Origin of the sequence: Mycobacterium sp. IS-1496, from assembly GCF_001499995.1 — a bacterium.
GTDB lineage: Bacteria > Actinomycetota > Actinomycetes > Mycobacteriales > Mycobacteriaceae > Mycobacterium.
This window is the reverse complement of record NZ_LQIU01000075.1, coordinates 1-57,671: the sequence shown is the minus strand read 5'-3', so window position 1 is coordinate 57,671 and position 57,671 is coordinate 1. Positions and strand designations below refer to the sequence as shown.

Here is a 57,671-nt window from a genome sequence, read left to right as displayed (position 1 = left end):
TGCGGGCGGCGCAGCGGCAAGCCGGAGAGTACGAGGCCGCGATCCCGGCCTCCATCGCCGAACTCGCGGTGTCGCTTCCTGCGGCGGTCCTGGCCGACGCTGAAGAAGCGAGCAATGAGATCACGCGTTTCGACGCTGAGCTCGGCGACGAGATCGCGCCCTTCGCCGCCGTCTTGCTGCGATCGGAGTCCGCGGCGAGTTCGAACATCGAAAACCTGACCGCCTCCGCCCGCGCGATCGCTGAAGCCGAAGCCCTCGGCGACACCAGCCGGCGCAATGCCGCCCTGATCGTGAGCAACACCGAAGCCATGAAGGCTGCCGTCGCGCTGGCCGACCGACTCGACGACAACGCGATCCTGGCTATGCACGCCGCCCTGATGCACCACAGCGACCCTGCCTCCGCCGGAAACTGGCGCACTGAACAGGTTTGGATCGGCGGTGGGAATTTCGGCCCCCGCGGCGCCGACTACATCGCGCCTCAACACACCCGCGTGCCCGGCGCGATCGAGGATCTCCTCGCCTTCACCCGTCGCGCCGATGTGCCCAGCCTCCCCCAGATCGCCATCGCCCACGCACAGTTCGAGACCATCCATCCCTTCGCCGACGGCAACGGCCGGACCGGCCGCGCACTTATCCAAGCGATGCTGCGCCACAAGCGACTCACTCGCCAGATCACCGTCCCGGTCTCGGCCGGGCTCCTCACCGACACCGATGCCTACTTCGGCGCCCTCGGCTCCTATCGCGACGGTGATCCCGCACCCATGGTCGAGCGGCTCTCGGAAGCGTCGCTGCTCGCGGTCGCGAACGGGCGCCGACTGGTCACCGACCTCAGATCAATTCGCGAAGAGTGGGATACAAGGATCGCTGCCCGACGGGACTCAGCTGTTCATCGCGTCGCCGACCTGCTCATCCAGCACCCGGTCTTCAACGCGCAACTTCTTCAGCGTGAACTCGGCATAACGACCGGGAACGCTCGCCGATATGTCGACCCGTTGACCGCCGCCGGAATAATCGTCGAGTTCACCGACCGCGCCCGCAACAGAGCCTGGCGCGCACCAGAAGTCCTCAGCGCGCTCGACGCGTTCGCCGCGCGAGCCGGGCGACGCAGCCAGTCCTGTTAAGCCGGTCAACCTGCAAACGCTGGATATGCAACCGGCCTATCACGATGCCGCCGTCTGTACCCGACAACTCCTGCAGCGCAATGCGTTTCAGAGCTCAACGGAGACGGACGATCGGCGCCCGATCCGGTCGATTCCGACTCATTCTTGGTGAATAAACGGCAACAGCTGGGCCGCTCAGCGCAAACTTTCGCGCGGAGACGCCTCGGTGGCGCACCCGGGCGTTACACCTAGCAGGAGGGTTTGGCTCCCGCCCGTGACCGCCTACGCCGACATTGCGAACGGCAGGGGCTCCGGCCGATACAGATCTGGGTCCCGAACGTCAGCTCCCCAGAGTTCGGCCGGGAAGTCCCCTGGCAGTCTGCGTTGGTCCCTGCCGGCGAACACGAGGTCGATGAATACGCCTCGTCGACGGCCACCCTGCTCTTCACGATGGGCGTGCAGCCCGCCACCGTTCAGCGGATCTTTCGCCACAGTTCGATCACCGTGACCACGGGAACCTACGTCGAAGTGATCGAGGCGGTACAGCGGTACGCACTCGACTCGATGGGGACGTTGTTCCCCACCGCCGTCGACGCGACCGGCTCCTTCTGACGGACCGATCACCACCCCCACCGAGAGGCTTCGTCTGCAGCGCCGGCGCGGCCGGACATCGGGCGACCCGGAGCCCGACCCGGACCTCGACCTCCCATGCCGCGGCCCCGTGGGGGCGGTGGCCGGCGGCGCTAGGTTCACCGTGGTTACACCCGCTGACGAGGAAACCCGCCCCGACCAATGGCCGAAGCGGGTTTCTGAGAGTGGAGCTAAGGGGATTCGAACCCCTGACCCCCACACTGCCAGTGTGGTGCGCTACCAACTGCGCCATAGCCCCGTGAAGTTGTGCTCACCGAAGTTACACCACGACAGGTGGCCACTCAAAATCGCTGGTCACGGCACTTCGCCGCCGGCCTCCGGTCCGAGCGGTCGGGCTTGGGTGTGCTCGGTGGACGACCGTGGCCGGGTCTCCGGTGCGAAGATCCAGCCCACCGCGGCCACGCCGAGGATGACGCCGCTGATCAGGAAGGCCCACGCGAACGAGGTGTACTGGGCGATCAGGCCGACCAGCAGCGAGCCGCCGATCGAGCCCAGATCGGCCATCATCTGGAACGTCGCGACCGCGGTTCCGCCGCGCGACTTGTTGCCCACCACGTCGGCCACCGCGGCCTGCTGCGGTGACACGAACACGCCGGTGGCCGCACCGGCGACGTAGGCGGCCGCCAGGAACACCGGCATCGATTCGGTGAATCCCACCAGTGCGGTGGACAGCGCCGCCAACGCCAGCCCGAAGATCAGCAGCTTGCGGCGCCCGAGCCGGTCCGAGAGGTACCCGCTGGGGATGACGACGGAAATGTTGCCGACCGCGAACGCGGTCAGCGCCAGACCGGCCGCGCCCGGGCCGCGGCCCAGCACTTCCACGACGAACAGCGGCACCAGCGCGATGCGCAGACCGAACGAGGCCCAACCCGTCGCGAAGTTGGAGAACAACGCCGCCTGGTACGCGCGGTGCCGGATCACTGCCCGGAACGGCACCGGCGTTCCGGGCCCGTCGTCCGCCTGGCCGACCACCACGGACTTGCGCAGGCTGATGAACACGACGGCGGCGGCGACCAGCAGGGCCGCCCCGTAGATGACGAACGGCGCCGACAACCCCAAACCCGCGGTCAGACTTCCGAGGATCGGGCCGCCCACCGAGCCGACCATGAACCCTGACGAGAACAGGCCGGCGACACGCCCCCGTGCATCGGGAGGCGATATCCGGATCATCAGCCCCAGCGACGACACCGTGAACATCGCCGATCCGATTCCACCCAGCGAGCGGAACAACAGGAGCTGCCAATAGGTTTCGGCGAATGCGCACGCCGCGGTCGACAGCGCCACGATGATCAGGCCACTGACGTAGACCCGCCTCTCCCCCAACCGCTGCACGAACAGCCCGGCCGCCGGCGCCCCGACCAGACGCATCACCGCGAAGGCGGTGATGACGAACGTCGCGGCGCTGATGCTGACGCCGAAGTGCCGGGCGTACTGCGGCAGCACCGGGGCCACCACCCCGTAGCCGAGCGCTACGACGACATTGGCGACGACCAGGACCCAGACTTCACGGGGCAGCCGCTGTTTGGTGGCCTGCGGACACTCGCCCTCCGTCCGCGAGCTCACGAAATGACCGCCGCCACCACTTCACGCGCCGCCTCCTGCACCTCGGCGAGGTGCTCGGGCCCCTTGAAGGATTCCGCGTAGATCTTGTAGACGTCCTCGGTGCCCGAGGGGCGGGCAGCGAACCAGGCGTTCTCGGTGGTCACCTTCAGCCCGCCCAGCGGCGCGTTGTTGCCGGGTGCCGCCGTCAGCTTCGCCGTGATCGGCTCGCCGGCCAGTTCGGTGGCCGTGACCTGCTCGGGTGACAGCTTCGCCAGCCGCGCCTTCTGCTCACGGTCGGCCGGCGCATCGATGCGCGCATAGGTCGGGGCACCGTACTTCTCGGCGAGTTCGCCGTACCGCTGCGACGGTGTCGAACCGGTCACCGCGAGGATCTCCGAGGCCAGTAGCGCCAGGATGATCCCGTCCTTGTCGGTCGTCCACACCGTGCCGTCGGTGCGCAGGAACGACGCCCCGGCACTCTCCTCACCGCCGAATCCGATTGTGCCGCCGATCAATCCGTCGACGAACCATTTGAAGCCGACCGGCACCTCCTGCAACGTGCGGCCCAGGCCGGCGACCACGCGGTCGATGATCGACGAGCTCACCGCGGTCTTGCCCACCGCAGTCGACGACGACCAGTCGGGCCGGTGGGTGAACAGGTAGTCGATCGCCACCGCGAGGTAGTGGTTCGGATTCATCAACCCGCCGTCGGGGGTGACGATGCCGTGCCGGTCGGAGTCGGCGTCGTTGCCGGTGGCGATCTGGTAGTCGCCGATCCGGCCGATCAACCCGGCCATGGCGTTGGGCGAACTGCAGTCCATGCGGATCTTGCCGTCCCCGTCGAGGGTCATGAACCGCCACGTCGCGTCCACCAGTGGATTGACCACGGTGAGGTTCAGATCGTGCCGTTCGGCGATCGCGCCCCAGTAGTCGACGCTGGCGCCGCCGAGCGGGTCGGCGCCGATGCGCACCCCTTCGGCGCGGATCGCGTGGAGGTCGACGACGCGGGGCAGGTCCGCGACGTAGGCATCGAGGTAGTCGTGGCGCTGCGCGGTCTGCAACGCCCGGGCCAGCGGCACCCGTTTCACCTCACGCAGACCGTCACGCAGGATCTCGTTCGCCCGTTTCGCGATCGCCCCGGTGGCGTCGGTGTCCGCGGGCCCGCCGTTGGGCGGGTTGTACTTGAACCCGCCGTCGCGTGGCGGATTGTGCGACGGGGTGACGACGATCCCGTCGGCGAGGCCGGAATCACGGCCCTGGTTGAAGCTCAGGATGGCGTGGCTGACGGCGGGGGTGGGCGTGTAGCGGCCCGCCGAATCGACCATCGCCACAACATCATTGGCGGCGAGCACCTCGAGCGCCGACGTCCACGCCGGCTCCGAGAGCGCGTGGGTGTCGCGGCCGATGAACAGGGGACCCGTGGTGCCCTGGGCGGCGCGGTACTCGACGATCGCCTGGGTGGTCGCCAGGATGTGGGCCTCGTTGAACGCCGCGTCCAGGCTCGAACCGCGGTGCCCGGAGGTGCCGAACGCCACCTGCTGGGCGACGTCCTCGGGGTCGGGGTGCACGGCGTAGTACGCCGTCACGACCTGCGCGACGTCGATGAGGTCTTCGGGTTGCGCCGGCTGCCCGGCGCGGGGATTGGCCGCCATGATCTCGATTCTGCTCCCTTGCGACGTGGCGCTGTCCGACGGCTGGAGGTATTCCCGCCATACTCTCGGTCATGCCCCGTTTCGATGGCCGGGAACTGGCCGCGGTTTTCGTCGGCGGAGCGCTGGGCACGCTGGCGCGGGCGGGGTTCGAGGAACTCGCCGCACCCGACCCGGGCCGGTGGCCGTGGCCGACGTTCACGGTCAACATCGTGGGCGCCTTCCTGCTCGGCTACTTCACCACCCGGTTGCTCGAACGACTGCCGGTGTCCAGCTACCGCCGCCCACTGTTGGGCACCGGTCTGTGCGGCGGTCTGACGACGTTCTCGACGATGCAGGTCGAGACGGTGCGCATGCTCGAACACGGCCACCACGGACTGGCCGCCGGCTACACCGCCGCCAGCCTGGCGGCCGGTCTGGTCGCGGTCGTCATCGCCACCGCCCTGGTGAGACGGGCCCGCATCCGCCGATGATGGTGTGGGCGGGAGTGATGCTCCTCGGCGGAGCGGGTGCGGTGTGCCGTTTCCTGCTCGACCGTGCGGTCACGTCGGCGGTCGGGCGCCCATTTCCGTTCGGCACCGCGGCGGTCAACGTCAGCGGGGCGTTCCTCCTCGGATTCCTCGGCGGGCTAGCGCTGAGCCCGCATCTGGCCCTGCTGATGGGCACGGCGTTCATCGGCTCCTACACGACCTTCTCGACGTGGATGCTGGAGACCCACCGCCTGGCCGAGGAGCGCCGCGGCTGGCCGGCCGCCGCCAACGTGGTGGGTAGCGTCGTCCTGGGCGTGGCGGCCGCCGCGGCGGGCCTGTGGTTCGGGAGCCTGCTGTGAGCGGTGACCTGGCGAAGGTGACGGCGTACTTCGGCGAACGGCAGCGCAGCGCGGACCGGTTCACCGCCGACGCGCTGCTCGACCTGTACGGCGCCGCGTCGGTGGCCACCAGCATCGTGATCCGCGGTATCGCGGGGTTCGGACCGCGGCACGACCTGCGCAGCGATGTCACGCTGACGGGGTCCGAAGATCCGCCCATCGCGATCGTCGCGGTCGACCGCTCCGCGAAGATGCGCGAGCTCGCCGCACAGGCGACCGGTCTGGTCTCCCGCGGGCTGATCACCCGGGAATCCGTGCACTCGGCGGACGGGCCGGTGCCGAGCGGACCGTTGACCCGGTTGACGGTCTACGTGCGCCGGGGGCAGCGGATCTCGGGCGTGCTCGCCTACGCCGCCGTGTGTGACACGCTGCGCGGCCACGGTTTTCACTCCGCGACGGCGTATCTGGGGGTGGACGGCACCGCGCACGGGCAGCGACACCGTGCCGCGTTCTTCAGCCGCAACGTCGACGTGCCCGCGATGGTCGTCGGGATGGGGCAGACCGCGCGGGCGGTGGAGGCTATCGAGGTCCTGCGCGCGACGCCGGGCCTGCAGATGCTGACCGTCGAGGCGGTGAACACCTCCACGCTCGACGGCACGCTGATGGCGCCGCCGTCGGACGGCGCGCATCCCCACGCGCACCGGAAGCTGACCCTGCAGACCCGTGCGTCGGCGAAGCACGACGGCGTGCCCGTGCACCGCGACCTGATCACCCGGCTGCGCAAGCTGCACTCGAGCGCGGGGGCCACCGTGTTCCGGGGCGTCTGGGGCTTCCAGGGTGGCGAGGCGCCGCTCACGGACAGCCTGCTGCGCGTCGAGCGACACGTTCCGGTCACCACGATCGTCGTCGACACCGCGGAGCGGATCGCGGCCTGCGCCGCGGTGGTCGACGAGGTCACCGCCCGCCGTGGCGTGGTCACTGTCGAGTCGGTGCCCGGCGCGGTGTGGGTCGACGACGGCGTTCGCCGGGGCGCGCTGTGACGCCGACAGTGACTAGGAGGCGGCCGTCGCGGGCGCGTCCTGCGGCGTGCGCGGGAGCGCATACAGCGCCATCCGGCGGTTGGCCATATCGTGTTCGCCTAGGAACGTGCACCCGCCTGCCTCACACACCCGCCGGGCCGCGGTGTTGCGGTGGTCGGGATCGAACATGATGCGCCGACACCGCGGTTCGGCCTCGAACAGGCTCGCCACCACCCGCGGCAGCAGCGAGGGCGCCAGACCCCGGTTGACGAAGTCCAGGTCGGCGATCGCCACGTGTATGCCGATGTCGTACGGGTCGGCGGCATACCGGGGCGCGATCGAATCCTTGGCCGCGCGGTACAGCTCGAGGTAGGCGATGTCGACGCCGTCGACGCTGCCGATGACCGGACGCGAGTACTCGCCGCCGAGCTGCGCCTGCAGGTGGCGGCGCCACTGCTCCGGCGGCCACGGGTACTCCCACGCCGCGACGAGGTGGGGCCGGTTCATCCACTGCGAGATCATCGCCGCGTCGCGGGCGGGGTCGGCGTGGCGCAGCGCGTAGGGCTCAGACAGGGCGGGCAACGGCGGGGCGGGCACGGCGCGCACGTCGTCGGAGACGGCGGTCAATTGCCGGGCCAGGACCGGTGTGAGCGCCTCGTCGATCTCGGTCATTTGAGCAGCGAGCCTACCCGAGGGACTGAGGGTAGGTTTACCTACGTCAGACCGCGAGCAGCAGCACACCGGCCGTGAGCAGCGCCACCACCTTGACGACCTCGAACCCGACGTAGACGACGTGCGCGTGCGATCGTGGCCCCTCCGCTCCGGCGAGCACCGCGTCGGACCGCCGGCTCAGGCGCGGACGGACCAGGAGCACCTGCACGACCAGGCACACCAGGGCCACCGCTGCGGCGACGGCGACGCCCACCGGGGGCCGGTGCGCGACGAACGCCGCGATCACGGCGGCGGCGAGTGCGGCCTCGCTGAGGTTGAGCGCACGGAACACCAATCGGCCGATGCCCAGCCCGAGCTGGAGGGTCACACCCGGCGCCCGGAACTTCAGCGGCGCCTCGAGAAACGAGATGGCGAGCACCATCCCCAACCACACGAAGATCGCGGCGACCGCCACAGCCCAGGCTGCGTCCACGGTGCGAGCCTATGTCAGGGCCGAAACGCCCCGTGGGATGGTGGAGACATGACCGAGCGGGACCGGGTCGAGGAGCTTCAGCGCTGGGAGGACAGCGGTGCGGTGTGGACCGTCGTGTCGCGGTCAGCAGATCGGGTCACCGTCGCGCTGCTGCGGTGCGACGGTGGCGAGGAGGTCGACAGGTTCGTCTCCTCAGACCCGGATCTGCTGCGTTTCGTCGGCGACCGGAGCGACAGCCTCGAGTCAGGGCCGCTGTGATGCGTTTGGGTGACCTGGAATTCACCCCGATCGACGACGCGCTCGACCTGGTCGCCGAGCCGGTGCGGCACGAGGTGCGGCACCGCGGCGCACAGGGGTTGTGGGTGAGCGCGATCGATCCCGGGTTGGCGGATACGGCCGAGTTCTGCGCGCACTACGGGATAGCGCTGGAGCAGTCGGCCAACTGCGTCGTGGTGGAAGCCAAACGCGCCGAACGGGTCTGGTACGCCGCGTGTCTGGTGTTGGCGACCACGCGAGCCGACGTCAACGGCATCGTGCGCAAGCGGCTCGACGCCCGCAAGATCTCCTTTGCCCCCACGGAGGTTGCGGTGTCTCTCAGCGGGATGGAGTACGGCGGCATCACTCCGGTGGGCCTGCCGGACGGGTGGCCGATCCTCATCGACGAACAGGTACTCACCCAGCCCCAGGTGGTGATCGGCAGCGGAGTGCGGGCGTCGAAGATCCTGGCCGAACCCGGCAGGCTCGCAGCGCTGCCGCGCGCCGAGGTGCTGCCGCTCGTCAAGACCGGTTAGTCGAACAGCCCGTCGAGGACGCGGCGTTCGAGATCCTCCCACCGCCGGACACGGTCGCGGACCTCCGCCACCTCGTCGTCCGACAGATGCTCAGCCCCCTCAGCGGTGATGCGGCAGATGTCCATCGGCCCCCCGACCGTGGGCGAACTCTCGTCGAGAGCGTCGAGGACGCGCAGCGCCGCGACCACGCCGTAATGGACGGGCCGCTCGGACATCCGGAAATTGGCCAGCAGCGCCCGCGCCTGCTGAGCCATCGGCGCACCGCTGCCCACCGCGTGGAAACCGGTCTCCTCGTAATGCCCGATCAGACCGTGCGGATCGATGTCGACGATGAACGGTTCACCGTTGGAGTACCCGGCGGCCAGCACATACGTCGCGGGTGTTGCGCCGCTGTCCGATTCGCCGGGCACCTTCTCGATGAAGTTCTCGTAATGGTGCTGGAGCACGGGCACCACCCGCGCCTGCAGCGCCCGCCCGACGTCCTGGGCTTCGACGATCGTCTCGGGCTGCGCGTCGAACAGCCGCTCCAGATCGAAGAGCACCGCACGCGACCCACTGCCGCCCCACGCCGCGCGCTTCCCGAGGCCGTGCAGCTTCTGGGCCGGGTACGTCAAGCCACGGGCGGGTTCGGTGATCTGGGAGTCGGCGCCGAGCACGATTCCGTCGGCACAGCGCAGTGCGATGACGACCGTCATGGGGTGATGCTCTCAGGTCCGGCGGTGCACGCGGGCCCATATGGGACCGGCGGCCACGGTGGTGTAGGGGGTCTCGAGTGGGAAATCGTCGTCCACCGAGTGGATTTCGTGGCCGCGGATCAGCGTGGCCAGCGCGAGCGTCGCCTCCAGCATCGCGAAGTGCTGACCGATGCAGGCGCGTGGTCCGCCTGCGAACGGGATGAACTGCCAGCGGTCCCGGTCTTTCACGTTCTGCGGGCTGAACCGCTCCGGGTCGAAATCCAGAGGGCGGTCCCACAGCGCGGGGTCCCGGTGGACGGCATAGATCCCGATGCCGACCAGGCTGCCCGCCTCGACGCGGTATCCGTCGACCTCGACGTCACGCAGCGCCAGCCGGCCGACGCCCGCGGCCGGCGGGCACAGCCGAAGCGACTCGTTGAGCACCTGCACGGTGTATCCGAGCCGGCCGACGTCGTCCGGGGTGAGCAGGCGGTCACCGACCGCGCGGGCCTCGGCGGCGACCCGGTCCTGCACGTCCGGGTGGTGGCCGAGCGCCCACAGCGCGTAGGTCAGCAGCGTCGCGGTGGTGTCGTGCCCGGCCAGCATGAAGACCAGCAGTTCGTTGCAGATGTCGTCGTCGGACAGCGCGCGACCGGTCTCCGGATCCGAGGCGTTGATCAGCGCATGGACCAGTGGCGCATCCCGGGTCGGGTCCGCGCGGCAGGCCTGCAGGATGTCCTGTGTGACCCCCTTCATGGTCGCGACCGCGGCATTGGCGCGGCGGCGCTGCGGTGTGGGCAGCCAACGGGGCGCCCGCACGGGTTTCAGCGCGCGGTCGGCGGCGTAGCCCGCTGCGACGGGCAACGGACCCGCGATCACGTCGGCCTTCGCGTCGAGGTCCAATCCGAGGATGGACCGGCCCAGTGAGCGCATCGTCAGCCGACGACACTCGTCGTCGAGGTTCACCCGCGCGGTCTCGCCCCAGCCCTCCCCGACCATCTGCGCCGCCCGGGACATGTGCCCGCCGAAACCGCGCACGCTGGGCTTGGTGAACACGGGCTGCAGCGCCCGGCGACGCGGCACCCACGGATCGTTGGGCAGGACGAACAGGCTCTCACCACCGAGGTCGCGGACCTCGTCGTGCACACGGCACCGTTCGGCCGAGTCGTGATTGCGGCCGAGGACGTCGCGGATCCCGGCCGGTGAGGTCACCACGACGATCTGCGGGATCATCCACTTCGGGCCGAGTTTGAGCCGGATCACCGGCCCCGCAGCCCGGCGAAGCACTTCCTGGCCGGTGTGGAAGTTGCGCACCAAGGGCAGCAACTGCCGGTACGGCAGCGGGTTCTTCGGCGCCAGGGGCAGCGCTTGGAGGTCGAGGTCGATGTCAGTCACAACCCGTCCATCATCGCGTGCGGACCCGTCCGCGCGCGACCCAGGTGAGCGCGAACGGCGCATTCCGACCCCCGACTTCGCGGCATCAACGCAGCTCAGACGGTATAATCGGGATGTACGTGGGGTTCCCCGTACACGATCGTCGCGGGCCCGCCGGCCCGCGACGCCGGCGGCGAAATCAATCATCCAGGCGTCTGTGGGCGCCCGCGATGTGCTGCGCGCCGACCAAGCCGGAAAACCGCACAACGTTCAGGAGAACCCGTGCCGAATCCGAACACGACACTGATCGCCGCACTGCTCGACCGGTCCGGCTCGATGGCGACCTCCAAGGAGGCCACCGAGGACGGCTGGCGTGAGCTCATCGCCGAGCAGCGCCTCCAGCCCGGCCGGTGTGACGTCACACTGGCCCAGTTCGACACCCACTACGAACGGCTCTACTCCGCGACCCCCATCGACGAGGTACCGGAGTTCGTGGTGGAACCGCGCGGGAGGACCGCGCTGCTCGACGCCGTGGGCACCTTCGTCACCGAGGTCGGGCAGGAGCTCTCGGCGATCCCAGAACCGCGGCGACCGGGCCAGGTGATCTGCCTGATCATGACCGACGGGATGGAGAACGCGAGCCGCGAATGGAATTGGGACGCCGTCCGGCGGTTGGTCACGCAGCAACAGGAGCAGTGGAACTGGACGTTCATCTTCCTCGGCGCCAACATGGACGCGGTCACGGTCGGTGGCCGGATGGGCGTCGCGGATACGACGTCGATCACCTATGACGATTCCGACTACGACTCGACGATGGCGGTGACCAGAGTCGCCCGGGAAATGGTGTCGAACATCCGCAACGGCAGGCACGTCGGATTCTCCGACGACGACCGCAGGGCCGCGATGGGCGAGACGACGTAGCGGGGCCGGCGGGCCTCGGTGGGCGAAGCGTCAGTTCACCGAGGCCGTCGCTCCACTGGCGTTCGCGCGCAACCTCTTCCGCTCCCACGGCCACGTCATCAACGCCCACACGGCGATGACGACGGCGATCTCGGCGACCAGGTACACCGGCCACGGGCCGAGGACGTCGAGCACCGATGCGGTCGGCGGCTTGGCGTTCAGATAGCCGTAGTTGGTTCCCGCGATCGCGTTGAACGTCAACGTGAACGCCACCCACCCCAGGGTCACGACGACCGCGAACCGGTAGTCGGCCCAGCGCGGTCGCATCCCGCGCCCCCAGGTGAGATAGACCGCGGCCCACACGACGAGCACGTGAAGGGCGAAGAACGTCACGAACAGGTGGTGGGGGAAGTCCGGTGCGCCTTCGGTCGGGGTGCCGATGTCCGGAGTGAGCAGGGCCTGCGAGCTGAGCACCAGCCCCCAGAAGTAGGTGAGCACGAACGCCCGATGCCGCTGCGACCACAGGGCGTAGGCCGCCGTCAGCTCCGCGATGTCGCACAACTGCAGCGGCACGGAGGTGGCCAGGTCGGGCCGGATGAGCTTGTAGACGAGCGCCGTGAGGAACGCGGCCAGGATCAGGACGGCGAGCACTCGCCCGACCAGAAGCGCCTGCGCTTCGTTCATTCGCCGCCCGTACCGCACCAGCAGCGCGGCCCCGACGACGAACACGATGAGCACGGTCAGATGGGAAGGGCCGTAGGCCGAGAACTCACGTTGCGCTGCGATCAACTCCACCACGGTGTCGATCATTGCAGGCGGTCCGACGATTCCCGTCGAACGGGCGATTCCGCTCATCGGTCCACCGACAAGGGCCACCCGTCAGGAGCGTCGTTGCGCGACGATCGAACCGCGTGCCGTGGTGGGTCGGCAGTCGACGCGCTGATCAAACCGGCCGACGAGGTCGGCCCTAATTGCACCCGCCCGCGTTGACCCATCTGCCGTTGTAGCTGACGCACCCCGAGACGTTCGGCGGGGGCGGTGGGTCGTAGGGCATGGGCGCGTAGTACGCCGGCGGCGGAACATAGGGCGCGACCGCGTCGGCGATGTTGGCGCACCCGCTCACCGAGACTCGGCGGCCGACGCTGGCACACACGTCGGCGTCGGCGACGCCGGGCGTGTGCACCACGACTACGCCGGGGATCGCCGCGAACGCCACGACAGCGGCCGCCGCCACGGTAATTCTCCGTGTCCACGTCATCGTTTCACTCCTCAGTGCGCGGTGTGGGACGTCACGGCGGACCGAGAGGCCCCGCCGCGGGAGCATCGCAGCGATTCCGCAGGTCGGTCAGGGGCTGACGGATTCCGTTGATCTCCATCTCGACCTGGCGGTTGGCGGTCATGTAGTCCTGCACCCTGCCGCGGATCTCCTCGTTGGGCAGCCCCCGAAGGCTGGTGAAGAAGTTGTTGACCTCCGGATGCGTGAACAGATAATTGCCCATCGCCGTCCCCACCACACCCGACACCTGGGCCAGATCGGCTGCAGTGCAACCAGGTGCCGGTGGTGGAGGCGGCGGCGCAGGCTGAGCGGACGCCAGCCCGGTGGCTCCGATGATCATCGCACCCACGCCCAGAACGCCCAGCGCATTTCGTATCCCACCGCTCGACCGCAACATCGTCGACTCCCTCATTGCGCGTCCGAAACTGATGACACCGTAACCACTGTGTGTAGGCAGACGGCCCGAATACGCGAATCAACCGCGTGGGTTCGAAGGAAACGTTTTTGATGGCAACGGTTTTAGAGCGCATGAAGAAGCTCTCAACAGCGTCACGAGCGCTGAAGGTAGCGATGCACCATCGCGATGGACACTCCGCCCTCACCCACTGACGCGGCCACCCGCTTCACGGATCCAGACCGAATGTCGCCCACCGCGAAGATGCCGGGAACGCTGGTCTCCAACGCGAACGGTTCTCGCTCGGGTCGCGTTGACTCCGACGCGATCGCATCGCGGCCCGTCAACACGAACCCGTGTTCGTCGCGCGCGACCTCCGCGGGAAGCCAACCGCTCGACGCTTCCGCCCCGATGAGAACGAACAGCGCCCCAGCCTCCCGACCGGTCGTGGTGCCGGCCCGCCGGTCGACGACGTCGATGGCCTCGAGCCGCTGGTCGCCGTGGACCGCCACGACCTCCGACCGCGTCTCGACGCGGATGTTCGCCTTGGTCGCGATCTGCTCGATCAGGTACTGCGACATGCTCTCCGTGAGCGATTCGCCTCGCGCCAGAATCGTCACCGAGCGAGCGTGATTCGCGAAGAAGATCGCGGCCTGGCCCGCCGAGTTGCCCGCACCGACGAGATACACGTCGGTGCCCTGCGCGAGTGCGGCGTCGCTGCGGGCCGCACCGTAGTAGACGCCGGAGCCGACGAGTCGGTTGATCGAGTCGATGCCGAGGCGCCGCCAGTCGACACCCATCGCCAGGATGATCGCCCTGGCACGCACCCTGTCGTCGCCGTCGAGTTCGACGGTGAGCTCCGTCGGGTCGATCGCCTCCACCCGGCGCGTCACCACGATCTCCGCGCCCAGCCTCTTGGCCTGCTGAAGCGCGCGCCGGGCGAGGTCGTCGCCGGAGACGCCGAACGGGAAGCCTGTGTAGTTCTCGATCCGGGTCGACGTACCCGCTTGCCCGCCCGGGGCGAACGACTCGATCAGCACCGTCCGCAGGCCCTCGGAGGCGGCGTTCACCGCCGCCGTGAGGCCGGCGGGACCGCCGCCCACGACCACCACGTCATAATCGGTACGACTGGGTGTGACCGTGAGTCCGGCCAGGGTGGCGACGGCGCGCATCGTCGGGGATACCACCCGGGTACCGTCGCGCAGCACCACCACCGGGTACGGGCCGGGCACCGGTCCGCCGTCGTGGGTGTGCGCGGTGACGGCGGGGTCGTCCGGATCGAGCCGTTGGTACGGAATCTGGTTGCGATGCAAGAAGCTGTCGCAACCGTGGACTCCAGGGTCAACGCGAGGGCCGACGATGGTCAGCTGCGGCTCGGGTGCGCGGGCGGTGGCGGTCCTGAGCATCTCCATGCGTTTCACCGCGGCGGCCCCGACTGTGGCGGCGACGTCCGGCGCCATGGCGGCCAGCGTGTGGTAGACCTCCACGGTCATCTTGAGTACACGCGACGGCGCGACTGCGCGCATGCTGGCGGGCAGCGGTGTGCCGAGTGTCATGGGCACCTCGCCGCCGACTTCACCCGGAATGCGTACGCCTATCACCTGCTCGGCGCCGTTGAGGACTTTCGTCAACTCCGTCTTGCCCTCCACCACGATCGCCAGGAAACGCCCTTCGCCCTCGTGGGCCACGTACTCCCCGGCAACCAGGTGGACGTCTTCGACGGCGCCCGCGATGTACTCGAGCTCCTTGTCTCCGAGTGCGGAGAAGAGCGGGATCGAGACCAACTCATCGATGGTGAACATGACTGCCTCCTCAGTGTGTCCCGGGCACGTGCTTTGCGTGCGGTTCGGAACACCTGTGCAGAACTGTTCACCGGCGGCGTCTGCGGCACATGGGGCAACCGCCTCATGTTGGAGGATCAGCTTGTGTAACAGTACGAATCGCTGGACGCGTCGCCGCCCTGGAGGCGGGTCTGGTGCACGCGCAACCCGCGGAAGTCGTCACCGTGCGGGAAGAACCGGTTGTCGGGCAGCAGGCCGCCTGCCGCGGTGTCGGCGTCGAATTTGGCCATCCACGCACCGACCCCGTCGGGGTAGACCGCGTCGTCCCACGCCGCATACAGCGAATTGGTCACGTACACCCGTCGGCCGTCGCGACTGATCTCCACCATCTGCGGCCCACCGCCGAGCGCTGTGTCGGGCTCAGCCGGATGCGGCTCACGCCGCACGATCCCGCCGAGCCGCACCGAGGCGGTCTCCCGGGGATGGAACGGGTCGCTCACGTCGTACTGCTTCAACTCGCCTGTTCCCCAACAGGATACGTACAACCACTGATCGTCGACCGACAGATCGATGTCCGTCACCAAGGGCGGTGCGGCGCCGAAGGGCTTGAACAACGGGGGCAGGTCGGCCTCGTCGGCGGGTTCGGCCGGGATCGTGATGACCTTGTCGACCGACCATTGCGCACCGTCTCTGTGCCACAACCACACCGAAGCCGACAGGTCCTCGACGCTGATCACGGTGTCGACGAAACCCCACGCCTTCGACGGGTCGTGGGCGGGCCTGAGCTCCAGCACCATCTGATGCTGATCGCCGAGGTCGACCCGCTGCGTGAGGGTCCGCTCCGTCATGCTCCAGAAGTTCAGATGGTGGCCGAATCTGCGGCCCAGCAGGTCCTCCGGATCGATGCCGTTCTCGACCATCGAGGGGCTGGCCCATTCCGACGTGATCACGGTGTCGTGCTTCAGGTGCCACCACACGTCGTACGCCAACGACTGGGACCCCCGGTCCCGCTCCCACGGACCGAGCACGTCGAAGGTGTCGTGGTCGATCAGTGCCACGCCGCCGGGTCCCTCTTCGCCGTTCGCCCCGCCCAACGCCGACATGAAGATGCCGTCCGGTCCGCAGTGCACGGTGTGCGGGCGCGAGTATCCGGCCTTGGCGGCGAGTTCACCCGCGTCGATGGTGTGCGTGAGCACGGGGTGGCACGGGTCCGGCCCGGTGTCGAGCACATAGACCGCCGACGAACGGATCGCGGGGACGAGCAGATAGCGCCGCTCCAAATGCCCGGCGTGCCCCTCGTGACACAGCGCGCTCGAACAGGCGTTCCACCCGAAGTGGTGCAATTCGTTGCCGGTCGTCGGAAGCTCCGACCACCCGACCACCTCACCGTAGGTCGGTGAGTCGGGCCGGCAGTCCAGCACGGCCAGCGCATCGTTGCTCCGGGCCGTCGGATCGAAGGCGGCGACATAGGCGAGCTGTTCGGGTGCCGCGGCGACGGCGGCGCTCGGGCTGCGGTAGAAGGTGGCATCGAGTGTGGGCATGGCTCCTCCTCGGCTCATGCCCGTCAGCCCGGTCGATGCGACGGGCAGGTGATTCGATCATTCGCCGCGGATGCCGCGCTGTCCATCCCCCGGGAAGACTGCGGAGGCATCGGCTGGCTCCGATCTCACTGGCCGTCACACTCCCGGTGCGCGATCAGATCGCTCACGCCCGTCACGCCGGACCGTTGCCGGAACTCCTGCACCGTATGGCCGACGACTGTCGCGTCGGTTCGGGCGCGCACAGTCGCCGAGCGCGGCAGATGGAAGAGGACGCCCAGCTCACCGAAGTAATCCCCCGGTTGGGCAACCTTCACCAATTCCTCACCGCCGCCGGAGAGTTCACGCACGATCTCGAGTTCGCCCCGAGTGACGACATAGATCAGGTGACCCATGGTGCCCTGCCGGAAGAGCACTTCGCCGGTCTTCAGGTCCACGGTGTCGAGCGGACGGTTGCTCGACGGGAGTGCAGGCAGGAGTTCGACGACGCGATCGGCCATCGGCAACATCCGGCTGTCGTGCGTCGCGACCACCACGACACGTTCGCCCTGCGCGAGCGAGCGGATCAGGCGCAGCACTTCCTCCACCTGGATGAAGTCCAGGTGGGCAGTCGGTTCGTCGGCGAGGATCAGCGGCGGGTCGACCGCGAGTGCACGCGCGACTGCGACCCGCTGCTGCTGACCGCCACTGAGGTCGCCCGGTCGATGTTTCATCCGCTCCGCGAGTCCCACGCGGGTCAGGAGGTCTTCGGCGCGCTGACGCGCACGTGTGCGTGACATCCCGGCTATGCGCAACGGGACCATGACGTTCTCGATGGCGGTGAGGCTCGGGACGAGGTTGAACGCCTGGAACACGATGCCCACCGTGTTGCGTCGGTGCCTCGCCAACTCGCCGCCGTCGAGCGAGGTGATGTCGACGCCGTTGAACGTGATCCTGCCGGACTGCGGCCGCAGGATGCCGCCGAGACAGGACAGCAGAGTCGTCTTCCCACAACCGCTGGGCCCCAACAAGATCAGCAGCGACCCTGCCGGCACGTCGAGGCTCAAGCCGTTGATCGGCCGGACGGCGTACCCACCGCTGGAGTACTCGACGACCAGATTGCGGATGCTCAGAGCACTCACGCTCACGGCCCTCCGAAAGCCAGCGCCGGGTCGACCGCCACGATCCGCCTGACTCCGGCGACGCTCGCCAAGAGCCCGATGCCGACTGCGACCACCGGCAGCGCGACGAAGGCGCGCACCGGCACCACGACGTCCATCGGGAAAATCGGCGCCAGCAGTTGCGAGAGCACCATTCCCAGTGCCGCGGCGAGAAGCGCGACGACGACCGCTTGCAGGGCCAGCCCCGCCAGTATCGAGCCCGTCCGCGCGCCTATCGCCTTGAAGACCGCGAAGTCGCGCATACGTTCCAGGGCAGAGACGTACACGACCGATCCGACGATCAGCGCCGCCACGACCCAGAGCAACGCGGCCACTATCGCGATGCCGTCCACCCCCGCCTTCAGCGGCCGCAGCAGATCGTCGACACCTGTCGCTCGATCGACGACGTCAAAGCCCTCAGGAGCCTGTCGTGGTGTGCCGACGACTCCGATCGAGGTGACCAGCGGCTGACCGGTGTACGCCAACTGCTGCAGACCCTCGGTCGTCAGGAAGAGATTGGGCATCTTCGCCAGTGCGGTGGAATCGGGCACGATGCCGACGATCCGCAACGTCCGCGCGCCGGCCTGCAACTGCTCGCCCACCCGTCGACCGAGGGTGCTCGAGGCCGCGACCTCGTTCGGCGTCGACGGTGCGCGACCCTCGGTGACCGACGGCATCCCGGGGCCGCGCTCCGGCGCCCCGAACGCGTTGGCGTTCCGGGTCGCCGTACCTTCCCTGACCGTCGTCGCGGCCGTGGCGAGCGGGGCCGCGGCCTTCACGCCGGGCGTCGCGGCGACCTGAGCGAGATCGACGGGGGTGAATGGTGTCGCACCGAGGAACGGCCCGTTCGCCCCCGCTCGGATCACGAAGGCGTCGACACCCATCGAATCGACGGTGCGCTCCGCCTCCACGCGGAAACCGTTCGCGAGTCCGGTCAACACCAGTGTCATCGCGAACACCAGGCCGGTGCTGACGATCGCGATGAAGAAGCGTCGCCGTCGCCACTGCATGTCGCGGAGCGCCGCGAACAACATGGATTCGACGGTACCGAGACCGCCTTGTCCGCCGAGGACTTTGGCGGGATTGTCCGCTGACTGGCCCCGAGCGTGGTGCCGCCGTTGTTACCATCGCGCCGTGCATGAACCGCCGAGGCCGTCCGGTCGTGGCGACGTGCGCTCCATCTCCCGACGCGCAGCACTGATCTACGGGCTCTCCGCGCCGGCTCTGTTGGCCTCCGGGTCCGCGATGGCCACGTTCGCCGCCCCGAGGGCATCGGCCGCCGACCTGAGGCTGATCGACTTCACGCACCGGCAGGTCCCGCCCGACCAGATCAAAGCGGCGGGATTCGACGGGGCGCTCGTCTATGTGTCCGAGCTACGGCCGGGGGCGGACTTCGATTTCAAGCCGGTCACGCGCGGCTACGCGGATGCGCTGCGGGCTGCGGGTCTCCGCGTCGTCAGTTGCTATCAGTACGGCAAACCCGGCTGGCCAACACCGTCGGACTTCACCCGCGGGTATGACGGTGGCGTCGCGGACGCGCGGACAGCCCTGCGGCTGCACTCCGCGGCCGGTGGGCCGGCGTCCGCGCCGATCTTCTTCAGCATCGACGAGGACATCGACGCCGACACCTGGGAGACCGTCGCGGTCGAGTGGCTGCGCGGGATCAACTCGGTTCTCGGCGTGCACCGCACCGGGGTCTACGGACACTCCCGGGTGTGTGCGTGGGCGATCGCGGACGGCGTGATAGGACGCTCGACCACGCCGGGGCACTGGTGGGCATGGCAGACCAGAGCCTGGTCCGATGGTGAGCGCGAATCCAGGGCGGTGCTCTACCAATACGTGATCGTCACCGCTTCCGATCCGGGTGTCCGCCTGGGCGGCACGAACGTCGATGTGAACGAGGTCATGGCGGGCGATTTCGGACAGTGGGATCTCGACAGAGCGTGACGGGGTCAGCGCGGCGCGGCGCCGTGCAGGCCGAGAGCCCGGGCGGTCAGCGTGGCCACTTCACCGCGCAGGGTCGAGATCGGCCAGTTGCCCCGTGGGTGAATAGCGTTCGCCAGCAGGACGACGTAGGTGTCCGAACCCGGATCGATCCACACCGAGGTTCCGGTGAAGCCGGTGTGGCCGAAACTGCCGACGGGAAAGACCATTCCCCGCGGTTGTGAATGCGCGGTGTCGATATCCCACCCGAGGCCGCGCAGGTTCTGCCCCCCGACAGCGGGATAGTTCGGCGCCAGCAGCGGATGCCGTGCGTTCGGTGTTCTGATCACGGCTTCCGCGGTGGTCTGCTGCGCTGCCTCGAGCTGTCGGGCCGTGCCTCCGGGTTGCTGGGGAGCCGTCATCATCTCGAGGGTCGCCTTCGCGAGCGGGAAGGCACTCGGACGGTCGGCGAGCCGGTCCAGCAGGGCCTGCGCGAAGATGCCGACATCGTGCGCGGTGGAGAACACACCGGCGTGCCCGGCCACGCCACCCATGCGGCGCGTCGTCGTGTCGTGCACGGATCCCCGTAGCAGGTGGTCGAAGTCAGGATTCGTGCGCGGATCGCGTCGGCCTTCGTCGTCGTGGGCCGTGGGTGCGATGCGCGAGAGCAGACCCGTGCTCCACGTCCCTTCGGGACAGCGCACCGGTGCGCCGTTGCGACGCGCGGGAGCCCACACCAACGCGACTCCCCTGACCGTGTGAGGACCGCATGCCTTGGCGGGCGGCAGGTAACTCGTCTCCGACATCCCGAGCGGCGCAAAAACGTTCCGCTCGACGAAGACGTCTTCCGGCTCACCGGTGACCCGCTCGATCAGCGCGCCGAGCAGGATGAAATTGATGTCGGAGTACCGGTAGACCTCTCCGGGCGCGGAGAGCAGCGGCGTGGTGAGCGCGCGATGGATACCCTCCTTCTTGTCGGCGCGGTTCAGCCCCCACGGATCGTCGAGGTTGACGTCCGGCGCCTCACCCGAGAAGTGGGTGAGCAGCATGCGGACCGACACCTTGGCTCGCTGGGGGTCCTGCGAAGGATTGAAGCCGGGCAGGTACTTCTGCAGAGGATCGTCGAGTCCGACCCTGCCTTGTTCGTGAAGTTGCAGGACCGCGGTGGCCGTGGCGAGGACCTTGGTCAACGACGCCAGGTCGAAGATCGTGTCCTCGGTCATCGGCTCCGCCGGGGCCGCCACCCCGTCGAGCCCGGGTTCGCCGGCCAATTTTCGATCCCCGTACGCGCTGTGGAAGACGATGTCGCCACGGTGCCCGACCAGCACCACCGCACCGGGCAGCCGCCGTGCCGCGATCGCGTCGTTGATCACCGTGGAGATCGCGGAGAAGTCGGCGGTGATCGCCTCTCGAGGGGGCGGCGGACTCGGAAGCGCGGCGGACGTCGGACGCGGTGCGGCGACCGCGGCCGGCGGCGGCGTCACAGGCGCTACCCCGCCGCGCGCCGACTGTGCGACGGTGCCGCACGCGGCCACGACGGCGAGGACGATCAAGATAGTTGCTGATGCAATGGCTTTGCGGACAACGCGCTTGACGGCAAGGACGTCGGCTGACGTGTCAATAACCACAGGGAACGCCGTCGGATTCGGGGCTACGGTCGGCCATCAGCATAGGCGGCGATCCCGTCGCCGGTCCCGGATTGCGTCGTATCGTCAGCGCCGCACCCTCGCGCTGCACACCGGCCAGGCGCCCCAGCCCTGCTTCGCCCGCGTGACCTCCGCGATCGCGATCTGCTCCTCCCGGGTGGCCAGGTCGGCGCGCGGCGCATAGCGCAGTCCGCCGTAGGCCTCCCAGGTGCTCTGCTTGAACTGGACACCGCCGTAGAAGCCGTTGCCGGTGTTGATCGCCCAGTTCCCGCTCGATTCGCAGGTGGCGAGCGCATCCCACGCCGTGTTGAGCACCGGCGGCACCTGGGTTCCCGGCTTGGCGCCGACCCGTTGCACCTGGGGCCGGGCGGGCGACACGACACTGCGAGCCACCACCTGTCGCGCGACCGGCCTGCCGTTGACCGTCGAGACGGCGAAGGTGACGTCCTGGGTGCCCGGGCTGCCTGGGTCGGCGACGACGCTTCGGCTGATATTGATGGTGGGGTCGTGGATGCGCCGCAGCGGCGCGGGCAGCGGCAGACGCTCGGACACCTTGTGCACCCTGACGCGGGTGACCACGATCTGCATGCCCTCGAGGACCGGATCGGACGCTCGCGGCAACACCCTGTCGCTCTGCTGGAGCGGCGCGCCTGCGGCATCGAGCAACTGGCCGACAGTCGCCGCCGCCAGCCGTCGCTCGCTCTTGACGCCGCCGTCGTTGATCTGCACCCGCTTCGGGCTGACCACCGCCAGCGCCATACCGGCCACCGGCACATGAGTGGCACGCGATGCGCCGACGGGGGCCACCTCGTGCATCGACAGCCGCTTCAGGGCGTCATCGACGGTCACCGCCGTGGTCCAGACCTGCTCGGCCGGTTGTCCGTCGACCGACACCTGCAGCGGGCGACCGCGTTTGAGCACGATGGTGTCGGACGCGCGAACCGGCTGTTCGGCCCCCGGGGTGACCTCGTCGTGCTCGCCGACGGCATAGCCGTTGTCCCGCAACACGTCGGCCACGCGCGACTGCATCGTCGACACCGTCGTGGGGACGCCGTCGACGGACAGCGTGACGCGCTTGACCGCGACCGCGGCGTAGCCGCCCGCGCACATCAACGCGACCAGCAGTGCCCCGACCATCGCGCGGTGCCTGTTCGATGTCGCGGGCGCGGCGACGGGGGGCGTCGCATCCTCGGCCGTGTCGGTTCGTTCGGCGTCGGCCAACATGGCCAACACGTCCTCCGCCAGTGCGCCTCTCGTCGCCCCGCGCAGCGTGATCCCGCCCAGCCGCTCGACCCCGGAGGCCTGGCACCACACCAACGCCTGCACGAACAGCGGTGCCAGCGCGGCCGCGTGCCGCCTGCGGAACCGCGCGATCGCTCGATGGTCCGGAACCCGGCCCGCCGCGAGCCACCGGAAACAGGCGTCCTCGGCGCACTTCCGCGCGATCATGCGCGATGAGCTCAGCCCGCTCGCGCAGCCGTACAACAGGATTGCGGCCATCAACCGCGGATCCCACGCTGCCGCGCCACGTTCGTCGGTGTGGTCATCCCGGGAACGGCCGAGGTCGACGTGTTCGTCGACCAAGACGGCGATCACCCGGCATAGGTGTTCAGCCGACAACCCACCGGCCAGGGACGGCGGCAGCGGCGACCTCTCGTCGTCGGCCGCTCGGCGAAATGCCCTGTCGTCCAGCGTCGTCATCAGCGAACCATCATGCCTCCGACTGACGGTTGCGCCGATCACCCCGCCCGGCGTGTTGTGTGACGAGCCGACCAGTACCGGACGGCGGCGACGAGGGCGGCGCCGGCGAGGAGTGAAACCGCCGTTGCCAGTACCCAATTGCCGAACCGCTGGAATGCCGTGGGGTGCGCACCGAGCGGAACGTCCACCACGATCACCCCGCTTAGGGTGTCGGGGTACCAGGCGAGTTGACGACCTCGCGCGTCGAAAGCGGAGCTGACACCGGACAATCCGGCGTGCACCGCCGGGTGACCCACCTCCGCGGCATGGACCGCGACTTTGCTGGCCAACTGCGGCTGCGCCCAACTCCCTTGATATGTCGAGGTGGAACTCTGATACACCAGCAGCTGCGCCCCGCGCTCGACCAGTTGGCGGGGAAGATCGGAGAACGTCGCCTCGAAACTGATCAGCGGCCCGACGGCCAGGCCACGCCCGGTGTGCAACACCACCGGTTCGCCGCCGCGCTGCCGGTCTTCCGCCGCGGCTTTCGTATGCCGTGTCGCGCAACCGAACAGCGGGCGCAGCGGCACATACTCGCCGAACGGCACGAGCCGCATCTTCGAATAGGAGCCGCGCGGCCCGTCCGGTCCGATCAGCACCGACGACTTGCGGATCACGCCCGAGCGGTCGCGGGCGTCGACGTTGACGAGGAGGTCCGCGCCGACCCGCCGGGACAGGTCGGTCAGGCGCCTCAGGTCCTCCGGTCGGCCGGCGAGATCGACCCCGACACTGCTCTCACCCCAGACGACCAGGTCGAGTTCCCGGCCGCGCAGCTGGTCGGTCAGGGCTTCGCCGGCCGCCTGGCGGGCCGCGGAGTCCTCGATGTCGCCCGGTTGCACGAGCGCCACGCGGACGGTCGGCCCGACCGCGGGCGCCGGCCCCAGCCAGAACCAGGCCGGGCCGAGCGCCGCGCACGCCACCGCCGCCGCTGCGGCGACGACGCGGACGGCGAACTGCCGGTGGAGGATCGCCCCGACGATCGCGGTGTTCGCCGCGACGATGAGAACGGTGGTGAGCCACACGCCGCCGAGCGAGGCCGAGGCGAGCGTCGCCGGCTGATTCCATTGCGAAGCGCCCAGCGAGGCCCACGGACCGCCCAGACCGGGCAGTGAACGCACCGCCTCGGCCACGATCCAGGCGCTCGGCAGCACCACCAATGCCGCGAACGTCCGCCGCGCCGTGATGTGTTCGCCCAACAGCAGATACGCGGCCGATCCCCAAGGCACCCACAACGCGCCGAGCCCGACGGCCAGGACGAGCAACAGCGGTCCGGCACTGGGCAGCAGCCAGTACTGGGTGGCCAGTACGTAGCCGGCCATTCCGCACCACGCCCGTAGCGCCGCTGCCCGAACGGTCGCCGCCGCCCGCACCACGAGAAGCAGCGGAACGACGCCGACCCACGCCAGCCACCACCACGACGGTGCAGGAAAGGCCAGTGCGGGCACGGCGCCGGCGACGAACGCCGCCGCGAGACCCGCCCATCGCGCGTTTCCAGACCACACCGTGCAAGCGTCACATCTCGCAGGGCTTCTGTGCGACTACGGTGATCGACCATGCGGCTCATGACCGCTCCCCCACGCCTCGGGCAGTCCGACTGCGAGCGCATCGTCGACGGCGCGCTGGCACAGCCCGTCCTCGCCGTCACCAGCCTGGCCTATGTCGCCGCCGGACTAGTCGTGCTGTGCTGGGCCGCGCGGTGGAAGGCGCCCCTGGCATGGCTCGCCGGAGTCGTGCTCGTCGCGGTCGGGATCGGCAGCGTCGCCTTTCACGGTCCGCAGCCGTCGTGGTCGAAACCGGCCCACGACCTGCCGATCATCGCCGTCGGGCTCGTGTACGTCGTCATCCTCGCCCGCAGCCGGGGTCGGCACTGGCGGTCGGTGTGGGCGCCGGCGGCCGCCATCTTCGCGCTGGGACTGGCGGCCTACGCCGCGGGACGCTCGGGGTCGCCGCTGTGCCGGCCCGACAGCCTCTGGCAGTACCACGGCGCGTGGCACGTGCTTTCCGCTGTTGCGGCAGCATGGGCGGTACGCGCAGTGGCGCCGAGGTGGTGTGGGACCGTGTCGAGGTGAGTTCCGATGCACTCTTGCAGGAGATGCTCGACGAGTTCCAGTTGCGAAAACTGGTGCACGGGTACTGCCGTGCCGTCGACCGCGGCGACATCTCCGCACTGCGCGACCTGTACCACCACGACGGCCGGGACGACCACGGTGCGTTCTCGGAAGGCTCCGTCGAGGACTTCCTTCAGGAGTTGGCGGCCGCCCGCCCCTATCTGCGGTCCATGCAGCACCACATCACGACGATGAACTTCGCCATCGACGGCGACAGCGCCGAAGGAGAGATCTACAGTCTCGCCACCCACACGTTCATGGCGGGCGGACGCGACATCGACGTGTTGGTGGGCGGGCGCTACCTCGACCGGTACGAAAAGCGCGACGCGGTGTGGAAATTCGTCGAGCGCACGATCGTCACCGATTGGGCCGAGGTGAACGACCCGTCACGTCTGGACTTCAGCCATCCCGTCACCGACGGCACGCCGAGAGGGATGCCCGACTCGAGAGATCCTTCACATCAGTACTTTTCGATTCTCGGCAGAGACGCCTGATGCGCGCTGTCGTGTTCGAGGAGTTCTGCGGCGCCGTCGGGGTGCGTGCCGTCGCGGATCCGGTCCCGCCGCCGGGCGGCGTGGTGGTCGAGGTGCGTACGACCGGCCTGTGCCGCAGTGACTGGCACGGGTGGGCGGGTCACGACGACGGGATCGCGCTCCCACACGTACCCGGCCACGAGCTGGTGGGCATCGTCGCGGCGGTGGGAAATGGCGTCGAGAAATGGACGGTCGGTGACCGCGTCACCACCCCGTTCGTCTGCGGATGCGGTCGGTGCACATGGTGCCGCGACGGCCAGGCGCAGGTGTGCCCGGACCAGACACAGCCGGGCTTCACGCACTGGGGTTCGTTCGCCGAGATGGCGGCGCTGCACGCCGCCGACACCAACCTCGTCGCCGTGCCGGACTCGGTCGACGACGCCGCAGCCGCGGGGCTGGGCTGCCGGTTCGCCACCGCCTACCGCGCGCTGAGCGCCCGGGCACGGGTCCGTGCCGGCGAGTGGGTGACGGTCATCGGGGCCGGCGGGGTCGGCCTCAGTGCGGTGCACATCGCCGCCGCGTTCGGTGCGCGGGTGATCGCGGTGGATCGGGAGCCGGGCGCACTGGAACTGGCGCGCACCCTGGGTGCGGAACACACACTGCTCGCCGACGGATCCGACACGGCGGCGCGCGTACACGAACTCACCGGCGGGGGCAGTCACGTCTCCGTCGACGCCGTGGGATCCCCGGCGGCGGTGGTCGAGGCGATCCACAGCCTCCGACGGCGCGGACGCCACGTCCAGATCGGTCTGCTGCCGAATGTGGCGGGACACCCGGCGGTCCCGATGGACCGGGTGATCGCATGGGAACTCGACGTGTACGGCAGTCACGGTATGGCCGCGCTGGACTACCCCGCCATGCTGCAGCTGATCGAGGCGGGCACGTTGCGTCCGCAGGCACTGGTCGAGCGGGTTGTCGGACTGGCCGAGGGTGCGCAGCTTCTGCCGCTGGTCGGCACCGCCGCACCGGTCGGCGTCACCCTCATCGACCCGCGACAGGAGTGAACCGGATGCCGAACGATGACGTGAAACGTCGCCTGAGCCCGGAGCCGTCGGCGGGCTACGTCTATCGGACTTCCTGGCCGGTGCCGACCGGTGACATCGGCGAGCAACTGCAACTGCGCCTCGACGGAGTGGCCCGCTACATTCAGGAAGTCGGCGCCGAGAACCTCGTGGACGCCGGCGAAGCCGAGGAGCATCCGCACTGGCTGGTCCAACGCACGGTGATCGACGTCATCGAACCGATCGAGTGGCCCAACGAGGTGTCGTTCAGCCGCTGGTGCTCGGCGTTGTCGACGCGATGGTGCACCATGCGCGTCGACCTGGTCGGCAGCGAGGGCGGCCGCATCGAGACCGAGGGTTTCTGGATCGCGATCAACGAGAAGACCCTGACACCGCAGCGAGTTTCCGACCGCCTGATCGAGAAGTTCGCCAGCACCACCGAGGAACACCGCCTGAAGTGGCGACCGTGGCTGACCAACCCGACGGACACCGACGCCTCCGCGCCCTTTGCGCTCCGCAGGACCGACATCGATGTGTTCGAACACGTCACCAACACCGCCTATTGGCATGCGATCCATGAAGTCATGGCCGTGACGCCCGAGGTGTGCCGAGCCCCCTACCGCGCTGTCGTCGAGTACCGACGACCGATCCGGTACGGCGAAGACGTCACGCTGCGGTGGGTGCGCCGCGACGGCGAGGTGAACATCGCCATCACCGTGGGCGACGAGGTCCGCGCCGCGGCGCTGCTACGCACACTCGGCTGACGAAGCGACGAGCCGGGAAGTGAACGCCCGGAAAGACGGAATTCCCCACCAACCTGCAGTAGAACTACCGCAAGTGGGACCGGAGACTCCCCGGTTTGCCAGCCACGGCAAGAAGCCAGAGGCGAGAGGAGCGCACGATGGCCAAGATCACGCTGGCCGACGGACAGGTGGTGGAACTGTCGCCACAGGAGCTGGCCGAGTTCGTCGCCGCGCTCAAAAACCACCCGAACAAGGAGCCCCAAGAACCCAAGCCGCCCCGTCGGCGCCGCGCGCGTCCGAATCCCCTCGGTAAGCGGGGCGCGCGGTTGGAGGACGCTGACTGCATCCATCGGACGACGGACGTCAACGACATCTGCCTGCGATGCGGGGAGTACGTTCCGGAGCCAGATGCCGCGCCGAAGGCGGCGACTGCGCCGGGTCGCGACAGGCGGAAACGCAGACCTCGTAAATCTGCCCCCAAGCCGACCACCTGGGCGTCCGGAATGAAAGACCACGCCAAGCCCGTCATCGAGCGCCCGTTGTACAACGCGCTGAACATCCTCATCCAGCATCGTGATCCGATGAAGCGCGATGTCATAGCCGACCGGCTGCAGATCATTCCCGAGGCGGCGGGCGAGCGGTTGCAGGACTTGAAGAAGCTCGGCTTGGCGACGTGCGTCGGCAAATCGTGGATGGCGACACCCGAAGCGCGCAAGTTGTTTCCGAGGATTCGGGTCGCGTAGGGGCACCTCATTGTCTGAGTGTTCTCGATAGTCGCGATGAACTTCGCCCTCCGGTGCAGTCTGATCTTCATGGGCAAGCTCATCTATGGCTTCAACGTGTCGGTGGACGGTTACATCGCCGACGCACAAGGCAACATCGACTGGTCCGAACCGAGCGAAGAACTGCACCAGTACTGGAACGACTTCGAACGGGAGACCGCCCTGTCGTTATACGGCCGGCGGCTCTACGAACTGATGTCCGCGTACTGGCCGACCGCCGACGAGGCCCCCGATGCCACCCCATTCATCGTCGACTTCGCCCGCACCTGGCGCGACATGCCCAAGGTCGTGTTCTCGCGCACCCTGGAATCCGTCGACTGGAACTCCCGCCTGGAACGCAGTGACCCGGTCGAGGTGGTGAGGAAGCTGAAAGCCGAAACCGACGGCCAGCTGGAGGTGGCCGGCGCGACGCTGGCCGCGCCGATAGTGCAGGCCGGACTGGTGGACGAATACCGGATCGTGCTCGCGCCAACCCTTGTGGGCGGCGGCACCCCGTTCTTCCCGACCCTGCCGTCGTGGATCTCGCTGCGACTGGTGGAGAACCGCACCTTCCCGGGTGGCACGGTCCTGCTGCGCTACGAGGCGGAACACGACTGATCGGGCACCTACGAATAAAGGCCACGCCGGGCTCCGACGTGGCCTTCATTCGTGCTGTTCTTGGTCGTGCTGGTGGAGCTGCCGGGAATCGAACCAGACGCCGAAAACCTCATGAGCTGGGCGAACGCTACAAATCGCCCGCGAGACGACGCGAAACAACGCCGAGCGACCTGCGGATACGCGGCTTGTGTTGATGGCATCAACAGCTTCTAGACCACGCCCGTCTCATCACCCATTCGAACTCCCCGCCCGTTCGAGCCATTCACCAGACCAACGTCCCGAAAGACTGGAAAACGGTTGTGAGCCCATTGTCTCCTCGCCTCTCGCGCTCGCCGTCGACGGCTACGACGCCGTGCATATCCGAATGGTGGCCGATGACGCGGGCGTGACTGCCAGCAGCGTCTTCCAGTACTTCGCGTCGAAGGACGACCTGCTTGTGGCCGCACTCGACCAGTGGCGAACCAGCTTGAACTCGGCGTCCACGGCCGAACGCGATGCAGTCACCGATCCGTCGAGCCGATCGTCACACCTAAAGAAATGCTGACCCAGACCTTGTGAAACACCCGCGACGCGCGGATGCGTTGACGCCCGCATACCTTGTCGTCCGGCAGTGAGGGCAGCCGCCAATGCGGACCGAGTGCGCGACGCAATGACCCGAATATTCGCTGCAGCACTCAGCTATGGCCAGCATCGGCACCGCGCAGCGAGACGGCGGGCCAGAGCGCAAGAACCTCGCCGTTCGGTGCAGCCGCCCCCAACCCGCTGGTGAGGACGCCGGTCGCGCCGGTGGCTCGCCTGCCACACTCACAGCGTGGAAATCACGGACATCGCCGGTTATCGCGTCATCCGTCAGCTCGGCGCCGGCGGCATGGGGCAGGTATTCCTGGTGCAGCATCCGCGCCTGCCCCGGCAGGACGCGCTCAAGCTGCTCGACGCCGGCGTCTCCCGCAATGACGAGTTCAAGGTGCGGTTTCAGCGGGAGGCGGATCTGCTCGCTCAGCTCTCGCACCAGAACATCGTCACATTGCACGACCGCGGTGAGTTCGAGGGCAGGTTGTGGATCACGATGGAGTACGTCGATGGCACAGACGCCGGCGAGTTGCTCAAGGCCGACGGCCCCCTCGACCCCGGCCTGGCGGTCCAGCTGGTCGGCGCCGCGGCCGCGGCGCTGGACTACGCGTGGCGCAAGCAGAAGGTCACACACCGTGACGTGAAGCCGGCGAACATTCTGGTGGGTATCGACGAGTCCGATGGTGCACCGCAGATTGAGTCGGTGAAGCTCGCCGACTTCGGCATCGCCAAGGCAGCGGGTGAAGCTACGTCTCTCACGTCCACCGGGATGACAATTGGAACGATGCAGTACATCAGCCCTGAAGCGATCGAAGGCGAGGAGGTCGACAATCGCTCGGACCTGTACTCGCTGGGCTGCACCGCGTTCCATCTGCTTACGGGACAGCCGCCGTTCACAGGGACATCGATCGCCTCGACGATGTCCGCGCACCTGAATAAGCCGGTGCCGTCCATCAGCACGGTCAACCCGCATCTGCCGAGTGCGATGGACGCGGTCTTCGAGCGAGTTCTGGCGAAGAAGCCCGACGGCCGGTACCCGTCCTGCGCAGCGTTCATCACCGCGCTGCAGGAGGCCGCCGGCGGCGAGGTCCGTTATCCGGCGTCCGCTCAGACGCTGGCGGCGGCGAGATCGCCGAACAGAGGCGTTGTAGACCCGGACGCGCCGACGAATGTGCGGAAGACGAGCGAGGGAGAGGGAGCGCCGCCGCAGCGGAGGTCCCGTACGGTGCCGATCCTCGCGGCGGTCGTGGCAGTGCTCGCAATAGGTGCGGCAGTACTCGGCGTGTCCGCGACACGTGGTGATAACGACGAGTCTGTGGCGCCGACTACCGGCACGACGACGACAACTGTGCCTTCGACGACCACATTGAGCGTCGTACCGGCACCCCCGCCGCCGGTCGTGACGACACCACCGGAGACCACCACGTCGGTACCCACAGTGACGACAACGGTCGCGTCGCCTCCCCTGCCGTACGAGGGCATGCCGTGCACCGTGTCGGAGTATGGGGCCGTCTCAGCCGACGGCAATTTGGCTTGCAGCCCTCTGACGGGTGCGTGGAGAGACCAAACCCACCTGCGTCGACCCGCAGTTCAACTAGGTACCGCGTGCACCGAGCCCGGTGCGCGCGCACGTGTCGCCCAAACCGATGGGCTCGCGACGTGCAAGGTGGACCCGACCGGCGATCTGGTTTGGAGCTGGTGATCACCGTCCCGCCAGCAACACCGCAGGCGTGTTTTATGGTGGACGGGCTGGCTGGCGAAGTCAGCCCAGCACCACCGCTTCGGGCACGCCGGTGTACTGAGCGAGAGCGCACAGATAGGCCCGGGTCGCGAACGCCGCATACATGGTGGACTGCGCCGTGACGCCGAGCGTCACGTGCATTGCGGCGTTGGAGACACCACCCACCGAGGGTCCGGTGGACGCGTACACGGCGAACCCGCCCTGGCGGAACCGTCCGTGCGTGGCAGTCGAAAACAGCGCGTACGGCAGCCCAGGGTCGCGGTCGCGGTGAGAGCTTCTGCTCCGCCGAGGGGTCGATCTGCGCGGTAACGAAGTCTATTAACAGCTACGAACTACTGCGTGATGGCCGGAGAGGCCGACTTGAGGGGGAGGCAGCATTTCATGGTGCGCGACATCATCAGAACGAGACGTTTCGCCGCGCTTGTGGCGGCAGTCGCCGCGCCAGCAACAGCGCTGGTTGTGGCGTCACCGGCCAACGCTAGATGCACAGATCAGTTCAACTACTCGCAGGACACGAGATCGAATGCGGAAATCAATTCGATCGGTGCTACCACGGGCGTCTGCCCGACGCCGATGAGAGGCAACACCAGCACCGTGCAAGGCCTCGTGCAAGGCGCCACGCTCGGTCGGTCGTGCGCGAACTTTGACCGGTTCCGGTTCGGCAAGACGGTCAGCGGCGACACGGTCATCTGCAATCCGCAAGGCGACGGTACCGGCCTGTGGGTTCGAGCAATCCCCGTCATCGGAACTCGGCTGATCGGCTCTTCCTGCCAAGGCATCACTTTCGCGCTGGCAGCGCAGTCGCCGGACGGAATACCCCTGGTCTGCAGCAGTGGCGCGTGGGTGCCCAACTGACCGGGTGAACCGCCGTTGCGGCGGGTTGCCCTATGGGTATGGTGCGCCACACAACCGATCGCCTTCATCGCCCATTACGTCGCGCCACTCGGGATCAGAGCAAGCCGACTCCAGATTCGTGGTAGGTGCCTGCTCTGCGCTGGTGAGGGGCGGCCCAGTAGTTGTCGGTATCGACACGGTAGGGCTATTGGAGGGTTGCTCCGATGGTGCATTCGAGCCCATGTCGGGTATGCGGTCGAGAGCAACGAGCTCGCCGTCCCGTAGCCGAAACCGCACGTCGGCCCAGGTGGCATCGTCGCAGCCGCCGCACGATCCCAAGGTTTCGCGGAACGTCAGGACGACTGTGTCGTCGGTTGTCATCTCTTCGTTGAACCTGAGATATCCGAATCCCGCTCCGGTTGGCGAGCCGACATAGTCGCCGTAATGGAAGAACAGTGCTTGCACTGGGGAGCTACCGGTTCCCATCGCGGTGGGCACCAATGCCGCGGTGAGGTTCTTGCAAGGGTCGAAATTCCCCCACACGTACTCCGGGTCGAGCGGGTATGCGCTGACGGGTTGAACTGTTTCTATCGCACGCATTACCGCTGGTGCTTGCAAGTCGATGCCACAGTTCGACGCAGGACTCGGGTTGGATGTCGTTGGGGACGGCAGTGTCATCTCTGTGGTTGACGGCGACCGACTAGTGGGAAGTGCAGCGACATCGGTGTTGCGCGAGGACTGCTCCTCCACGAAGCTGCTGCGTTCCCACTGAAGGGAGAAGTAGATGATGTGGCCCGCTACTACGAGCAACGAGGCCGCAACCGCGATACGACGCCAGAGGCGGATCCACGAGTCGATGGTGCCGGTCTGGCCGTAACTCGCTTCGATGTCGCTCGCGATACGCGTTGTCGCTACATGGGTTGCGACAACTAGGACAGCCGCGGAGACGGCATGGAGCACTAGGCCCCAACCAATCTCAGCGCTGATCGGAAGGCCCAGAACACTCTGGGTGGGGATCGTCATGATGCGAACTATCGTCGGAATCGAGAAGCTGAGGCATGCGACTCCGAGGACTACGGCAAGCCAAGCCAGTGGAAGCGCCCAGCGGAGGTCCAAAGGTGTGCGGTCCCAGAGCAGCACGGCGACGAGGATCAGAGCAGCGGTGACTCCGATCGCCAACTCGGCGCTTCCCCAGCCGCCGGCGTCCAAGCCGTTGACACTGAAGAGTGCGATTCTCACCCATGGGCCGATAGAGCCGATGGCAATGCCGACGGCTGCGGCGATAGCGACAAGCAGGAGTGGTCCGTAGTACCGATCCGTCGGAGGCGACCCGTTCCCCGTCCTCGGTTTCGGAATGGAGCCGGTCATGTATGTCTCCTTCCTCGTCGTCGAGGAGCGTTGCGAAGCGACGTCATGGCTGAACTGCTGATTGCCGCCGGGCGAAGAAGCCGTTCTCAGCAATCTCGCGTTCTGCGCGCCGCTTGCATCCGAGTAGGGACTCTTCGTGGCTGATTCCGCCTTCATGCTCGCCGGCGGCGGGATCCTCCTGCTCGAGTCGCCACGTTGTGGGCATCGAGCGGCTGCGGACAGCGCGGAAAATCAGACCTTTGTAGAAAGCCTCGTAGGCGACGTCATTTCTCTCTGGATGTACCTTGACCACTGTCACGCCCGCGCGGCGGAGAACGGTCGTGGCGCGCATAGGTGACTACGACGACTCGCCCCCCTCATCCACCCGCCGCGATCGCCGCCACCCGCGCTTTCCCCGCATCGCCGCATAAAGGCTGTAGATCGACCGAACCGGCCGCCATCAACTCGTCGACACGACGTTGCAGATCACCTGATTCGATCGCGGCATACAGGTTGTCCCCCGGGCACGCCGTCGACACCTGGTCGCGATGACCCTCGATCTTGGTAGAACTGATCTGAAAGTTGGCGGCGGCCCACGCGAAAGCCGTTGCAGCACCATGCAGCTGCTCCGGCGTGACTTCTTCTTCGTCGAAATTACCCTCGCATAAAACGAGGAAGTGTCCGTCCGGGTCATAAGTGGTTGCAGTGTCGCCCTTAATTAGTGGATCACGCAGCTGATAGATGTTCCCGTTGCGGTCGACGCCCACGTGGTAGGCGATGTCGATCCAGCCTCGGTCGTTCTGGTGAAGCTGCTGGTGTTGGAGCAGCCGAGCCGGCGCGTTGCGATTGTCCCCAAGGACAACCCCAGTGTGGTGCAGGGTCAGTTTCGTGGGGACGTGCGGAACGCCTGCGCCCTGGGCGGGGCGCGCTCCCCACGCGTCTCGACACAAGATTGCCGCTGCGACCGCAGCCGCCGGTGCCGACGTGCTTGTTGGCTGAGGTGCGGGGGCCTGTGGCGGGGCGGCCGTGGCTAAGCCCGGGCGCGCTGACGTCGGCGCAGCGGGAGACACGCTTGAGGTAGCCGAGTTCGCTACATCGGATTTTTGTGCGCAGGCCCCGACCGTGGCGGCCAGCCCCAACGTCCCGGCGATCTGTAGCACCCGGCGACGGGTGACGGCGTCGCGCCCCACGGGAACCTCGCCGGGTGGAGGGACGTTCATGAGCGTCACGATACGGATGAGCTGTCGCCGATGGAGGGTTCTTCTGATCTCGCTTGGACATATCTACTTGACAATGCAAGTGAATATCGTATTGCCGTGGCGCTCCCGCGTGGCGAGGTGCGCTCGGCGAGCCAACCCGCGACCGGCTAATGTTGCGCGTGGCTCCGAGTGGTGTGTCGGTGTCCACGATGCTGGTTAAGATTCGCTCATGCCCATTGCTGAAGGGGCGGTATTTGCCGGCTACACCATTCAGCGCTTGCTGGGCAGCGGGGGGATGGGCGAGGTCTATCTTGTGCAGCACCCCCGGCTGCCCCGCCAGGAGGCGCTAAAGATCCTCCCGGTGAGCGTGAGTGCCAACCCGGAGTACCGCCAGCGGTTCGCCCGTGAAGCCGACATCGCGTCGTCGCTGTGGCACCCGCACATTGTCGCCATCCATGACCGCGGCGAGCACGACGGCCAATTGTGGATCACGATGGACTACGTCGAAGGCACCGATGCCGCGCAGACCATTCGCGATCGTTATCCGTACGGGATGCCACCCAAGGACGTCCTCGACATCGTCGCCGCTATCGCCGATGCCCTCGACTACGCCCATGAATTATTTCTGCTGCACCGCGACGTCAAGCCGGCCAACATCCTGCTCAGCGCTCCTCGACACGGCGAGCGACGCACGCTACTGGCCGACTTCGGCATTGCGCGCGAAACTGACGACAACAGTGGGCTGACAGCGACCAATATGACCGTCGGGTCAGTCGCCTACGCCGCGCCCGAACAACTTACGGGCAGACCACTCGACGGCCGCGCAGACCAATACGCACTCGCTGCGACGGCCTACCATCTTCTCACCGGCACGGTGCCCTTCAGCAGCTCCAACCCAGCCGTCGTGATCGGCAATCACCTGTCCTCACCGCCGCCCAGTCTGGCCAAGGTGCGCGGCGACCTCGGTGGGATGGATTCGGCGTTGGCCACGGCGATGGCCAAGGAGCCGCACCAGCGGTTCGAGACCTGCCGTGACTTCGCGGCCGCCCTGACTGGAAGTGCCGCCTCCTCCGTCGGCGTCGTCGGACCCAACGACGCGACGCAGATGGCACTACGCACCCCGGCGTTCGCGGAGGTGCCCAGTCGAGACCCGAGTGTCACTCCGGCGCCAGCGGGACAGGCACGCTTCGCCCGCCGCCCGGCGCTCATCGCAGCGGGTGTCGCTGCCGTCCTGTTCGCCGTCGGACTGGTCGCATTCCTTGGCACAAAGTTGGCGCAATCGCCGACCGCGCCTCCCACTGCTGCGCAATCGCCCACTCTCACAAAGCCTCCCTGGCCAGAGGAGCTGCGCCCCACTCGACCTCCGATCCGTACCGCTCCCCCGAGTTCTCGGCAACAGAGCACCCCGCCTCCCGCACCACCTCCACGGGCACCCGCACCCGTCCCGGCCCCTGTCCCTCGGCCGCAACCGCCATCGGGCGACCTCGGTCTCGCCCAGCCGATGAGCCGACCCAACTGCAATGGGCAGGGCATCGTCGTCCTGGGCTCGGTCACCACACCGGGCCAGTACGTCGCCGGCGTGCAACGCCTTCTGGACGCGCACCCGGGTGCTTCCTACCTGCGCACCGATCAGAGTTGCCCCTCACTGCGGCCGGCCACCGCCCAGGGCAATCCCATCTACGCCGTTTACCGGCCGGCAGGCGTCGATACGGAAGCGGGGCTCGGGGCGGCCGTATGCGCCACCGGTGGCGGCGCCTACGGCAAGTTCCTCGACTACCTTCACCCGCCCGATCACCAGATCACGTGCTGATCACCGACGAGGCATCGACGAATGTCGTCGTCCGACTCGTCCCTCACCGAGGCGCCCGACTTCTCGCCACGGTCACACTCCTCGCTCAACTGCTCAGCGGCTGCGCGTCGACGCCCGGTCCCGCACATGCCCCGTCCGTTGATCAGGTGGAGTACCGCGTAGGCGGTATGCTCGTGATCGACGGGCCCAGCGGAGTCCGCGCGGATGCGCCGCCACCGCAACGCGCGGCCGAAAACACGGACGGCGGACCTGTCGATGATCTTGTCCTGCTGGCTGTCGACGATGTCGAAACATTCTGGCAGCAGCAGTATCCGGAGCATTTCGGTGCAAGGTTCCAGCCGGCCAACGAGCTCGTCTCCTACGACTCGCAGGACCCGTATTCGCCCGAAGTGTGCGGATTGAAGACCTACGACAATCCGAACGCCTTCTGGTGTAAACCGCTCCTCTCAACAAAGGAATACATCGCCTGGGATCGTGGCTTCGTTGTTCCTACCGGCCAGCACTATTTCGGGGACACTGCGGTCGCCGCGCTGATTGCCCACGAATACGGCCACGCCGTGCAGCACCGCGCGGGCCTGGTCGACATGTTCACCGAGACGGTCGTCGGTGAGCAGCAGGCGGACTGCTTCGCCGGTGCGTACAGCCGCTGGGTTGCCGAAGGGCACTCACCGCGGTTCACACTGAGCACCGGCGACGGTCTGAACCGGGTGCTGGCCGGTGCCATCACCCTTGCAGACCCGGTTTGGTCGGTGCGGCAGTCCGAAATGGTCGAGGAGGGCCACGGCACCGCCCTGGACCGCACGCGCGCGGTGCAGAAGGGTTTCGCGGAAGGCGCCGGTTCGTGTGCTGACATCGATCTGGCCGATATCGAGCGGGAGCGTGGCGACCTGCCGATCCTGCTGCAGCGCGACTCTTCCGGCGAGATCCAGTCCGGAGAGCTGCCGCTCGACGAGTCCAACTTGGCGACACTGCTGGAGCTGCTTGACCAGGTGTACGCGCCGCAAAGTCCACCAGGCCTGACATTCGACACCCAAGCGTGCCCTGAAGGTGCGGCCAGCCCGCCGACGTCCTACTGCCCGAGCACCAACACCATCGTGGTCGACCTTCCGTCACTGCAGGCGATGTCGACCCCGGCGGACCGTGAGGATTACGCCCTGCCCCAAGGTGATAACACCGGTCTGTCCGCTGTGACGTCCCGGTACTCGTTGTCATTGCAGCATGCCCGCGGTGAGCCACTCGACGCGGCCAGCACCGCGCTACTCACCGCCTGTCTGACCGGAGTGGCGCAGGCCGCGATGGCCGACCCGATTAAGCTCCCCAGCGGCAACAGCCTCCAGCTCGCCGCGGGCGACATCGACGAAGCCGTGGGCGGTCTCCTCACCAACGGCCTAGTCGCGAGCACTCTCGATGGGCTCACCGTGCCGGCCGGCTTCACCCGTATCGAGGCATTCCGCGCCGGGCTCTCCGGCTCTCAGCAAGCGTGTCGTCAGCAATATTGACCGAACGATGCGCCAACGTGGTGGTCAGCGATAAGCGGCCCCGTGATTCACTGGCAAACGCGGACATGCACGAGGGGGTAACGGGGTAATGGCGTCGTCCGACCGGCCGGGGGCCGGCAGACAATTCGGCAAGTACAAACTCCTGACGCTGCTCGGCCGTGGCGGGATGGGCGAGGTCTGGGAGGCGCGCGACTCACATAAGGGCCGCGTCGTCGCCCTGAAGATTCTGCTCGAGCAGTACGCCCAAGACCCCGGGTACCGCAGCCGGTTCACCCGCGAGGCCAACGCCGCCGCCTCGCTGCAGGAACCCCACGTCGTGCCCATCCACGACTGGGGCGAGATCGACGGCAACCTATACATCGACATGCGGCTTATCCGCGGCACCGATCTGCGCAAGCTCACCGAACGTGGTCCCCTAGACCCCGCCCGCGCCGTGCACATCATCGGCCAGGTCGCCGCTGCGCTCGACGCGGCCCATGCTGAAGGGTTGATACACCGCGACGTCAAACCCGAGAACATCGTCGTCTCCGGCGACGACTTCGCCTACCTTCTCGACTTCGGCATCGCCGAGAAGGCAGGCGACACCCGCCTCACGCAAGCCGGCATGACAATCGGCTCCTGGGCCTACATGGCGCCGGAGCGACTTGCTGGCGACCACACCACCAAGGCGGTCGACATCTACGCGTTGGCCTGCGTGCTCTACGAGTCCCTCACGGGCGCAAGGCCATTCCCGATTGACAGCATGCAGCAAGTAGTCAACGCCCACCTGCACACGCCACCGCCCCGTCCCAGCGGTGCCAACCCTCGGGTACCCGCCGCCCTTGACGCGGTCGTCGAACGCGGGATGGCCAAAGAACCCGACGACCGGTACGGTACCGCTGGTGCGTTGGCCCGCGCCGCCCACCGCGCTCTGTCAACGCCGGCGGTTCGCGACATCAACGCCACCATGCCTGCCGCCCATGTCCTCTCCGCTACCCAACAGCAGACCCGGACTGCACCTCCCCCCGCATCGGAACCGCCCGTGCCGCCTGCCGCGGCGGTGCCGGCGCGGTTGTCGAAGCCGATGGTTATCGCAATAGCGGTGTGCGCGGCGCTGTTCCTGGCTGCCGCAGGAATCGCGGTCGGCTTGCTCGCCGGGCAGACCGGGGACAGCAACACCTCGGCGCAAGACCCATCGCTGACCCGGCTGACCACCCCCGAGCGTTCCTCGCTCCCAACCGGACAGCGGCCATCGGCTACCGCGCCGCAGCCATCGCCAGAGCGGCGTGCGGCGCCATCAGCGGTGAAGGGAGTCGACGGCCTCGGGCAGCGCTGCGACGACGGCTTCGTCGTTACAGGGAATCCCGGCGCAGGCAGCCGCGCGGTCCGAGGAAGCGAAGAAACCAGTTGTCGCTTCACGGACAATGTCCTGATCGCATACTGGGACGCGGGAGGCCCGAACGCGTCGCCGCGCACGATCTATGCCCGTGGCGGGGTTCCCTGCAACCAGCGGTCTGCACGCTGTAGCGGTGAACTGTACGTGCTTGAGTGCAGTCCCTTTGGCGCCGGCGATTGGGTCACCTGTCGTGGTGGAGTGAATGCCGTTGTGCACATCTACTAAGTGGCGGATGCTCGCGGCTGTCTTGAGCTGCTGGATGCTGACGAATTGCGCACCAAACGAGTCCAACCAACCCGCCGAGAGCGCCAATAGTTCGCTAGCGACGCCCATTCGGACGGCCGAACGAGCCCCCTCACCCCCCGCACCAGTGGCGCTGCCACCCCCGCCACCTGGAAGTGATTTCGCGACGAGCTTCAATCAGTTGGTGATGACGATGCCCGCCGGTGAGGTAGGTGTCACCATCTTCGACGGCCAGGAGGTCACCGCCTACGGCGCTTGGACGAGCGGGCCCGCGTGGTCCACGATCAAGGTGCCGCTGTCGATCGCTGCCCTCAACTTCGACCAGGCGACGGCCGAACCTTTATTACAACAGGCGATTGCCCAATCGGATAACGCGGCGGCCGACCAAATGTGGGGGATGCTGGGTGACCCGCAGGCAGCGGCCGAGGCGGTCGAAACAGTACTTGCTCAAGGCGGCGACACAGCGGTCACAGTTCAGTCCCAACAGATCCGTCCGCCATACAGCCCATACGGACAAACCGAGTGGTCTCAGACTCAGGCCGCGAGGTTCGCGTTCGGACTGCCGTGCATTGACGGCGCACAGCCCGTCGTCGCTCAGATGCGCAGCCTCGGCGGCAACCAGCAGTGGGGATTGGCACGGTACCCAGACGTAGCCGCGAAAGGCGGATGGGGACCAGGGCCGAACGGAGGTTATCTCGTACGTCAGATCGCCGCCGTCGCCAACGACACCGGCACATTCGGCGCCTCCCTTGCCGCCGAACCTGCCGACGGCAATTTCGAGACCGGCAAGACAATGCTCGACGCGCTCGGGGTCTGGCTCAACGAGCGGCGGAGCGGGATCGCCGCTCGCCAATGCTGGACATAGGTCTGCAAGGTACGCAGTCCGACATTCTCTGCGCCTCGCGTTCGCCACCTCCGAGGGTGGCCGTATTGCTTCGGAGTGAACGACCTTGACTCTGGCGTGGTGGCTTCCGCACGGCTTGGATTGCTCTACCCGGGCTTGCTTCTCTTATCCCACCGAAAGAGGGGCGAGTTCTTGGCTCGTTCGATCACCAAAGTTGGCACATGGCCATCGGCGTGTAGACGCCCCACCCTCGTTCGGCCCAGAACCTTTGCTTGCGGGCACTTTCGTGAAGATTTTCGTCGTCGTGGTCGAACAAATGGCCGTAACCGCGTTGACGATGCCACCGAGGGCCAGTGCAATTGCGGCGATGATTCCGAAGATGGTGCGCTTTATCTAACTCTCACAGCCGATGCCGTCCGAGTCACGGTCCAGATGCGGGCCGTAGTACTCCGTGATGATGGAATGTCCGAGTAGCCTGCCTCACGCGCCGCAGTGCAGTTGACGAACGTCAATATTAGAACAGCCACGGGGGTTCGCCGACACATCGCCCACGCTGCCAACTAGGGCCTTCTGATCTGCCGTTTGCTTCGAGGCCGGTGAGTATGGCACGGGGACCGCCTAGTCGAGATAGGCCAAGTTTGCGTTCCGACGTTCCATTCGCCCCCTCGCAGCGGCGCGATAGACGAGGCGATGCATTCAATTGCGAGCTCTCGCTGCCGAGCAGCGGTCGCTGCCACGCGTGCGGGGGTGGCAGCCCGGCCCCAAACGGCACGCGGGAAAATCGTTTCGGCACAATTCGAGTCAAAATCTTGCTAACTTAGCTGCTCGTGGGGGAAGACCGGATCTATGGTGGGTGATCGCTGGACATTGGCCGAAGGACGGTTGCTCCTAATCGGACAAGGACCATCAGGCCCAGTCGTGGCAAGCTCTGAGTCTGATATCGCTGACCCCCTTGCCTCAGTGCGCTGGACAGGCCGCGCAGTTGAGGTTCGCGCACTGAATCAAGTCAAGCGACCTATTGTTGCCGGTCAGCCGGTTGTGCATGCGCGTGTAAAGGTCGGCGGCGAATTTGTAGTCGGTGATCTCCGGTTCTCAGTATCAAAGCCTGCCGAGCTATCACACATAGCGGCGTTGCCCCCAGTCCAGATAGCTTCGCAACCACCTCTCCGTGGGCTCGCTCGAACAGCGGGGGCTGCTCGCGATGAATGGACGCTAGCTGGGGGGCAGATTGCAGAAATGCGTCTAGAGCCGAACGGGCACCTCGAGCTATCGGACTCCTCAATCGGCAACGGTATCGCGATCGTCAGCGCCAGCAGAGATGGAGTGGAGCTGCGGTCCACCGCCGAGCGGTACAGACCCCTCGTCGATGGACAGCCCGTCGTTCACGCGAGGCTAAAGGTGGCACAACGATTCACTGTTGCTTCCAATGTTTTTGAAGTAACAGCGCCAGGCAAGCTGGTCAGGATGCATAGTCCAGTCTCCGCGACTCACAGTAATCCTACGACGCCATCCAAATCTACGGCGATCCCAGAACCTCGAGGCGTTTCTGATTTCCCGTCGCCCCTGAATGTCTGGCAACTCCCGCCGAACACCCGTCTGACCATTGGGCGTGAAGGGGGTCCTGCGGAAATTCAGCTGCGCGGGTTGGATCTTGCGCAGCAGCACGCCACAGTGGCATGGACGGGCCGCGCCGTGGAAATCCGGTCACTTTCGTCGCAAGCCCGTCCGTTCGTCAATGGCCAACCCGTTCTGCATGCGCGTATTCCAGTGGGCGCGCAATTCATGCTAGGCAACCACACACTGTCGGTCACTGCGCCAGCCCAAATTGCCCTCGTGCCAGTTCTCGTCGGTGCGAGGGGACCGTTACTACGATTTACCAATGTCAGCTTGCGCTACAAGAGTCGCTCCGAGGCCACATTGAAAAACTTGTCGTTCGAAATGGCGGGCGGCGAGGTTTTGGCGATCATCGGTCCCTCTGGGGCGGGGAAATCGACGATGTGCGGCGGATTACTCGGTGAAGTCGGCTTAGAGTCGGGCGAAATGATGCTTGGTCAAGCCAATCTCAGCGTAGCCAACACGCAGGCCAGTCACTTGGTGTCCTTTGTGCCACAGCAACCCGCGATGTTCGGGAATCTCTGTGTGCGGGAGTCGCTGACATGGGTGGCAAGACTCCGCCTCGCGGCAGACGTGGATCCACGCGAAGGCGCTGAACGCGTCGCTCAGGTCATCGCGGCCATGGAGCTCACGAATGAAGTACAGAAGCGAATAGACGAGTTGTCGGGTGGTCAACGAAAGCGCGTCTCGACCGCAATGGAATTGCTTAGCGATCCACTTCTTCTCGTGCTCGACGAGCCAACGTCAGGCCTAGACGAGGGACTCGATCGCAAGATGATGGACTCCCTCCGTTCCAGTGCACGCGACGAGGGCAGAGCGGTCATCGTCGTCACTCACTCGATGGTTAACATCGATCGGGCCGATAGAGTCTTGGCCCTTACACGACGGGGCCAGCTCGCCTACTTTGGATCGCCCGCCGAGCTGCTGCATACGTTCGGAGCCAACAACTATGCCGAGGTGATGGATCTGCTGCGAGCAGATCGCGTGACCGAGGCTCGGCCGCAGATATCTGCCGCCTCCCTATCAAACTCGGACGTCGCGGCGGCACCACCGCGCCGCGGTTCCCTTGCGAGGCATTTACCTTATCTGGTGGGTCGGGAGTTCGCTCGACAACGCAACAATGCCGGCCAGCTGGCCGCCAGTCTCGGCGTCGGTGTCCTGCTCACAGCGCTTCTCAGCGCTGCGGCATCGGGAGACGGACTCGCAGGCAATCCCCGGGGAATCAGCTCGATGCTGATCGCCTTTATTGTGTGCTTGACCTTCTTCTCCATGGCACAGTCGTTCGCCGCTATTGTTGACGACCGCGACACTATTGAACGCGAGTCGCGGTGGTCGATCTCCGCGACGTCAATGGTGCTCGCGCGGGCCATAGCCTGTGCGCCACTGGCCGTGACACTAGGAATCCTGTCAACATTGTTGTACTTGGTGTTGAAGCGGAGGGATCCGATCGATCCAGTCCTTCCGCACCCTTTGGGTTTGTTGATATTTGCGGTGACGCTGCCGCTTACCGCCATGACCATAGGCCTTCTCATCTCCGCGGTCTCGAAGTCATTGCGGCAGGCCGTTTTCATTCTCATGGGCGTTCTCGCCTTGCAAGTCGTGATGACCGGTCTGGCCCCACCATTCGAGGGGGCAGCGGGCGAAGTGATGAAGGTCCTCGCATACTTCACCCCGTCACGTTGGTCATCCGCTGGCCTAGGGGCTAACCATGGGATTACCAGATCCTTCTACGTCGATCCGGGGACAGGTAAGCCGCTCGCAGCGGGCGAGTCTCCGGATGCGCTTAGCCAAGTGCAGCCCAGCCCTTTCCAGGATGCGATCTGGTCGCACGACGCGTCACATGTATACCTTGCTGCGGCGGCATTAATCGTTATGGGACTCACCGCCTTGATAGCAACCGCTTTGGTGCTGCGTCGGCAATTGATGGCTCCGCGGTGAGGCTTAAGTTGATTGCTGGGGAAGTCAGGACGTGTTCGGCGTGGGAACAGGTTCTATCGGGTGCTCGAGGGAAGCGCTTTGATCACGATCGAGCGGCCGTTTCGCGCCTGTCGACTTCGACTAGCGAGTGCGGCCCAATACGTGATATTCGCTCCAACGACAGGAGAAGCAGTCATGAGGTCTGAGAATGGTTTCTCGATAACGCCGTCAGGCGAGAACGCCAAGAGGGTTTTTGCCTTCTATGTCGTTTGTGACGTTTCACGCTCGATGTGGGATCCCTCCTTCAGCAAGGGCCAACGAGTGACGCCTCTTAGTGTCATCGAGGACGCCCTGCCTGACATGCTCAGCGTGCTAGAGGACGACCCAACTGTTCTCGATACCGCGCATTTGGGCATTGTGGCATTCGGCGATACGCCCCAAGTCGTCGTGCCGCTGACACCCCTGGCACAAGATCCATCCATTCCCGCGTTACCGCGTCAAACGTCCACAGATTATGCGGCGGTATTTCGCTTCCTAGACCAGCTGTTGCGCGCTGACCATCAAAGTCTCCAGCGCTGGGGTCTAGGCTTCTACACCCCCGTCATCTTCTTTCTAACCGATGGCAATCCTCAGGTAAACGGCGAAGCGCAGGCCGAATCCGTGTGGATGCACTCCCGCTCGGCGCTGGAATCCGATGGGCACCCGTTCCGCCCAGTTGTCGTCGCGCTTGGCATCGGGAAGGTGTCCGACGCGACGGTTGCCAGGTTGCGGTCGACGAAACCTGTTGGCATCGCTTGCGTCGCCGACGGAGGGGTGGTTCCGGGGGATCTGCTCCGCGCCATAATCAACAGCATCCGGTTCTCGATCAGCCGCAGTGTCGGGCAGGGCGAGTTCCAATTTCGTACCCCAAAGGGAATGCGAAGGTTGAATTAGATGAGAAACACCGCTAGCCGCCGAGCGCGAAGCCGCCGCACTCCTTACTTCGCCGTAGGTCTTCTTGTTGTCGCGATAGCGGCGTTCTTATTCGGCGTTCTCGCGTATTGGTTGGCGCCAGGGTCACAGGCTCAAAGGGCGGCCGACATGATGGCAGCCTCGGAGACGAGTGGTTGCGCTGACGGCGCTGACGGCACATCAATGGACCCAGGCGAAGAGCGCAGTTCACAGGGGCCCACCGAGAGCTCCCCCGAAGAGGTACCTTCGAGCGCTGAACAAGGCGCTTCGTCACGGCAGCCGGACGCTCGGACGCAACAGCCCGACGCTGTCGTCGAGGAGCAGTCGGATCGAGGCCTGCTTATCAGGAGCCAGGTAAGAAGCGCCGACGGCCAGGTGTGTCGCACAGTGCTTGGTGCGCAGTTTGATCCAACCATTGCGGACGCCCAAGCGCCGATTCCCAACACATCCGACATGTTGCAGGTCCACGTCGACCCGTCTCTCAGGACTTCTTACAAGCTGCCGGCACTCCTGATAACCAGTGTTGCGTCGCTCTTGACCGGCCTGCTCTGCCTTCTGATTATGATGCAACGGCTGGCAACTCCCGGGCGCCAAGTGCCAGCACCAAGGCCAACGCGGAGGAATATCCCCGATCCGCCTCTCTCGTCTGGCCCGGCGGGTGCGCACCCTCCCCACTCGTGGAGATCAGACGTGGAACCAATTAACGCGCCGGCGAATCCGGGTTACCCCGCCAACCCCAGCCCCATCGAACCCGACGTCAGTCCAAGAACGGCGAGGCCAGTGGAACTGGCTGCCCTCACGACGTCAGGAGTTAGCGGTCTGACGATCGATCGTGGAAGCTGCGGAAGCTTCGACGTATATGCCGCAACACAAGTCGGACTTCAGCATGCGAACAAGGGCGGCGTTCGCGAAGACGCTTACTCGGTCGGTGGTGCGCCTGACGGTAGTTGGGTCTATCTTGCGGTAGCCGACGGTCTCGGCGGTGCCCACGACGCCCATGCAGCAGCGCAGATAGCGAGCCGGACTGCCCTGCAACAACTCCATCGCCGTCTCCATCGCGTGAAGCCCAATCAGGCGGCGGAGCGATGGAGCGACATCTCTGCGGCCCTGATCGACTCTGTCGTGAAGTCTCTCAAAGCAGACTTCGTGCACGAGTACGCGGCAACGGTGGGCTACCTCGCTCCCCATCCCGGTGCAGAAGGGAAGTCCTCCGACCCGGCAAGCACCCTGGTATTCGCTGCAGTCGGCCCGCTGTCCCAAGATGGCTACCCAGTGTTGTGGGGATCAGTCGGCGACAGCGACGCGTTGACTGTAGATCTCGGATCCGGACTTATTCGCTGGCTCACTGACACCGCCACCAAGCAGGCCGGTGGGTTGGTCAGCAACGTCACTTACGCACTTCCGCGAGATGGTGCTCAACTGATCACTGATGTCACCTTCATAGCCCCGGACGCGATGATCGTGTTGGCCACGGACGGAATGGCCGATGCGATAAGGCAAGAGACTCAACAGTTCGGCGCTCTGCTCCCACGACTTGCGGGTCCGAGCCCCGCAGAATGGGCCTTCGGCGAACTCGTCGCGTTCGAGCTGCCCGGCCTCCATGATGATCGAACGATCGCCGCAGCATGGCCGCGAGTGGCTCCGCGGATTCGCGGAAGGAACGCGAGACCGCGCCATGAGCACTGACATGGGCCGCGTCCGACTAGATAGGATCAAGTACAACGCGGACGCCATGCTCGGCGAAGGAGGCGCCGCAGAGGTGTTTCGCTGCGAGACTCCCGATAAACAGCCTCGAATACTTAAGCTGTACAGAGAGGAAGCGCTCGCTGACGTTGACTTTGAGGCGCTACAGCACACCATCGACTGGCCCGCCGCTTTGGCCGAAGAGGATCGAACAAGACTTCTGGCCATGAGCGCGTGGCCGCAGGCATTGGTGGTCGACGGCGAATCCGCAGTGGGCATCCTGATGCCAGAAGCCCCTGAAATCTACTTCCTGCGCCGCAACGGGAAAAGTGAACCACGCCACTTAATCCGTATCGCGGTCACGAAGGAACGAGCTGAGAAGGGCGGATATGAGTACTTCGATTTTCCGCAGAAAATTGCTCGCCTAGGACACGTACTTGCGGCCTTGCAGTTCCTTCACTCGATCGGAATCGTCGTTGGTGACCTTCAATTCAACAATCTGCTGACCACGGGCGTACACACCGCCGGCGGGACTCGAACCGACGTTTACTTCCTTGATTGCGATTCGTTCATAGTTGACGGCCGGGCAGGTCTGACCAACATGGATCCGATCTCTTGGCGCCCGCGTTACCATACGCAGGGTTTCTCCAGAACCACTGATCTCTTCAAATTCGCGCTTATGGTTATTCGGAGCCTGAGCGAACAGACAAATCAAGACTCTATTTCCTTTGCTCAGTACAGCCACTTGCTTCCGTCAGATGACTTTGCAATCTTGCACGAGCTACTAACTTCGCCCACACCATCTTTTGGGGCGAATGATCTCGGCGCCATGGCCAGGGCGTGGCAGCTGTCTGTTCGACGCGACGGAACAATGTACCGCCGCACCGACCAGTTCGTCCGCCAGTTGTGGACGGCGGATATGCGGGCCGCTCACATGGCTGGCATGCGGTCCGCAGTGTCGACTGAGCGTGTAGTCCCTCAAACGGCGCCCTCAGGTGCTTCAACGAAGTCACAGCGACAGACGGCCAAGACTGGACCGGTGAGACCCTCACCACCGAAGACGTCTTTCTCGCATGTCCAGTCGTCGTCAACAGCTACTACTAGCGACAAGCCGTCGAGCCGTACCGGCTGGTTAGTCGCCGCCGGCGTGGCAGCGCTCTTACTAGCCGGATGGGTCGGGCTGGCGGCAGTAGATAACCCCGATTCAACATCGACGACTCGCAATCCAAGTACGACGAGGACCGCTACGACGTCTAGGACCGCGGCGACGCCTTCTATACCGACAACCCGCGACCCTGTTCGCGACGCACGGGTAGGCGACTGTATCCATCGTGAGGACGGAGCAGACAGAGGCGACGGGACCGTCGAGGTGCACGTGCGTGAAGCAACGTGTGGTACCTCCTATTCGACCGACCGAGTTAGCAGAGTGGTGTCTTCTCCCGCCGACTGCGGGGAATCCAGGTGGATTCGTGACACGTCGCCCTACGTTATTGTGATTTGCTTAATACCTGACTAAACCGGGCAGGCGTCATAGAATCTTGAGCGCCGCGCACACGCCTTCCGCGTCCCAGCATAGCCAGTTGTGCACCGGTGCGCGCGAATACCCAGTTGCACGACGACATGCGCGGGCGGCCCCGGCAGCGACACGCTCAACGATCAGGCGACGAGGGGTCATCGCCCACGATACTCCCATCCCGCTCGCGCGAATCGCTATCTTGCTCAGGATGAAAATACATGGCCGATGAATGCATCTATGCTGTCAGCGGTATTGGCGCGCAGGGCTGGGCGCTCGATTGAGTCTTTACTTCGTCCATTCGGTTAAGAAGTTCTTTCACTCGTTGTCCGGCACGATCAATCCGATCTTCAACTGCAATCCACAGAACGTAGGTGTCGACTTTCAGCTCGCGTTCTGTATCGGTCCGATCCGAGATGGTGCTAAGTGCTTCATCGAATAAGTTGCGTCCTAGTTCTGGGTCGTTCAGTATCTCGAACGCAAACAATGCTCGACCGCGAGGAGAAAACAACCGTGACACAGACTGCGGGTGCGGCTCGAACAGCCTGTTCCCAGAACTTGGCTGCTCTCGTTACGTCGCGGGTCAGCGCCGAGGCTTGTGCGAGGGATGCGTATTCCCGCGAAGTCACATCGCGAGCCACCATCGGAAGCAAAGACTCGACCATTGGGGTCTGCTGCATGGCAATAGCTACCGAGCGGGCCGGTTCAGTATTGAATGACGTGCCGGGAACCAACGACCACGGTCGAGTAGTTCAATGCGGTCAAGCGCTCGTCCGAGCGGTGACGTCGCTGCCGATGTTGTTGTCGACGGCGAGCCGTACGACTGCACCCTGTGATGCGGATGTCCCCCTTGCTTCGTATCGAGCGCCCTGCTTTTGTCGGGAGAACACCGAACCTTCGAGACCTCGTGAGGGCCGGGTGAGCTGATGGTTCGCTCGGTATAAACGATGCCCGGTTAGGTGACGATTGCAACAGCAGCTGACTCTTAATCAGCGGGACCGGGGTTCGGAAAACTGACGGCGCACCACACGAAAGCCCTGCTCAGGCGGGGCTTTGTCGTTTCAGGGCCTTTGCTGCCTGTGACAGATGTTGCAGATACAACCACAAGGTCTCCACAGGGTCTCCCCGCGCCGGGAACTGACCCCGCCACAGCAAAGGGCGCGTCGGCGTGATTTGTCGGCGAGCGTGCCTACGGTTGGTGCGTGGCGGAAGACACCAGCGACCCGGCAGCACCAACGGCGCACCCGCTTCGAATGAGCGGGCGCGGCGCGATCTACTCGTTCTCGTTCGACCTGGGCCCGGGGCTCGATCTGGTGAAGCTCGCGAACAAGCTCTTGAAAACCGACATGGCAACAGTGGCTGGATCTCCGTCTCGCGATGGCCTACGAGTCGGCAGCCGCATGCGAGAGACCGCGCGCCATCAAGAGCACGCAGCCAGATACCAACAATGGTTAAAAATCTTTCATACGGAAAATATCCAGTGGTGGCGACTGTTTCGGCTCGAGCCAAAACTGACGCTGCGAATTCTTTGGATCGCTCGCCTCCATTTGTTGCAATTCTTCGCACATCGGGCAACATTCGGACTTGCCTACCGCACATCATTACAATCTTCGTCTAGACGGGCCGAATCGAGAGAAGCAGACCCCACGAACGAGGAAAATTCACGTCAAACAGAGAAAATGGTACGGGAAGCATCGGAGAAGCTCCTGGAATCGATCTCACGTCGACACGCAAGCGGCGCGCTTCGCTTACGTCTGCAACAGCAAATGTACTTCCCGCGCTACTACCTTCATAATGAGCCGTTCATCCGACTAGAAATGAATCGGTCGTATTATACCGACAGCGTCCACGAGCATGAGCCAATCGAGATTTCGCTGATGATCCATAGATCCGGAATATGTATTCTCACCTTCGCAACACCAATTGCAAGAGAATTCGGTGTCGAGCAAGGCTATAGATACTTGCAAGCGGGCAAGCGTGTGCTGAACGCTGTCGAGGTATCGGTCCCCATACTGGGCACGCGGCCGCGATTCATGGACGAAAACTACTATCGGTGGCGCATAGCGATAACCGAATTCGACCACCTTGAGTGGGTCTCGTTCAGAACGCCTATCGACGGCGAAAACCTTATCACCATCGAAACAGTGTTCGACCTCTATCTTGAAGCCATACAGCGCGCAGCACGTCGAAGAATGCGAACCGAATGGCGCTGTAACACCACCCTGTTCCAAGGGTCGCCGCTGTGCGGATGTGAGGGAGCGATAGCGAAACAAGCACACGCGGTTGAGTTCGCCCAATTGATGGTCCGTAGCCGCTCGCCTATGCCTGTTACCGAAGAAGTACGCGGAGAATTGCTGAAAAATTACCTGGTAAATTCCGAGGAGGAGCTGTGGCTTTCAACAGGCCACGCAATTCATACCTTTTGGCCTCGGAGCGACATCCATTACATCACCGATTTGCAAATCATCGAGCCCATCGAATCAGCGATCCTTCAACATCGGCAGTTGGAGGCGATCGACCACAGAACCGTCGATCTTTCGGTTCGCGACGACGACCTGTTCGCTGCTCAAGAGCAATTGGCGACGGGCCTACCCGAGTACGGCCGTAATCTTCTGACAGACATCAATGCGCCGTCGGTAGTTGACGGGATGGCGGCGAAACTTCGCACACCCGAACTGTATTCGAGACTCAACGACCGCGTGAAAGTGCTGGAAAGCGTTGTCAACACACGCTACGCCCGAAAGCATTCGCGGCGGTCCATCGCGATTTCGGCTATCGGTCTCGGTACCGTTCTGATACTGCTTCTTCCTCGCGTTGACGAACTTATAAACAAGTTATCGGTGCTGTCTCCGACGGGATCGAAGGTGGCCGCACTTCGCGATTTCTTCGGAGGACCAGATCAAACGACGGTCGCCGTCTACATCATGGCGATAGTGTTGGCGACACTCGTGTTGTTTCGATTGAGCGTGCCGTACCCACGCGCACGAAACCTGGTTTCCGCACTTCGCGCCGCTTTCGCTCACTTGAAGACGCGAATCCCCTGGTTAAGACGCCTGAAACTCCCGAAACGCAGCTTTGGATACGCGACCAAACATGATGTGATCGTTGAAAGACGAGTGCCAGACCATCCTAGCGACGACGAAGATGAGAACTAGCTGTACTGACCACGGACGTTAGGTACGGCGTGGCGTGGTGACATGACGAAGACCTCCGAGTGAAGTGCGAGCTGTCTAGGAACGCACCAACCACACTCGGAGGTCTTCGTGTCCCACCGTAATGCCCCGTTGTCTGAAACCGGTCGCCTGCGGCTGGCTCGTTGCGTGGTCGAAGACGGCTGGTCGCTGCGCCGGGCTGCGGAGCGGTTCCAGGTCGCAGTCACCACAGCCCAGCGATGGGCCAGTCGGTATCGCGAACTAGGACCAGCGGGTATGGCTGATCGCAGCTCACGACCGCACCGAAGCCCACACCAAACCCCGACGCGCACCGAGCGCCGAATCATCAAAGTCCGTGTGATCCGCCGGTGGGGGCCAGCTCAGATCGGTTACCTCCTGGGTATTCACCCCTCGACCGTGCACCGGGTGCTGACTCGCTACGGACTCGCAAGGTTGCGCTGGTTGGACCGCCCCACCGGCCGCGTCGTCCGCCGCATTGAGTCGGCAGCGGTCGGGGATCTGGTCCACGTCGATGTCAAGAAAGTCGGCAAGATCCCTGCCGGCGGCGGCTGGCGGATGCTGGGACGCACCGTCGGTAACCGCAACGCCAAAGCCGATAGGAGTTCAGGACGTCGCAGTAAGTGGGGCGATCCCTTGCGAGGACACCACTTCCTGCACACAGCGATCGACGGCTACTCCCGGCTGGTCTACAGCGAGATGCTCGCCGATGAACGCAAGGAAACCGCGGCGGGCTTTTGGATCCGTGCCAACGCCTGGTTCGACGGATGCGGCATAAAGGTCAGAAAAGTGTTGACTGACAACGGGTCCTGCTACCGATCCCACACCTTCCGAGACGCACTCGGTGACCTCGAACATCGCCGCACCCGGCCCTATCGACCCCAAACCAACGGCAAGGTCGAACGCTTCCACCGCACCCTGGCAGACGAATGGGCCTACGCCCGGCTCTACACCAGTGACGCAGAACGCTGCGCTGAAATACCCGCGCTGGCTACACACCTACAATTACCACCGCGGCCACACCGCACTCGGCGGCCAACCACCCGCCGCCCGCGTACCTAACCTGTCAGGTCAGTACAACTAGCCCGGTCGGCGCATCGGCACGACGGTTGATTCGCCAGCGGTTCCTCGACGCAGCGGCGCAGCCTTGCCGTTGTCGCCTTCGGCGATGTAGTCGGCATACACGGTCAGCGTCGTGACGAATGACGCGCGTGACCGAGCATGTTCGACACCGCAGCTGCTCCACCGCAATCAGCACGTTAGAGGTTCGGCCACAGCCAAGTACCTGTACAGCGTCGCTCGGCTCACCCCGAGGTACTTCGCGATGTCCTTGGCGGTGTGACCGTCGGCCTTCATCCGCCTGGCCGTGACGATGTACTCGGCTGCAACGACCTTGCGAGGCCGTCCGAACTTGGTGCCGTTGGCGCGGGACGATTCGCGCTTCAGGGCAGTGCGTTCCTTCACCAGTTCGCGCTCGTACTCGGCTAGGGATCCGAGGACTCCGATCATCATGCGTCCGGCGGCGGTCGACGAGTCGATGCCGTCGGTGACAGATACAAGAGTGACGCCACGGTCGGTCAGCGCCTTGACGGTGCCGAGGATGTGAAGCATATTGCGGCCCAGCCGATCGAGCTTCCACACCACGACCGTGTCTCCCTCGCGTACGTAGTCGATCAGCGCAGCGAGCCCTGGACGGTCATCGCGCGCGCCGGACATCGTGTCGGAGAAGGTCTTCGTTACTCCGGCAGCTCCTAAGGCTGTCTCCTGCTGCTCCAAGGTCTGCGCCACGGTGCTGACACGTACATAGCCGATGCGCAGACCGTTGTCCTGTCCGTGCCGAATCCCGCTGTCATGTCTCACTATTGATGGAACGCGCCGGACGAGACGACTATTTCTGAGACGAACTTCTGAGACTGGATGACCTTGGACATCCGTCTGAGACGACGAGGATCTCTGGGTGTCTCACATGTGGTCTATTTCAAGACAGCGCCCTTCGGGCTCAGTCGCTTTCGTCGTCGGCGTAGGTGGCCACGGCGGCGTGATCATCGCCTCACCCTTCGGGTGTGCGTTTCGAAGTCTTGATCACAGAGCACTTCGCGGAAGTGAGCAATCGCGGTGCCGAACTCTGCCCATGACTGAGAATTGGTCGTTGAGCAGTTTAATCACCTACCAAACCTCTAGTAATCGAATCAAGGCCCATTAAGCCGGAGCCTTCTGGCGCTACCTTCGGCCCGCTTTTCGGCCAGCGACCTCGGCGAACTGACACCGCTGGACCCTGGACAGAGGAGCACCCCGGTGAGTAGTTCTTTGAATGGCGAAGCGCGACAGACTTGCGGGCGGCACCCGAGTAGTGGCACCCCCGAGTGCGCAGTGAGCCCTGATGCCCGGATCGAGAAGGGACAGCAGTGCGCTGAAAATCCGCAACCCGCTCAGCCAGCGGCTGCCGAGAATGTCATCGGCGAGCGACGCCACTTCCAGTTGAATCGTCGATGAAAGCACGTCACCAGTGCTGACCCTCTCGGCTCTCACCAGGAGCATGCCATCTGCCATGGTTACGGCCCGCGGCCCCTGATCTCGCCCCAAGAGCCGGTCACCCAACGTCGCGGAACGCGTCGAGCCTAGAATTTCGGAGAGCAAGCTCACAGCGAGGACGTGCACGGCTGCCCCTTTAGGGATTCCTGTGGGAGTCATCTGGGCGATCAGCCGGCTCTTGTTGCTGGTCGCCCTGATGCGATCGCCAGTGAGGAGCGTCGTCATTGGGCGAAAACTTGTGGAGGCCCTTCGGTTGGCCCGTTCCGGTCCTGGGCTCCCAGGAGATCACTCGGGCTTTCTTGGCGTCCTTGTCGTCGTCACTCATTAGACAGTCCTATCGATTATGACGTGCGTTGGAGGTGTCGGAGCTGCTGCGCCGAATGCAACGCTCAGGGAGGCTGCCACAACGAGCAACGCGATCGCCCCGATGAGCGCGCGGAACCGGTTCGCCAGCCCGAATGGGCCCGTGCAGTTCTTTAATCCCTCGGTGATGGCCTCTTGGTGGCCCACCGCGTAGCCGTAGTAGATCTCCTCAGGAGTCAGTGGTCGGCCGGGATCCTCAAACAGCGCTGCCCTGGTGTTGTGGGCCGGGTTGAGGCGCAGAGGTATCGGCGCGAAGATCCAAAAAGCCATCGCTACCGCGACGCCGTAGGCGACCACCGCAGTGACGTACCACCCCTGCTGGCGGGGACCATCGGAGAACCCGAAGAAAGCCACCGCAGCGGTGGCCAGAGCCAGCAGCGTCGAGGTGTTGGCGCGGTACTTGTCGATCAGCCCCTCGACGCGCTCACGGGCGGTCTTCGATTCCTGGTGATACAGCTTGAGGGTTTCGAGGTCGACCACGGCTTGCGCCGCCACTGCCGGGGACGGGGAGGTCGCCGCCTCGTGCGGTTGGTTATCGGGCTGGGGCACGGCGCTTCACCACCTTGGGTTCGAACTCGACATCGCCAGAAGGGTTTACCGAAAATCGGTACGCCTCATTCATGCCCGCTTTGCCGCTGTGGGTGAACGCCAGCACCCGTTGGCCGTCGGTGCGGATATGGATGATGCCGTAGTTAAGGCGTTCGAAGCCCTCGAACTGCGCGCCGCCGTCAGAAGCATGCGACGGCCCTCGATAGGCGAAGAAGGCGGCCAGCTCGGTGCAGAAGATGATCGCTGGGGTTTGGCGTGACGCTCTGCCGAGTGCCGCCATTAGCGTGGCGCGGGGATGAATGTATTCCTTGCTGGCTTTCTCATCACCCGAGGAGATGATCGACACCACGGGTCCGACCTCGCCCAGGAAGCCCATGTCGAAGTCAGCGGAGCCATGGTGAGGGGTTTTGAGGATCTCGGCCCGCAGTGCTGCGCCCCGATTGGCCTCGTGCATTCGGCGCATCGACTCGTGGTTCATGTCGCCGGTGAAGAGGAACCGGACATTGCCGTACCGCAGCCGGAAGTTAATTGAGTGGCCATTGATGGTGTGCGACGCCGAAACTCCACCCCCGGACGGGGTTTCAGTCAGCCCGGACATGAGGTCAACCCCCTCGGGCGGGGTGCCCAAGAAGCGCAATGCCTGTTTACCGCCGACGTCTTCAACGATCGGCCCGAGAAGTTCGACCGCGATCTCCGGCTGTCCGGGCTCCTGATCTTCGGAGAGGAAGTCGAACACGTTCTGGCTCGTGTGGTCGATGCGGCGCAAATCGATCGGTGAGCCCGTCACTCGCTTCGTCCGCGAATCCCAGGCGTCTAGCGTTTCTGCCCACTCATTGAACGGTTCATTCCGCTCTGCTTCCGGAACGTCGCGGATGTCGTCGACGAGGTCGGTTACGTAGAGCACGCCGTCATGGTCGACCGTGTCACCAAACATCTCGGCGTCCTTCCGCCGGGATCCGGTCGACGTCTTGCCTGGTCGTTTGACTATGCCGTTGTGGTACACCCGCCTTGGTGCGACGAACACCTTCTTGGCTTCGGTGGGAGCCTTCGTCTCGGAGATCCGCAGCTGGTTGAGGCCCGAGAAGTGGTCGGCGTCGCCGTGCGTGATCACGATCGCGTCGACGACTAGAGGGTCGGCGTCGGAAGTTCCTGGGAAGGATCGTGCCACTCGTCGCGCGAACAGCTTGTTGTCACCGCCGTCGATGAAGATGAGTTTGTCCGAGGGCGTCTGGAGGATCATGCCGTCGCCCTGCTGCACGTCAACCATGGACAGTCGGAGCAGCTTGGTCGTTCGCAATTTCGCACCAGAGCTGATGAAGCCACCGGTCGGCTGACCGCCGAAACCCTGCACCTCGACGCGCAACTTGCCGGGCTCGTCTTCGTCGGGCAGACGTCGGCACTGATCCCCCCAGTAGTACTGCAGCGTGTCACCGCTATCAAGGCGAACGTCGACGATGTCCTCATCGAAGAAAGCAATGTCGTTCGGCACTGTCTCGCCCTAGAACGGATTGACGTTGTCGATGCTGACGAACATGCCGTGGCCTGTGCCGTCATGCTTGAAGCGGGTGCCGTCGAAAGTCGACAATATGGCCCATCCGTTGACGTGATACGTCTGGCCGTAGTTCAGAACAAGGTCATTTGCCGTAGCTTCCGCCGAGCCTGGGATGTTTCCGATGTTCCAATAGAAGTCGCCATTCGCTCTGACTACAGCTAAATTCAATCGCTCTCGGTGTTCGGCCGAGTAGGGCGATTGCGCAAACGGCTCACCACTCCACCGCTGGCACACCACTAATGGTCCCCCACCATGACCTACGTCGTTCGAGTTCGCCAAGCACCGCACCTTGCCGGATTGGGTCCGTACGCTCTGACTGTCGTCAGCTGCCGCGTCGGCCACCACTCCCGGCATCAGCGCTATGACCGCTGACGCAACACACACCGCGAAGCGACGCAACATATCCGTTTCCCTCCCGATTGCTCAAGCCCCCACCGGAGGCTAACAGTTAGCAGGGTTCAGGCTCCACGAAATGATTGCTGAGCTGACGCAGAGCCGTTACATTCACTGAAGGGGCTGGTGGAAGAAATAGGTCGCCCGTAGCGGTGGCGGCCTTGATGTCCACTGGACGGAATGGGGAATGGGGGATGCGCTGTGTGTAGAACCATTGCTGGATTTGTAGTCGCTATCATCTTCGGATCACTCTTGACTTCAACGCGAGCTGGCGCCGCGCCACCGGCGTCCGGGTGCGGCCCTGACCAAGCGACGGCGTTGCAGTCCGCGCTATCGCAGTTGCCGCCAGAACCGCTAACCGGCCGTTCGTGGGAGAGCACTCCCGTCCACAGCAACTACGACCCTTGCGCGGACCTGTCCGCCATCGTGGTAATGATCCAAGGCGGAACTGGAAGCTCGCCAGAGCAAGCGCTGATGTTCCACCGTGGTCGGTACTTGGGGACCGGCACATCGAAGGCTTATGCGTTCACCACGCTCGACTCGGCGGCGTCGACCAATGACACCGTCGTTCTCCGATATAAGGACGGCCGATACGTCTGCACAGCATGTCCGGGCCCCGTCAGGACCGTCCGTTACCAGTGGCGAGGTGATCACGTCGAAATGCTCGACCCGCCACCTCCGGGGTGATGACGAAACGGACAGTCAAACCCTCGTCGCACAGAAGTCACGGCTGCAGTCGAACGAAGACGATGAAGCTCCACGCTGCCTTCTCGGGAGCGTCGGCCTTAGCATGCCGGTACCTAACCTAAGTCGCAGGTGCCTTCGCCCAGGCAAGCATCTCGTCGACAACGGTCCGTATCGATGGCAGGTCAACACCAGCCAAGTCGAGCTTGCGCACGACGTCTCGGACACCGAACGTGGTAGTGATCGGCAACCCATATTGCGTGTCTGCGTAGGATTTCCAATCGACTGAGTCCGCTGGCCTTGACCTTCGGCCTTAGGGCATTCTTCGCGCAGCTCATTCCAGCCTGGGAACGACGACTGTTGACGACGGTTGAAAGTCCGGCCAGTCGCGACGGTTGAAAAGTAGGCCACCCGATCAGATTGGATGGGTGATCT

General features: G+C 65.4%; 52 protein-coding genes, 1 tRNA gene and 3 pseudogenes (1 of these 56 running past the window's edge). 28 read left to right on the top strand and 28 right to left on the bottom strand.

Annotation, left to right across the window (positions count from 1 at the left end; translation table 11 throughout):
• Positions 1-1,121 carry the 3' portion of a Fic family protein gene (locus tag AU195_RS23725; RefSeq protein WP_059161456.1) on the top strand. 88 nt of this gene lie to the left of the window's left edge, so only the last 1,121 of its 1,209 coding nucleotides appear in the window; its start codon lies beyond the left edge, outside the window; the stop codon is at positions 1,119-1,121.
• A 240-nt stretch (positions 1,122-1,361) separates the two neighbouring features.
• Positions 1,362-1,523 (top strand): annotated as a pseudogene (locus AU195_RS25500) (antitoxin MazE-like protein); the annotation flags it as partial.
• A gap of 393 nt (positions 1,524-1,916) precedes the next feature.
• On the opposite strand, the gene AU195_RS23715 reads toward AU195_RS25500, so the two are convergent.
• The 3 genes from AU195_RS23715 to pgm all read right to left on the bottom strand — a co-directional run bounded on the left by AU195_RS23715 (position 1,917) and on the right by pgm (position 4,945).
• A tRNA-Ala gene (locus AU195_RS23715) sits at positions 1,917-1,989 on the bottom strand.
• Between the two features lie 56 nt (positions 1,990-2,045).
• Positions 2,046-3,314: an MFS transporter gene (locus AU195_RS23710; protein WP_059161454.1), complete on the bottom strand. Its 1,269-nt coding sequence runs from the start codon at positions 3,312-3,314 to the stop codon at positions 2,046-2,048.
• A complete protein-coding gene (gene pgm, locus AU195_RS23705) occupies positions 3,311-4,945 on the bottom strand; it encodes a phosphoglucomutase (alpha-D-glucose-1,6-bisphosphate-dependent) (RefSeq protein WP_059161453.1) in 1,635 nt (544 codons plus the stop codon). Before pgm ends, AU195_RS23710 begins: the two co-directional genes overlap by 4 nt.
• A gap of 71 nt (positions 4,946-5,016) precedes the next feature.
• On the opposite strand from pgm, the gene crcB (AU195_RS23700) reads away from it, so the two are divergent.
• Genes crcB (AU195_RS23700) through AU195_RS23690 form a run of 3 tightly spaced genes read left to right on the top strand, consistent with a single transcriptional unit; the run spans position 5,017 to position 6,790 of the window.
• Complete coding sequence (gene crcB / locus AU195_RS23700; RefSeq protein ID WP_059161452.1) at positions 5,017-5,415, top strand: fluoride efflux transporter CrcB; 399 nt, start codon at positions 5,017-5,019, stop codon at positions 5,413-5,415.
• A complete protein-coding gene (crcB, locus tag AU195_RS23695; RefSeq protein ID WP_059161451.1) occupies positions 5,412-5,771 on the top strand; it encodes a fluoride efflux transporter CrcB in 360 nt (119 codons plus the stop codon). Before crcB (AU195_RS23700) ends, crcB (AU195_RS23695) begins: the two co-directional genes overlap by 4 nt.
• Complete coding sequence (locus tag AU195_RS23690) at positions 5,768-6,790, top strand: DUF190 domain-containing protein (protein ID WP_059161450.1); 1,023 nt, start codon at positions 5,768-5,770, stop codon at positions 6,788-6,790. The genes crcB (AU195_RS23695) and AU195_RS23690 overlap by 4 nt, the downstream gene beginning before the upstream one ends.
• 12 nt (positions 6,791-6,802) lie before the next feature.
• On the opposite strand, the gene AU195_RS23685 is transcribed toward AU195_RS23690, so the two are convergent.
• Positions 6,803-7,441, bottom strand: coding sequence for a GNAT family N-acetyltransferase (locus AU195_RS23685; RefSeq protein WP_059161449.1), 639 nt, complete (start codon positions 7,439-7,441; stop codon positions 6,803-6,805).
• Positions 7,442-7,487: 46 nt separating this feature from the next.
• Positions 7,488-7,862 carry a hypothetical protein gene (locus AU195_RS23680; RefSeq protein WP_502687384.1) on the bottom strand — a complete coding sequence of 125 codons (375 nt, stop codon included), beginning with the start codon at positions 7,860-7,862 and terminating at the stop codon, positions 7,488-7,490.
• A 99-nt stretch (positions 7,863-7,961) separates the two neighbouring features.
• Between AU195_RS23680 and AU195_RS23675 the strand changes: the two genes are divergently transcribed.
• Positions 7,962-8,171 (top strand): hypothetical protein, encoded by a 210-nt coding sequence (locus AU195_RS23675; RefSeq protein WP_059161447.1) that lies wholly within the window; start codon positions 7,962-7,964, stop codon positions 8,169-8,171.
• Entirely contained in the window at positions 8,171-8,704 is a 534-nt protein-coding gene (locus AU195_RS23670; RefSeq protein ID WP_059161562.1) for a YbaK/EbsC family protein, read from the top strand. Before AU195_RS23675 ends, AU195_RS23670 begins: the two co-directional genes overlap by 1 nt.
• On the opposite strand, the gene AU195_RS23665 is transcribed toward AU195_RS23670, so the two are convergent.
• Together AU195_RS23665 and AU195_RS23660 are read right to left on the bottom strand one after the other, a co-directional pair.
• Positions 8,701-9,399, bottom strand: coding sequence for an Ntn hydrolase family protein (locus AU195_RS23665; protein WP_059161446.1), 699 nt, complete (start codon positions 9,397-9,399; stop codon positions 8,701-8,703). The genes AU195_RS23670 and AU195_RS23665 overlap by 4 nt on opposite strands.
• A 12-nt stretch (positions 9,400-9,411) precedes the next feature.
• On the bottom strand, positions 9,412-10,836 hold the full coding sequence (locus AU195_RS23660) for a cytochrome P450 (RefSeq protein WP_059161445.1): 1,425 nt from the start codon (positions 10,834-10,836) through the stop codon (positions 9,412-9,414).
• A gap of 198 nt (positions 10,837-11,034) precedes the next feature.
• On the opposite strand from AU195_RS23660, the gene AU195_RS23655 reads away from it, so the two are divergent.
• Entirely contained in the window at positions 11,035-11,673 is a 639-nt protein-coding gene (locus AU195_RS23655) for a vWA domain-containing protein (protein WP_157531243.1), read from the top strand.
• A gap of 30 nt (positions 11,674-11,703) precedes the next feature.
• Here the strand turns inward: AU195_RS23655 and AU195_RS23650 are convergent, their stop codons facing one another.
• The 7 genes from AU195_RS23650 to AU195_RS23620 form a co-directional block, all read right to left on the bottom strand.
• Positions 11,704-12,462 carry a YwaF family protein gene (locus AU195_RS23650; protein WP_502687383.1) on the bottom strand — a complete coding sequence of 253 codons (759 nt, stop codon included), beginning with the start codon at positions 12,460-12,462 and terminating at the stop codon, positions 11,704-11,706.
• A 157-nt stretch (positions 12,463-12,619) separates the two neighbouring features.
• A complete protein-coding gene (locus AU195_RS23645) occupies positions 12,620-12,910 on the bottom strand; it encodes a hypothetical protein (protein ID WP_059161444.1) in 291 nt (96 codons plus the stop codon).
• 31 nt (positions 12,911-12,941) lie between these two features.
• Positions 12,942-13,325: a heme-binding protein gene (locus AU195_RS23640; protein ID WP_059161443.1), complete on the bottom strand. Its 384-nt coding sequence runs from the start codon at positions 13,323-13,325 to the stop codon at positions 12,942-12,944.
• Between the two features lie 152 nt (positions 13,326-13,477).
• The gene (locus tag AU195_RS23635) at positions 13,478-15,124 is read right to left on the bottom strand and encodes an FAD-dependent oxidoreductase (RefSeq protein WP_059161442.1); all 1,647 of its coding nucleotides are present in this window, start codon (positions 15,122-15,124) and stop codon (positions 13,478-13,480) included.
• 116 nt (positions 15,125-15,240) lie between these two features.
• Complete coding sequence (locus tag AU195_RS23630; RefSeq protein ID WP_082703186.1) at positions 15,241-16,644, bottom strand: selenium-binding protein SBP56-related protein; 1,404 nt, start codon at positions 16,642-16,644, stop codon at positions 15,241-15,243.
• A 125-nt stretch (positions 16,645-16,769) separates the two neighbouring features.
• Positions 16,770-17,762: an ABC transporter ATP-binding protein gene (locus AU195_RS23625; RefSeq protein WP_059161440.1), complete on the bottom strand. Its 993-nt coding sequence runs from the start codon at positions 17,760-17,762 to the stop codon at positions 16,770-16,772.
• Positions 17,763-17,764: 2 nt separating this feature from the next.
• Entirely contained in the window at positions 17,765-18,814 is a 1,050-nt protein-coding gene (locus tag AU195_RS23620; protein ID WP_059161439.1) for an ABC transporter permease, read from the bottom strand.
• Positions 18,815-19,025: 211 nt separating this feature from the next.
• Between AU195_RS23620 and AU195_RS23615 the strand changes: the two genes are divergently transcribed.
• The gene (locus AU195_RS23615; protein WP_286149474.1) at positions 19,026-19,727 is read left to right on the top strand and encodes a DUF1906 domain-containing protein; all 702 of its coding nucleotides are present in this window, start codon (positions 19,026-19,028) and stop codon (positions 19,725-19,727) included.
• A 5-nt stretch (positions 19,728-19,732) separates the two neighbouring features.
• Here the strand turns inward: AU195_RS23615 and AU195_RS23610 are convergent, their stop codons facing one another.
• The 4 genes and pseudogenes from AU195_RS23610 to lnt all read right to left on the bottom strand — a co-directional run bounded on the left by AU195_RS23610 (position 19,733) and on the right by lnt (position 24,591).
• Positions 19,733-21,274: a serine hydrolase domain-containing protein gene (locus tag AU195_RS23610; protein ID WP_502687382.1), complete on the bottom strand. Its 1,542-nt coding sequence runs from the start codon at positions 21,272-21,274 to the stop codon at positions 19,733-19,735.
• A 141-nt stretch (positions 21,275-21,415) separates the two neighbouring features.
• Positions 21,416-22,486 carry a resuscitation-promoting factor gene (locus tag AU195_RS23605; protein ID WP_059161558.1) on the bottom strand — a complete coding sequence of 357 codons (1,071 nt, stop codon included), beginning with the start codon at positions 22,484-22,486 and terminating at the stop codon, positions 21,416-21,418.
• A 228-nt stretch (positions 22,487-22,714) separates the two neighbouring features.
• Positions 22,715-23,050: pseudogene (locus tag AU195_RS26310) on the bottom strand (transposase); the annotation flags it as partial.
• A 38-nt stretch (positions 23,051-23,088) separates the two neighbouring features.
• Positions 23,089-24,591 (bottom strand): apolipoprotein N-acyltransferase, encoded by a 1,503-nt coding sequence (lnt, locus tag AU195_RS23600; protein ID WP_059161437.1) that lies wholly within the window; start codon positions 24,589-24,591, stop codon positions 23,089-23,091.
• Between the two features lie 60 nt (positions 24,592-24,651).
• Here lnt and AU195_RS23595 point away from each other — a divergent pair, with 60 nt between their 5' ends.
• The 8 genes from AU195_RS23595 to AU195_RS23560 all read left to right on the top strand — a co-directional run bounded on the left by AU195_RS23595 (position 24,652) and on the right by AU195_RS23560 (position 31,125).
• Positions 24,652-25,158, top strand: a complete 507-nt coding sequence (locus tag AU195_RS23595) for a hypothetical protein (RefSeq protein WP_286149466.1) — start codon at positions 24,652-24,654, stop codon at positions 25,156-25,158.
• A 23-nt stretch (positions 25,159-25,181) separates the two neighbouring features.
• Positions 25,182-25,691, top strand: coding sequence for a nuclear transport factor 2 family protein (locus AU195_RS23590; protein WP_286149473.1), 510 nt, complete (start codon positions 25,182-25,184; stop codon positions 25,689-25,691).
• A complete protein-coding gene (locus tag AU195_RS23585) occupies positions 25,691-26,734 on the top strand; it encodes a zinc-binding dehydrogenase (RefSeq protein WP_059161434.1) in 1,044 nt (347 codons plus the stop codon). The genes AU195_RS23590 and AU195_RS23585 overlap by 1 nt, the downstream gene beginning before the upstream one ends.
• A 5-nt stretch (positions 26,735-26,739) precedes the next feature.
• Positions 26,740-27,495 carry an acyl-[acyl-carrier-protein] thioesterase gene (locus AU195_RS23580; protein ID WP_059161557.1) on the top strand — a complete coding sequence of 252 codons (756 nt, stop codon included), beginning with the start codon at positions 26,740-26,742 and terminating at the stop codon, positions 27,493-27,495.
• A 137-nt stretch (positions 27,496-27,632) separates the two neighbouring features.
• Entirely contained in the window at positions 27,633-28,217 is a 585-nt protein-coding gene (locus AU195_RS23575; protein ID WP_059161433.1) for a helix-turn-helix domain-containing protein, read from the top strand.
• A 69-nt stretch (positions 28,218-28,286) separates the two neighbouring features.
• The gene (locus tag AU195_RS23570; RefSeq protein ID WP_059161556.1) at positions 28,287-28,853 is read left to right on the top strand and encodes a dihydrofolate reductase family protein; all 567 of its coding nucleotides are present in this window, start codon (positions 28,287-28,289) and stop codon (positions 28,851-28,853) included.
• A gap of 193 nt (positions 28,854-29,046) precedes the next feature.
• Positions 29,047-29,397: a TetR/AcrR family transcriptional regulator gene (locus tag AU195_RS26415; protein ID WP_157531242.1), complete on the top strand. Its 351-nt coding sequence runs from the start codon at positions 29,047-29,049 to the stop codon at positions 29,395-29,397.
• A 267-nt stretch (positions 29,398-29,664) separates the two neighbouring features.
• Positions 29,665-31,125, top strand: coding sequence for a serine/threonine-protein kinase (locus AU195_RS23560; protein WP_059161431.1), 1,461 nt, complete (start codon positions 29,665-29,667; stop codon positions 31,123-31,125).
• 60 nt (positions 31,126-31,185) lie between these two features.
• Here the strand turns inward: AU195_RS23560 and AU195_RS25840 are convergent, their stop codons facing one another.
• Positions 31,186-31,353, bottom strand: a complete 168-nt coding sequence (locus AU195_RS25840; RefSeq protein ID WP_157531241.1) for a hypothetical protein — start codon at positions 31,351-31,353, stop codon at positions 31,186-31,188.
• A gap of 195 nt (positions 31,354-31,548) precedes the next feature.
• On the opposite strand from AU195_RS25840, the gene AU195_RS25490 reads away from it, so the two are divergent.
• Positions 31,549-32,019 (top strand): hypothetical protein, encoded by a 471-nt coding sequence (locus tag AU195_RS25490; RefSeq protein WP_157531240.1) that lies wholly within the window; start codon positions 31,549-31,551, stop codon positions 32,017-32,019.
• 30 nt (positions 32,020-32,049) lie between these two features.
• Here AU195_RS25490 and AU195_RS23550 read toward each other — a convergent pair whose 3' ends face one another.
• The 3 genes from AU195_RS23550 to AU195_RS25485 are packed head-to-tail and all read right to left on the bottom strand — an operon-like array spanning position 32,050 to position 34,565.
• Positions 32,050-33,366 carry an LppP/LprE family lipoprotein gene (locus AU195_RS23550; RefSeq protein WP_172800702.1) on the bottom strand — a complete coding sequence of 439 codons (1,317 nt, stop codon included), beginning with the start codon at positions 33,364-33,366 and terminating at the stop codon, positions 32,050-32,052.
• Between the two features lie 43 nt (positions 33,367-33,409).
• The gene (locus tag AU195_RS26025; protein WP_172800701.1) at positions 33,410-33,697 is read right to left on the bottom strand and encodes a hypothetical protein; all 288 of its coding nucleotides are present in this window, start codon (positions 33,695-33,697) and stop codon (positions 33,410-33,412) included.
• 25 nt (positions 33,698-33,722) lie between these two features.
• Positions 33,723-34,565 carry an N-acetylmuramoyl-L-alanine amidase gene (locus AU195_RS25485; protein WP_082703195.1) on the bottom strand — a complete coding sequence of 281 codons (843 nt, stop codon included), beginning with the start codon at positions 34,563-34,565 and terminating at the stop codon, positions 33,723-33,725.
• Between the two features lie 208 nt (positions 34,566-34,773).
• On the opposite strand from AU195_RS25485, the gene AU195_RS23540 reads away from it, so the two are divergent.
• The 4 genes from AU195_RS23540 (at position 34,774) to AU195_RS23525 (ending at position 40,336) form a co-directional block, all read left to right on the top strand.
• The gene (locus AU195_RS23540) at positions 34,774-36,354 is read left to right on the top strand and encodes a serine/threonine-protein kinase (RefSeq protein ID WP_059161428.1); all 1,581 of its coding nucleotides are present in this window, start codon (positions 34,774-34,776) and stop codon (positions 36,352-36,354) included.
• The gene (locus tag AU195_RS23535) at positions 36,351-37,853 is read left to right on the top strand and encodes a neutral zinc metallopeptidase (protein ID WP_502687381.1); all 1,503 of its coding nucleotides are present in this window, start codon (positions 36,351-36,353) and stop codon (positions 37,851-37,853) included. The genes AU195_RS23540 and AU195_RS23535 overlap by 4 nt, the downstream gene beginning before the upstream one ends.
• Positions 37,854-37,941: 88 nt before the next feature.
• Complete coding sequence (locus tag AU195_RS23530) at positions 37,942-39,453, top strand: serine/threonine-protein kinase (RefSeq protein WP_059161427.1); 1,512 nt, start codon at positions 37,942-37,944, stop codon at positions 39,451-39,453.
• 205 nt (positions 39,454-39,658) lie between these two features.
• Positions 39,659-40,336, top strand: coding sequence for a hypothetical protein (locus AU195_RS23525; protein ID WP_157531239.1), 678 nt, complete (start codon positions 39,659-39,661; stop codon positions 40,334-40,336).
• 372 nt (positions 40,337-40,708) lie between these two features.
• Here the strand turns inward: AU195_RS23525 and AU195_RS26515 are convergent, their stop codons facing one another.
• Positions 40,709-40,771 carry an excalibur calcium-binding domain-containing protein gene (locus tag AU195_RS26515; RefSeq protein WP_502687380.1) on the bottom strand — a complete coding sequence of 21 codons (63 nt, stop codon included), beginning with the start codon at positions 40,769-40,771 and terminating at the stop codon, positions 40,709-40,711.
• 942 nt (positions 40,772-41,713) lie between these two features.
• On the opposite strand from AU195_RS26515, the gene AU195_RS25475 reads away from it, so the two are divergent.
• The 3 genes from AU195_RS25475 to AU195_RS26020 all read left to right on the top strand — a co-directional run bounded on the left by AU195_RS25475 (position 41,714) and on the right by AU195_RS26020 (position 46,483).
• Positions 41,714-43,867, top strand: coding sequence for an ATP-binding cassette domain-containing protein (locus tag AU195_RS25475; protein ID WP_172800700.1), 2,154 nt, complete (start codon positions 41,714-41,716; stop codon positions 43,865-43,867).
• Positions 43,868-44,041: 174 nt separating this feature from the next.
• Entirely contained in the window at positions 44,042-44,779 is a 738-nt protein-coding gene (locus AU195_RS23515; RefSeq protein WP_157531238.1) for a vWA domain-containing protein, read from the top strand.
• A gap of 798 nt (positions 44,780-45,577) precedes the next feature.
• Complete coding sequence (locus tag AU195_RS26020; protein ID WP_172800699.1) at positions 45,578-46,483, top strand: protein phosphatase 2C domain-containing protein; 906 nt, start codon at positions 45,578-45,580, stop codon at positions 46,481-46,483.
• Between the two features lie 421 nt (positions 46,484-46,904).
• Here the strand turns inward: AU195_RS26020 and AU195_RS25830 are convergent, their stop codons facing one another.
• Complete coding sequence (locus tag AU195_RS25830) at positions 46,905-47,225, bottom strand: hypothetical protein (protein ID WP_157531237.1); 321 nt, start codon at positions 47,223-47,225, stop codon at positions 46,905-46,907.
• 1,970 nt (positions 47,226-49,195) lie between these two features.
• Between AU195_RS25830 and AU195_RS25825 the strand changes: the two genes are divergently transcribed.
• Together AU195_RS25825 and AU195_RS23500 are read left to right on the top strand one after the other, a co-directional pair.
• Positions 49,196-51,148: a hypothetical protein gene (locus AU195_RS25825; protein WP_157531236.1), complete on the top strand. Its 1,953-nt coding sequence runs from the start codon at positions 49,196-49,198 to the stop codon at positions 51,146-51,148.
• Between the two features lie 108 nt (positions 51,149-51,256).
• Positions 51,257-52,247, top strand: a pseudogene (locus AU195_RS23500) (IS481 family transposase).
• 167 nt (positions 52,248-52,414) lie between these two features.
• Here the strand turns inward: AU195_RS23500 and AU195_RS23495 are convergent.
• The 4 genes from AU195_RS23495 to AU195_RS25820 form a co-directional block, all read right to left on the bottom strand.
• Positions 52,415-53,023 (bottom strand): recombinase family protein, encoded by a 609-nt coding sequence (locus tag AU195_RS23495; protein WP_502687377.1) that lies wholly within the window; start codon positions 53,021-53,023, stop codon positions 52,415-52,417.
• Between the two features lie 996 nt (positions 53,024-54,019).
• Positions 54,020-54,538, bottom strand: coding sequence for a hypothetical protein (locus AU195_RS23485; RefSeq protein WP_157531235.1), 519 nt, complete (start codon positions 54,536-54,538; stop codon positions 54,020-54,022).
• Between the two features lie 52 nt (positions 54,539-54,590).
• Positions 54,591-56,096 carry a ComEC/Rec2 family competence protein gene (locus AU195_RS23480; protein WP_059161419.1) on the bottom strand — a complete coding sequence of 502 codons (1,506 nt, stop codon included), beginning with the start codon at positions 56,094-56,096 and terminating at the stop codon, positions 54,591-54,593.
• A gap of 9 nt (positions 56,097-56,105) precedes the next feature.
• Complete coding sequence (locus AU195_RS25820) at positions 56,106-56,438, bottom strand: hypothetical protein (protein ID WP_157531234.1); 333 nt, start codon at positions 56,436-56,438, stop codon at positions 56,106-56,108.
• 294 nt (positions 56,439-56,732) lie between these two features.
• Between AU195_RS25820 and AU195_RS25465 the strand changes: the two genes are divergently transcribed.
• A complete protein-coding gene (locus AU195_RS25465; protein WP_082703177.1) occupies positions 56,733-57,239 on the top strand; it encodes an LppP/LprE family lipoprotein in 507 nt (168 codons plus the stop codon).
• Positions 57,240-57,671 lie beyond the last annotated feature (432 nt).

Coding starts and splice junctions, on each gene's coding strand:
- AU195_RS23525 (WP_157531239.1), top strand. CDS start 39,659: ATGACGATGCCCGCCGGTGAGGTAGGTGTCACCATCTTCGACGGCCAG.
- AU195_RS26415 (WP_157531242.1), top strand. CDS start 29,047: ATGGCATCAACAGCTTCTAGACCACGCCCGTCTCATCACCCATTCGAA.
- AU195_RS23670 (WP_059161562.1), top strand. CDS start 8,171: ATGCGTTTGGGTGACCTGGAATTCACCCCGATCGACGACGCGCTCGAC.
- AU195_RS23630 (WP_082703186.1), bottom strand. CDS start 16,644: ATGCCCACACTCGATGCCACCTTCTACCGCAGCCCGAGCGCCGCCGTC.
- AU195_RS23685 (WP_059161449.1), bottom strand. CDS start 7,441: ATGACCGAGATCGACGAGGCGCTCACACCGGTCCTGGCCCGGCAATTG.
- AU195_RS23515 (WP_157531238.1), top strand. CDS start 44,042: ATGAGGTCTGAGAATGGTTTCTCGATAACGCCGTCAGGCGAGAACGCC.
- AU195_RS23585 (WP_059161434.1), top strand. CDS start 25,691: ATGCGCGCTGTCGTGTTCGAGGAGTTCTGCGGCGCCGTCGGGGTGCGT.
- AU195_RS26025 (WP_172800701.1), bottom strand. CDS start 33,697: ATGCGCGCCACGACCGTTCTCCGCCGCGCGGGCGTGACAGTGGTCAAG.
- AU195_RS23620 (WP_059161439.1), bottom strand. CDS start 18,814: ATGTTGTTCGCGGCGCTCCGCGACATGCAGTGGCGACGGCGACGCTTC.
- AU195_RS23650 (WP_502687383.1), bottom strand. CDS start 12,462: ATGATCGACACCGTGGTGGAGTTGATCGCAGCGCAACGTGAGTTCTCG.
- AU195_RS23590 (WP_286149473.1), top strand. CDS start 25,182: ATGCTCGACGAGTTCCAGTTGCGAAAACTGGTGCACGGGTACTGCCGT.
- AU195_RS23580 (WP_059161557.1), top strand. CDS start 26,740: ATGCCGAACGATGACGTGAAACGTCGCCTGAGCCCGGAGCCGTCGGCG.
- crcB (WP_059161452.1), top strand. CDS start 5,017: ATGCCCCGTTTCGATGGCCGGGAACTGGCCGCGGTTTTCGTCGGCGGA.
- AU195_RS23575 (WP_059161433.1), top strand. CDS start 27,633: ATGGCCAAGATCACGCTGGCCGACGGACAGGTGGTGGAACTGTCGCCA.
- AU195_RS23530 (WP_059161427.1), top strand. CDS start 37,942: ATGGCGTCGTCCGACCGGCCGGGGGCCGGCAGACAATTCGGCAAGTAC.
- AU195_RS23615 (WP_286149474.1), top strand. CDS start 19,026: ATGGCCACGTTCGCCGCCCCGAGGGCATCGGCCGCCGACCTGAGGCTG.
- AU195_RS23550 (WP_172800702.1), bottom strand. CDS start 33,366: ATGACCGGCTCCATTCCGAAACCGAGGACGGGGAACGGGTCGCCTCCG.
- AU195_RS23660 (WP_059161445.1), bottom strand. CDS start 10,836: ATGCGCCGTTCGCGCTCACCTGGGTCGCGCGCGGACGGGTCCGCACGC.
- AU195_RS25465 (WP_082703177.1), top strand. CDS start 56,733: ATGGGGAATGGGGGATGCGCTGTGTGTAGAACCATTGCTGGATTTGTA.
- AU195_RS23665 (WP_059161446.1), bottom strand. CDS start 9,399: ATGACGGTCGTCATCGCACTGCGCTGTGCCGACGGAATCGTGCTCGGC.
- AU195_RS23570 (WP_059161556.1), top strand. CDS start 28,287: ATGGGCAAGCTCATCTATGGCTTCAACGTGTCGGTGGACGGTTACATC.
- AU195_RS23595 (WP_286149466.1), top strand. CDS start 24,652: ATGACCGCTCCCCCACGCCTCGGGCAGTCCGACTGCGAGCGCATCGTC.
- AU195_RS23675 (WP_059161447.1), top strand. CDS start 7,962: ATGACCGAGCGGGACCGGGTCGAGGAGCTTCAGCGCTGGGAGGACAGC.
- AU195_RS23635 (WP_059161442.1), bottom strand. CDS start 15,124: ATGTTCACCATCGATGAGTTGGTCTCGATCCCGCTCTTCTCCGCACTC.
- AU195_RS23680 (WP_502687384.1), bottom strand. CDS start 7,862: ATGGTGCTCGCCATCTCGTTTCTCGAGGCGCCGCTGAAGTTCCGGGCG.
- AU195_RS23640 (WP_059161443.1), bottom strand. CDS start 13,325: ATGTTGCGGTCGAGCGGTGGGATACGAAATGCGCTGGGCGTTCTGGGC.
- crcB (WP_059161451.1), top strand. CDS start 5,412: ATGATGGTGTGGGCGGGAGTGATGCTCCTCGGCGGAGCGGGTGCGGTG.
- pgm (WP_059161453.1), bottom strand. CDS start 4,945: ATGGCGGCCAATCCCCGCGCCGGGCAGCCGGCGCAACCCGAAGACCTC.
- AU195_RS23645 (WP_059161444.1), bottom strand. CDS start 12,910: ATGACGTGGACACGGAGAATTACCGTGGCGGCGGCCGCTGTCGTGGCG.
- AU195_RS23540 (WP_059161428.1), top strand. CDS start 34,774: ATGCCCATTGCTGAAGGGGCGGTATTTGCCGGCTACACCATTCAGCGC.
- AU195_RS23605 (WP_059161558.1), bottom strand. CDS start 22,486: ATGGTCGGGGCACTGCTGGTCGCGTTGATGTGCGCGGGCGGCTACGCC.
- AU195_RS25485 (WP_082703195.1), bottom strand. CDS start 34,565: ATGAACGTCCCTCCACCCGGCGAGGTTCCCGTGGGGCGCGACGCCGTC.